This window comes from Porphyromonas circumdentaria, from assembly GCF_900167105.1.
Classification (GTDB): domain Bacteria; phylum Bacteroidota; class Bacteroidia; order Bacteroidales; family Porphyromonadaceae; genus Porphyromonas; species Porphyromonas circumdentaria.
Genome location: NZ_FUXE01000001.1, coordinates 56,070 through 113,740, shown reverse-complemented (window position 1 = coordinate 113,740; position 57,671 = coordinate 56,070). Strand labels below are relative to the sequence as shown.

44 protein-coding genes and 5 pseudogenes (1 of these 49 only partly in view) are annotated in these 57,671 nt (G+C 42.9%); 22 read left to right on the top strand and 27 right to left on the bottom strand.

Annotated elements, in window-relative coordinates:
• The 15 genes from mnmE to B5D06_RS00450 form a co-directional block, all read right to left on the bottom strand.
• Nucleotides 1–25 carry the start of a tRNA uridine-5-carboxymethylaminomethyl(34) synthesis GTPase MnmE gene (gene mnmE / locus B5D06_RS00520; RefSeq protein ID WP_078736080.1) on the bottom strand. Its footprint begins 1,397 nt before the window's first position, so only the first 25 of its 1,422 coding nucleotides appear in the window; it begins with the start codon at nucleotides 23–25; its stop codon lies off the left edge, out of view.
• A gap of 335 nt (nucleotides 26–360) precedes the next feature.
• Nucleotides 361–1,380 carry a branched-chain amino acid aminotransferase gene (locus tag B5D06_RS00515; protein WP_078736079.1) on the bottom strand — a complete coding sequence of 340 codons (1,020 nt, stop codon included), beginning with the start codon at nucleotides 1,378–1,380 and terminating at the stop codon, nucleotides 361–363.
• 45 nt (nucleotides 1,381–1,425) lie between these two features.
• Nucleotides 1,426–2,781, bottom strand: a complete 1,356-nt coding sequence (locus tag B5D06_RS00510; protein ID WP_078736077.1) for a dihydroorotase — start codon at nucleotides 2,779–2,781, stop codon at nucleotides 1,426–1,428.
• A complete protein-coding gene (locus B5D06_RS00505; protein ID WP_078736074.1) occupies nucleotides 2,778–3,530 on the bottom strand; it encodes a polyprenol monophosphomannose synthase in 753 nt (250 codons plus the stop codon). Before B5D06_RS00505 ends, B5D06_RS00510 begins: the two co-directional genes overlap by 4 nt.
• 133 nt (nucleotides 3,531–3,663) lie before the next feature.
• A complete protein-coding gene (locus B5D06_RS00500) occupies nucleotides 3,664–4,503 on the bottom strand; it encodes a phosphatidate cytidylyltransferase (protein ID WP_078736072.1) in 840 nt (279 codons plus the stop codon).
• 43 nt (nucleotides 4,504–4,546) lie between these two features.
• On the bottom strand, nucleotides 4,547–6,592 hold the full coding sequence (gene ftsH, locus B5D06_RS00495; RefSeq protein ID WP_078736071.1) for an ATP-dependent zinc metalloprotease FtsH: 2,046 nt from the start codon (nucleotides 6,590–6,592) through the stop codon (nucleotides 4,547–4,549).
• Between the two features lie 78 nt (nucleotides 6,593–6,670).
• A complete protein-coding gene (locus tag B5D06_RS00490; RefSeq protein WP_234989529.1) occupies nucleotides 6,671–8,464 on the bottom strand; it encodes a membrane dipeptidase in 1,794 nt (597 codons plus the stop codon).
• Nucleotides 8,465–8,483: 19 nt separating this feature from the next.
• Nucleotides 8,484–10,439, bottom strand: a complete 1,956-nt coding sequence (gyrB, locus tag B5D06_RS00485; protein WP_078736068.1) for a DNA topoisomerase (ATP-hydrolyzing) subunit B — start codon at nucleotides 10,437–10,439, stop codon at nucleotides 8,484–8,486.
• A 238-nt stretch (nucleotides 10,440–10,677) separates the two neighbouring features.
• Nucleotides 10,678–11,376 carry a YjjG family noncanonical pyrimidine nucleotidase gene (locus B5D06_RS00480; protein WP_078736067.1) on the bottom strand — a complete coding sequence of 233 codons (699 nt, stop codon included), beginning with the start codon at nucleotides 11,374–11,376 and terminating at the stop codon, nucleotides 10,678–10,680.
• An 84-nt stretch (nucleotides 11,377–11,460) separates the two neighbouring features.
• Nucleotides 11,461–12,318, bottom strand: a complete 858-nt coding sequence (locus B5D06_RS00475; protein WP_078736066.1) for a Cbp1 family collagen-binding glycoprotein adhesin — start codon at nucleotides 12,316–12,318, stop codon at nucleotides 11,461–11,463.
• A 35-nt stretch (nucleotides 12,319–12,353) separates the two neighbouring features.
• A complete protein-coding gene (rsmI, locus tag B5D06_RS00470; protein ID WP_078736065.1) occupies nucleotides 12,354–13,076 on the bottom strand; it encodes a 16S rRNA (cytidine(1402)-2'-O)-methyltransferase in 723 nt (240 codons plus the stop codon).
• A 289-nt stretch (nucleotides 13,077–13,365) separates the two neighbouring features.
• A complete protein-coding gene (locus tag B5D06_RS00465) occupies nucleotides 13,366–14,742 on the bottom strand; it encodes a lytic transglycosylase domain-containing protein (protein WP_078736064.1) in 1,377 nt (458 codons plus the stop codon).
• An 8-nt stretch (nucleotides 14,743–14,750) separates the two neighbouring features.
• Nucleotides 14,751–15,416, bottom strand: a complete 666-nt coding sequence (locus tag B5D06_RS00460; RefSeq protein WP_143742533.1) for a DUF5683 domain-containing protein — start codon at nucleotides 15,414–15,416, stop codon at nucleotides 14,751–14,753.
• A gap of 89 nt (nucleotides 15,417–15,505) precedes the next feature.
• Nucleotides 15,506–16,366, bottom strand: a complete 861-nt coding sequence (locus B5D06_RS00455; protein ID WP_078736062.1) for a ParB/RepB/Spo0J family partition protein — start codon at nucleotides 16,364–16,366, stop codon at nucleotides 15,506–15,508.
• A gap of 36 nt (nucleotides 16,367–16,402) precedes the next feature.
• Nucleotides 16,403–17,185, bottom strand: a complete 783-nt coding sequence (locus B5D06_RS00450; protein WP_078736061.1) for a ParA family protein — start codon at nucleotides 17,183–17,185, stop codon at nucleotides 16,403–16,405.
• A 262-nt stretch (nucleotides 17,186–17,447) separates the two neighbouring features.
• Here B5D06_RS00450 and dusB point away from each other — a divergent pair, with 262 nt between their 5' ends.
• Complete coding sequence (gene dusB, locus B5D06_RS00445) at nucleotides 17,448–18,431, top strand: tRNA dihydrouridine synthase DusB (RefSeq protein WP_078736060.1); 984 nt, start codon at nucleotides 17,448–17,450, stop codon at nucleotides 18,429–18,431.
• A gap of 406 nt (nucleotides 18,432–18,837) precedes the next feature.
• On the opposite strand, the gene B5D06_RS00440 is transcribed toward dusB, so the two are convergent.
• Both B5D06_RS00440 and B5D06_RS09140 read right to left on the bottom strand, forming a co-directional pair.
• Nucleotides 18,838–21,492, bottom strand: a complete 2,655-nt coding sequence (locus B5D06_RS00440; RefSeq protein WP_078736059.1) for a thiol protease/hemagglutinin PrtT — start codon at nucleotides 21,490–21,492, stop codon at nucleotides 18,838–18,840.
• Nucleotides 21,493–21,633: 141 nt separating this feature from the next.
• A pseudogene (locus tag B5D06_RS09140) lies at nucleotides 21,634–21,963 on the bottom strand (IS30 family transposase); the annotation flags it as partial.
• A 645-nt stretch (nucleotides 21,964–22,608) separates the two neighbouring features.
• Here B5D06_RS09140 and B5D06_RS00430 point away from each other — a divergent pair.
• From B5D06_RS00430 to B5D06_RS00405, 6 genes are all read left to right on the top strand, one after another.
• The gene (locus tag B5D06_RS00430; protein WP_148297500.1) at nucleotides 22,609–22,977 is read left to right on the top strand and encodes a hypothetical protein; all 369 of its coding nucleotides are present in this window, start codon (nucleotides 22,609–22,611) and stop codon (nucleotides 22,975–22,977) included.
• Nucleotides 22,964–23,356 carry a hypothetical protein gene (locus B5D06_RS00425; RefSeq protein WP_078736057.1) on the top strand — a complete coding sequence of 131 codons (393 nt, stop codon included), beginning with the start codon at nucleotides 22,964–22,966 and terminating at the stop codon, nucleotides 23,354–23,356. Before B5D06_RS00430 ends, B5D06_RS00425 begins: the two co-directional genes overlap by 14 nt.
• Nucleotides 23,353–25,404 carry a bifunctional DNA primase/helicase gene (locus tag B5D06_RS00420; protein ID WP_078736056.1) on the top strand — a complete coding sequence of 684 codons (2,052 nt, stop codon included), beginning with the start codon at nucleotides 23,353–23,355 and terminating at the stop codon, nucleotides 25,402–25,404. Before B5D06_RS00425 ends, B5D06_RS00420 begins: the two co-directional genes overlap by 4 nt.
• Nucleotides 25,392–25,703 (top strand): helix-turn-helix domain-containing protein, encoded by a 312-nt coding sequence (locus B5D06_RS00415; protein WP_078736055.1) that lies wholly within the window; start codon nucleotides 25,392–25,394, stop codon nucleotides 25,701–25,703. Before B5D06_RS00420 ends, B5D06_RS00415 begins: the two co-directional genes overlap by 13 nt.
• A 119-nt stretch (nucleotides 25,704–25,822) precedes the next feature.
• Nucleotides 25,823–26,596, top strand: coding sequence for a type IV toxin-antitoxin system AbiEi family antitoxin domain-containing protein (locus tag B5D06_RS00410; protein WP_078736054.1), 774 nt, complete (start codon nucleotides 25,823–25,825; stop codon nucleotides 26,594–26,596).
• The gene (locus B5D06_RS00405; RefSeq protein WP_078736053.1) at nucleotides 26,593–27,384 is read left to right on the top strand and encodes a nucleotidyl transferase AbiEii/AbiGii toxin family protein; all 792 of its coding nucleotides are present in this window, start codon (nucleotides 26,593–26,595) and stop codon (nucleotides 27,382–27,384) included. The genes B5D06_RS00410 and B5D06_RS00405 overlap by 4 nt, the downstream gene beginning before the upstream one ends.
• Nucleotides 27,385–27,456: 72 nt before the next feature.
• Here the strand turns inward: B5D06_RS00405 and B5D06_RS00400 are convergent, their stop codons facing one another.
• Nucleotides 27,457–29,121 carry a helicase C-terminal domain-containing protein gene (locus tag B5D06_RS00400; RefSeq protein ID WP_394364841.1) on the bottom strand — a complete coding sequence of 555 codons (1,665 nt, stop codon included), beginning with the start codon at nucleotides 29,119–29,121 and terminating at the stop codon, nucleotides 27,457–27,459.
• 398 nt (nucleotides 29,122–29,519) lie between these two features.
• Between B5D06_RS00400 and B5D06_RS09125 the strand changes: the two genes are divergently transcribed.
• The 12 genes and pseudogenes from B5D06_RS09125 (at nucleotide 29,520) to B5D06_RS00335 (ending at nucleotide 40,004) form a co-directional block, all read left to right on the top strand.
• On the top strand, nucleotides 29,520–30,620 hold the full coding sequence (locus B5D06_RS09125) for an RHS repeat domain-containing protein (RefSeq protein ID WP_078736052.1): 1,101 nt from the start codon (nucleotides 29,520–29,522) through the stop codon (nucleotides 30,618–30,620).
• 1 nt (nucleotide 30,621) lies between these two features.
• The gene (locus B5D06_RS00390) at nucleotides 30,622–30,957 is read left to right on the top strand and encodes a hypothetical protein (RefSeq protein WP_078736051.1); all 336 of its coding nucleotides are present in this window, start codon (nucleotides 30,622–30,624) and stop codon (nucleotides 30,955–30,957) included.
• A pseudogene (locus tag B5D06_RS09025) lies at nucleotides 30,958–31,071 on the top strand (RHS repeat-associated core domain-containing protein); the annotation flags it as partial. It lies immediately after the preceding gene.
• 126 nt (nucleotides 31,072–31,197) lie between these two features.
• Nucleotides 31,198–31,536 (top strand): HNH/ENDO VII family nuclease, encoded by a 339-nt coding sequence (locus B5D06_RS09020; RefSeq protein WP_234989528.1) that lies wholly within the window; start codon nucleotides 31,198–31,200, stop codon nucleotides 31,534–31,536.
• 7 nt (nucleotides 31,537–31,543) lie between these two features.
• Nucleotides 31,544–31,981 carry an SMI1/KNR4 family protein gene (locus B5D06_RS00380; protein WP_078736050.1) on the top strand — a complete coding sequence of 146 codons (438 nt, stop codon included), beginning with the start codon at nucleotides 31,544–31,546 and terminating at the stop codon, nucleotides 31,979–31,981.
• Between the two features lie 165 nt (nucleotides 31,982–32,146).
• Nucleotides 32,147–36,364, top strand: coding sequence for a DUF6531 domain-containing protein (locus B5D06_RS00375; RefSeq protein WP_159442655.1), 4,218 nt, complete (start codon nucleotides 32,147–32,149; stop codon nucleotides 36,362–36,364).
• Between the two features lie 31 nt (nucleotides 36,365–36,395).
• Nucleotides 36,396–36,776: a hypothetical protein gene (locus tag B5D06_RS00370; protein ID WP_078736048.1), complete on the top strand. Its 381-nt coding sequence runs from the start codon at nucleotides 36,396–36,398 to the stop codon at nucleotides 36,774–36,776.
• A pseudogene (locus tag B5D06_RS09015) lies at nucleotides 36,777–36,878 on the top strand (RHS repeat-associated core domain-containing protein); the annotation flags it as partial.
• A 207-nt stretch (nucleotides 36,879–37,085) separates the two neighbouring features.
• Nucleotides 37,086–37,265, top strand: a complete 180-nt coding sequence (locus B5D06_RS08815; protein WP_143742531.1) for a hypothetical protein — start codon at nucleotides 37,086–37,088, stop codon at nucleotides 37,263–37,265.
• Nucleotides 37,256–37,864 carry a hypothetical protein gene (locus tag B5D06_RS00360; RefSeq protein WP_078736047.1) on the top strand — a complete coding sequence of 203 codons (609 nt, stop codon included), beginning with the start codon at nucleotides 37,256–37,258 and terminating at the stop codon, nucleotides 37,862–37,864. Before B5D06_RS08815 ends, B5D06_RS00360 begins: the two co-directional genes overlap by 10 nt.
• 1,207 nt (nucleotides 37,865–39,071) lie before the next feature.
• Nucleotides 39,072–39,446 carry a hypothetical protein gene (locus B5D06_RS00340; protein ID WP_159442654.1) on the top strand — a complete coding sequence of 125 codons (375 nt, stop codon included), beginning with the start codon at nucleotides 39,072–39,074 and terminating at the stop codon, nucleotides 39,444–39,446.
• A 12-nt stretch (nucleotides 39,447–39,458) separates the two neighbouring features.
• Nucleotides 39,459–40,004 carry a DUF4948 family protein gene (locus B5D06_RS00335; RefSeq protein ID WP_234989527.1) on the top strand — a complete coding sequence of 182 codons (546 nt, stop codon included), beginning with the start codon at nucleotides 39,459–39,461 and terminating at the stop codon, nucleotides 40,002–40,004.
• Between the two features lie 104 nt (nucleotides 40,005–40,108).
• Here B5D06_RS00335 and B5D06_RS00330 read toward each other — a convergent pair whose 3' ends face one another.
• The 9 genes and pseudogenes from B5D06_RS00330 to B5D06_RS00290 all read right to left on the bottom strand — a co-directional run bounded on the left by B5D06_RS00330 (nucleotide 40,109) and on the right by B5D06_RS00290 (nucleotide 52,447).
• Nucleotides 40,109–40,543 (bottom strand): plasmid mobilization protein, encoded by a 435-nt coding sequence (locus B5D06_RS00330; RefSeq protein WP_078736040.1) that lies wholly within the window; start codon nucleotides 40,541–40,543, stop codon nucleotides 40,109–40,111.
• A gap of 340 nt (nucleotides 40,544–40,883) precedes the next feature.
• Nucleotides 40,884–41,192: a helix-turn-helix domain-containing protein gene (locus B5D06_RS00325; protein ID WP_078736038.1), complete on the bottom strand. Its 309-nt coding sequence runs from the start codon at nucleotides 41,190–41,192 to the stop codon at nucleotides 40,884–40,886.
• A 7-nt stretch (nucleotides 41,193–41,199) separates the two neighbouring features.
• Nucleotides 41,200–41,376 (bottom strand): annotated as a pseudogene (locus B5D06_RS00320) (helix-turn-helix domain-containing protein); the annotation flags it as partial.
• 472 nt (nucleotides 41,377–41,848) lie between these two features.
• Nucleotides 41,849–42,166: pseudogene (locus tag B5D06_RS00315) on the bottom strand (tyrosine-type recombinase/integrase).
• Nucleotides 42,154–42,630: an Arm DNA-binding domain-containing protein gene (locus B5D06_RS00310; RefSeq protein ID WP_078736034.1), complete on the bottom strand. Its 477-nt coding sequence runs from the start codon at nucleotides 42,628–42,630 to the stop codon at nucleotides 42,154–42,156. The pseudogene B5D06_RS00315 and the gene B5D06_RS00310 overlap by 13 nt, the downstream one beginning before the upstream one ends.
• Nucleotides 42,631–42,637: 7 nt before the next feature.
• Nucleotides 42,638–43,891, bottom strand: coding sequence for a site-specific integrase (locus B5D06_RS00305; protein WP_078736033.1), 1,254 nt, complete (start codon nucleotides 43,889–43,891; stop codon nucleotides 42,638–42,640).
• 223 nt (nucleotides 43,892–44,114) lie between these two features.
• A complete protein-coding gene (locus B5D06_RS00300) occupies nucleotides 44,115–48,575 on the bottom strand; it encodes a DUF2958 domain-containing protein (protein ID WP_078736032.1) in 4,461 nt (1,486 codons plus the stop codon).
• A 94-nt stretch (nucleotides 48,576–48,669) separates the two neighbouring features.
• A complete protein-coding gene (topB, locus tag B5D06_RS00295) occupies nucleotides 48,670–50,745 on the bottom strand; it encodes a type IA DNA topoisomerase (RefSeq protein WP_078736031.1) in 2,076 nt (691 codons plus the stop codon).
• 307 nt (nucleotides 50,746–51,052) lie between these two features.
• Nucleotides 51,053–52,447, bottom strand: coding sequence for a DUF3945 domain-containing protein (locus tag B5D06_RS00290; protein ID WP_078736030.1), 1,395 nt, complete (start codon nucleotides 52,445–52,447; stop codon nucleotides 51,053–51,055).
• 1,180 nt (nucleotides 52,448–53,627) lie between these two features.
• Here B5D06_RS00290 and B5D06_RS00280 point away from each other — a divergent pair.
• From B5D06_RS00280 to B5D06_RS00270, 3 genes are all read left to right on the top strand, one after another.
• Nucleotides 53,628–54,143 carry a hypothetical protein gene (locus B5D06_RS00280; protein ID WP_078736028.1) on the top strand — a complete coding sequence of 172 codons (516 nt, stop codon included), beginning with the start codon at nucleotides 53,628–53,630 and terminating at the stop codon, nucleotides 54,141–54,143.
• Between the two features lie 408 nt (nucleotides 54,144–54,551).
• Nucleotides 54,552–56,054: a carboxypeptidase regulatory-like domain-containing protein gene (locus tag B5D06_RS00275; protein ID WP_078736027.1), complete on the top strand. Its 1,503-nt coding sequence runs from the start codon at nucleotides 54,552–54,554 to the stop codon at nucleotides 56,052–56,054.
• A gap of 68 nt (nucleotides 56,055–56,122) precedes the next feature.
• The coding region (locus B5D06_RS00270; RefSeq protein WP_159442653.1) for a tetratricopeptide repeat protein at nucleotides 56,123–57,671 on the top strand (1,549 nt) is incomplete at its 3' end.

The window sequence follows — 57,671 nt, the reverse complement described above, 5'->3', positions numbered from 1 at the left end:
TGGTGGTAAAGTTATCTACTGACATGATTATGACAAGTCGAAAATGCTATTTGGGCTAAAGCGGTACACAAACCTTTATAATTGAGTGCAAAAGAGTAAGAGAAAGTGTCTTTTTAACCTATCCATCGAAAGAATAGATATAAGCCCTCAATGGGACTCATGTAAATTTTCAATAGGATATGTGTAAACTCTCAATAAGATTTGTGTAAACTTCCAATAAGATATGTACAAACTCTCAATAGTACACGTGTAAACTTTTAATAGTATGTATATGAAAACCTCCTCACCAATACACACGTGCTGTCACGAGATCGGTGAGGAGGTTTTGAGATCTGTATTCAACCTAAGGAATACGAGATGTTAGTCAATAATCTTCACCCAACCATGAACGTCTGGAGCATCTCCATACTGGATAGCACGGAGCGTGTTGTAAAGTTCTTCGCAACGCTTACCTGGTTTACCATCCTTAGAAATTTCGTAAGTCTTGTGCTCATCCAAATCGTCGATACGAAGTATTGGACTGATAACCGCAGCTGTACCGCAAGCACCAGCCTCTTCAAACTCAAGAAGTTCCTCTTCAGCAACAGGACGACGCTCAACTTTCATACCCAAATCTTTTGCCAACTGCATCAAACTCATGTTGGTAATTGATGGAAGAATAGAGCTTGACTCAGGCGTGATATAAGTATTATTCTTGATACCAAAGAAGTTAGCAGGACCACACTCATCTATGTATTTCTTTTCCTTAGCATCGAGGAAGAGACAAGCAGAGTAGCCTTTCTGGTGAGCCAATACTGTAGGCATCATACCTGCAGCATAGTTCCCCCCAACCTTAATAGTACCAGTTCCCAATGGAGCAGCACGGTCATAGCTACGCATAATAGCCATTGGAGTAGGTTTGAAGCCTTCTTTGAAGTAAGGACCTACAGGTGTTACGAATACGATGAAGAGATACTCGGGCGCAGGCTTAACCCCAACCTGAGCTCCCAATCCGATAAGAAGAGGACGGATATAGAGAGAAGCTCCGCTCTCATAAGGAGGGACAAAACGCTCGTTCATCTTAACCGCCTTGATACAAGCAGCCTCAAATAACTCTTGAGGTACTGGAGCCATTACCACTCCCTCGGCAGAACGAATCATACGCTTAGCGTTTTCATCCATACGGAAGATGCGCACTTTGCCATCTTTTCCCTTGAATGCTTTTAGCCCTTCGAACGCTTCTTGTCCGTAGTGGAGACAAGTCGCTGCCATGTGAATGTTAATCGTCTCTTCTGAAGAAACCTCTAATTCACCCCATTTTCCATCTCGATAATAGCAACGTACGTTGTAGTCGGTTTTAACATAACCGAAGCCTAATGAAGACCATTCAATTTGTTCCATAACTTATATTTAGTTTATTCCAAGAATTTGTGGCAAAAGTAGCCATTATCGGTCAAATAGCAAAGGATATACCTTGCCTCTCTCTAAGAAGTTCCCTCCTGAGTAAACGAGCTGTCCGTTAACAAAAGTAGAGTGTACCGTATGATGAAATGAAAATCCCAATAAAGGGGACCACTCACAGCGGCTTAGGATATTGGACTGATTAACTTGGGTCTTTTTTTGTGGGTCTACCAAGACTACATCGGCGTAGTATCCAGGGCGTAAATAACCTCTTTTGTTCACTTTGAAGAGGTCGGCTGGAGCATGTGCCATTTTCTCTACGACAAATTCTTTACTCCAAACCCCATCGTGGGCAAGCTCCAACATCATGAGAAGAGAGTGTTGTACAAGAGGGCCACCCGAAGCGGCCTTGAGAGCTCCACCCTCTTTCTCTGTCTTTAGGTGAGGAGCATGATCGGTAGCTACAATATCCAAACAGTTATCAATCAACGCTTGACGAAGAGCATCTCTATCTTCTCTGGTTTTAACAGCAGGATTCCACTTAATAGCTGTACCTAAAGTTTCGTAATCTTGATCGGTAAACCACAAGTGATGTACACACACCTCGGCAGTAATACGTTTTTCTTGCAGAGGAATATCATTTCTAAAAAGAGCTGTCTCTCGAGCTGTCGAAAGATGCAGCACATGCAATCGTGTATTATACTTTTCGGCACGATCAATAGCCTCTGAAGTACAGCGGTAACAAGCCTCTTCACTTCTAATTTTTGGATGTAGGGCAACTGGAGGGTCTTCCCCAAAGAGCGCGGTATAGTGCGCTTTGTTTTGTCGAATAACCTCTTCCGATTCGGAGTGTATCGCTATAAGATGTGGACTTTCGGAAAAGAAGACACGAAGCGTCTCCTGATTGTCCACAAGCATATTACCCGTAGAAGCTCCTAAAAAGAGTTTAATGCCAGGGATAAGTGTTGCGTCTATCTTAAAAATATCTTGGGCATTATCATTGGTTCCTCCTATAAAGAATGAGTAGTTAGCCCAAGAAACGGCATCGGCACGTTCATGCTTCTGCATCAGACGGTTGTAATCGGTGGTTGTAGGTATGGTGTTGGGCATATCCATAAAGGAAGTTACCCCCCCTGCTACGGCAGCACGGCTCTCACTCTCTATGTCGGCTTTGTGCGTTAGACCAGGGTCACGAAAATGCACCTGATCGTCTATGCATCCAGGGAGTAACCATAACCCCTCACAAGGTATGATATCTGCCCCCTTAGCTTCTTCGGGCAAGCGATCAGGCTCTATCCTTCCGCGGAAAACTTGCTGTATATATTCATCTCGTATCAAAAGAGAGCCCAAAAAGGTTTCACCCTCATTGACAATATCGGCATTGAGTAGTAAATATTTCATAGTGGTTTTTGTTGATATCTTTTGGGGTAACCTTTGAATATATGCCAGTATCGCAGTTTAAGTACCCCGAAAAAAGCTTCTCCGAAGATGGAACTATTCATTTTAGAACTTCCCAATTTTCTATTGGTAAAGGTAATAGGCACCTCTTTTAACTTATAGCCAAGACAAGCAGCAACGTACTTCATTTCGATTTGAAAGGCATATCCCTTGAAGTGAATAGCCCCTAAGTCGATGGCCTCGAGCACTTCTCGTTTGTAAGCCACAAAGCCTGCTGTTGTATCTGAGACCGAAAGCCAAGTGATGAGACGTACGTAAACCGAGGCAAAATAACTCATGAGAATACGTCCCATAGGCCAGTCTTTAACCTTTCCACCACGTACATAACGAGAGCCAATAACGACATCGTAACCGTTTTCATGAATCTCTTTGTACAAACGGGGTAGTGCTTCTATGGGGTGGCTAAAGTCACAATCCATCTCGAATATATAGTCGTATCCCTGTTCTATACACCAACGGAAGCCCGCAATATAGGCGGTCCCCAATCCTAACTTGCCACTTCGCTCAATTAGGAATAGTCGTTGGGGATACTTTGCCATGAGCTCTTTAACAATACCAGCCGTTCCATCGGGTGAGTTATCATCTATAATGACAATATCAAATGGCTCCTCCAAGGTAAAAACCTCTTGAATTATGGCTGCTACGTTCTCGCGCTCGTTATAGGTGGGAATTATAATTATCTTCTTTTTCATAGGATTTATCCCCGTTTTCTACTACCTTCTGTCTTACAAATGTACAATAAAAAAGCCCCCATTCCACAATGAAAGGGAGCTTTTTGTTATTTGTATTAAAAAATCGAAAAGAGAAAGAGAGCGACAAGCCCTTTTAGAATAAAAGAAAATAGAGCATTGCCGCCATAGGAAGGGCAAATAGGTAACTATCCAATCGATCTAACATTCCCCCATGTCCAGGTATTATCTTCCCAGAGTCTTTTACTCCCGCTTTACGCTTTAGAGCAGACTCAAAAAAGTCTCCCATCGTACCCATGGCTGCCACAACAAAGGCAAAAATAGAAGCTGTAAACATATCGAACTTACCCAAAGATGGAAGTAACGAGGGAATAAAGAGAGAGACAACTATCGTCAAAACGAGCCCACCCAAGAGACCCTCTACACTCTTTTTAGGAGAAACCTGCGGATAGAGTTTATGTTTTCCCATAGTACTGCCTACCAAGTAAGCCCCAGTATCATTAATCCAAATAAGCACAAAAACCAAGAGAGCGAAGGTTCCATCAAAGCTTCCATCCATCTGATAGCTGACAGCCGTAGTTATAAAAAGCGGTAATGCTACGTAGGCTTGGGCTGTTAGTACATTGCCTACTGTTTTTATTCCTTGTGCTAAATCTGCAAATATGGTTCTCGAAAAAGCATAAACAATATAGAGGAAATAGGGAATGAATACTTGTATTCCCTCTGTGCCCGAAAAGTACAGAGAGGTCGCATAAAGCCCCCAACTGGTAGCTACTATATCAAATACTGTTCTGAAAGGATGCAATCTGTTGATTTGAGTGAGTCTATTAAACTCGATAATCATAGATGCGCCCATAAAGATAAAAAGCAGAAGAAAAAGGATATCAGTAGAGAGTAGTAGAGCCGTTACTAATAAAGCCACATAAACAATACCACTCAAAGCCCTCACTTTCAAGGAAGTTATATCTAAAGCCATATTCTATAGAATACTCTATTTACAATTCTTATTTCTTTACTAACTACCCTTTGAAAGGAGGAGGTAATGGTTGACCATCTACAAGGTTATCTTCCTCTGGAGAAGTCTCGGTCTTTTTTTCCTCTTCTTGACTTTTTTGCTCCAATTCCAATTCATCAGAGCGGGATGCCCAGGGGCGTTTTCCAAAGATAGCTTCTACATCTTCGGTAAATATTACCTCTCTTTCCAATAACATCTCATAGAGACGGTGGTGCCCCTCTGCATCTTGAGTAAGAATTTCCTTAGCTCTATTGTACTGCTCGGCAATAAGTCGAGAGACCTCTTTGTCTATAATTTGAGCAGTTTCATCACTATAGGGTTTTTGGAAGGTATATTCTCCAGAGTTGTCCATAAAGTTCACATTGGGAAGTTTGTCGCTCATCCCATAGTAAACTACCATAGCATACGCCAGTTTGGTAACACGCTCCAAGTCATTCGCAGCCCCTGTAGAAATTCTGTTTAAAAAGAGATCTTCAGCTGCTCGCCCGCCCAACAGCCCACACATTTGGTCTAAAAGTACCTGTGTATGCGTTATTTGTCGCTCTTCGGGCATGTACCAAGCTGCTCCTAAGGCCTTACCTCGAGGGACGATGGTTACTTTTACGAGAGGATTGCCATACTGCAAACGCCAGCTAACAGTAGCATGCCCCGCTTCGTGTATAGCAATGCTCTTGCGCTCTTCCTCGGTTACAATCTTATTTTTCTTTTCTAACCCTCCGATAATACGGTCTACGGCATTCATGAAATCGTCTTTTTCGATTTCCTCTTTATTATTTCGTGCGGCTATAAGTGCAGCCTCATTACACACATTGGCGATGTCTGCTCCCGAGAAACCAGGTGTTTGTCTTGCCAAGGATTCAATATCACAAGAGGGTGCCAACTTAAGATTTTTCATATGTACGGCAAATATCTCTTTGCGATCGTTAAGATCAGGGAGCTCCACTGCTATCTGACGATCAAAACGTCCCGCACGCAAAAGAGCACTATCCAACACATCTACACGGTTGGTCGCTGCTAATACAATTACCCCACTGTTGGAACTAAAACCATCCATCTCGGTAAGAAGTTGATTAAGTGTATTTTCCCTTTCATCGTTACCGCCGATGTTATTATTCTTGCCTCTTGCTCTACCGACAGCATCAATCTCATCGATAAAAACGATACAAGGGGCCTTCTCTTTGGCCTGAGCGAAGAGATCGCGTACTCGAGAAGCACCAACCCCGACAAACATCTCTACGAAATCAGATCCCGACATGGAGAAAAAGGGCACATGAGCTTCTCCTGCTACCGCTTTTGCAAGAAGAGTTTTCCCTGTTCCTGGAGGCCCTACAAGCAATGCTCCCTTAGGAATTTTCCCTCCCAAAGCGGTGTATTTGCTGGGATCTTTGAGGAAATGAACGATCTCCTCAATCTCCTGCTTGGCTTCCTGTAGCCCTGCCACATCTTTGAAGGTTACATTTATGTTAGTTTTGTCGTACAGTTTTGCTTTGGACTTACCGACACTAAAGATACCTCCTCCAGCTCCACCTTTTCCCTCGGGGGAATTCATGCGACGGAAAATAAAAACCCAAAATCCTATGAGCAATAATATCGGTAACCAGTTGACAAGTATGGACATAAAGTTGAATTTCTTTGTCTCATACTTTATCTCTGCCAAGATTTGATTGTTATCGTAGAAGTCAGAAAACTTGTCAACAGATGGTATTTGCGTTTTAATACGATACACAGCATGCTCCGAAGAGAAGCCTAAGAGATCATTGCTCTGGAACTTCTTAATCTCTTGTTTCGTGAAAACCAAAGATAACTTATCGCTTCTCAGCTCCGCTGTAGCCGTATTGGAGGATCGGTCTACCACAATTTTATCGAAAGCCTCCTTTTTAGCCACGTTTTGGAATTCATTCCAACTGATTTCCTTATCCACCCCTGTCGTGCGGAATAACAACGTACTCGCTAAAAATATACCCACCAGGAGATAAATCCAGAGAGGGTTACGAAGAAATCCTTTCTTAAAATTCCCGTTACTGTTGGGTTTGTTTTTATTATTGTTCATACTAAAAAGTCTTTTTCATCGATAAAACAGAAACAAAGATACATTGTTCATTGCTCTAATCAGTAGAGTAAGTAGGAATTAGCGGCCAGACATTGCCATCACACGCAAGAAGTTCCCACCCAGAATAGCTATTAGTTGCTCTTCGGAGTAGCCCCGTCGGAGCAATTCTACCGTCAGATTAATAAGGTCGTTACTGCCGTGACATCCTTCTAAGTCGCCCCCCCCATCAAAGTCCGAACCAATACCTACCGCTTCATAACCCGCTAAAGAAACTATGTGGTCTATATGATTAGCAGCTTCTTGTACACAGGCTAACCCTGGTTTTTCTGAGATAAAATCGCTGTAAAGACATATCTGCACAACCCCTCCGAGCTGAGCGATGCGGCGGATTTGCTCATCTGTTAAATTGCGAGGATGTGGACAAAGAGCTCGACAAGAAGAGTGACTTGCTATGATCGGACGCTGACTAAGCTCCAATACATCGGCAATTGTATCGTCCGAAGCATGTGAGACATCAATCAATATCCCCAATTCATTCATTTTTAGGACTACCTCTTTACCAAAGTTGCTCAAACCTTTGTGCTCACGCACACTTCGACAAGCCGAGTCACAAATATCATTATCTCCATTGTGGCATAGCGTGATGTAAACCACCCCCATACGGCGATATTCCTCTAATAAGGTGAGAGATTTTCCCAAAGCATATCCATTTTCAATGGCAGGAACAATGCTAAGTAATCCCTCTCTTTTAGCTCTCTTTATCTCTTCTACAGAAGAAGCATAAAGTAGTCTGTCCTTGTTTTGAGAAACTACGTACTCTATTACCTTTAGCTTGTTAAGAGCAAAATCCTGTGCTTTGAGTAAGTCCTCAGAAGAACGTTTTCCTTGAGGCAAATAAGCAACCATAATAGTTGCATCCACCTTGCCCTCCTCCATCTTTACGGCATCTACTTTCCATTCCCCTCGTTGTGTAAGATCACTTTCAGGAGTAAGAAACATAGGTGTGTCTGTATGAGAATCAAGAACAATAGATTTGCGGTGAATTGCTTTTGCTTGTGCAAAAAGAGATGCCTCTCGTACAAAAAAGGTAAATAGGGACTTCATTTCAGGGTTCCCTCCACATGCCATATGCTCTGGATGCCACTGTACGCCGACAATAGGTTTATTCGGATAGCCGACAGCAGCCTCAATAATACCATCTGGAGCTACCGCCTCAAGTCGCAATTCTTTGGAGAGTTTGCCAATAGCTTGATGGTGTAAACTGTTTACCCATATAGCATCACCACCTGTATGCCCCATAATTTCAGCAAGCATAGAGTGCCCCGTTGTAAATGTTACAGTGTGCGCCCCCTCTCTTTTATCCATTTCTGGCGAATGATTGATAGGGGAAGAAAGACGTTTGTAGAAAGAGGGAGGAAGAGGAAAACTCTTATATAAATCTTGCATCAAAGTACCTCCCAAGGCTATATTTATCATCTGAAAGCCCCGGCAGATACCCAACATGGGTATATTACGACGGTAGGCAAAAAGAATTAGCTCCAGCTCGTATCGATCTCTGGGATAATCTATTTTTCCCAACTCAGGCACAGGTTCTTCTCCCAAGAAGGATGGGTGCACATCTCCCCCTCCCGTGAGAAGAAGGCCATCAAGCGTTTCAAGTAGAGCTGTGTGCTTGCAACTCTCACGCAAAGTAGGCAGTAATATGGGAATTCCCCCCGCCTCCTCGATAACTTGTACATAAGCAGGATTAACAGAATACCCTGCCTCTGTTGTGTGACAGGTTAAGCCAATACGGGGCACAGCTTGTAGCGAAAGAGGAGATACATTACGCCCCTCAGCTTCTTCGTATAATCTACGAAGAGCAAGGGGCAACTGTTCTATATTAGGTGCATCAAGCATCTATACGGGCATAAGTAGCATTTGCTTCAATAAACTCTCGACGAGGAGCGACTTCATCTCCCATCAAAGTAGAGAAAGTTACATCGGCATTGGCTGCACTCTCTATTGTTATCTGTTTGAGAATACGGTTGTTAGGATTCATCGTAGTCTCCCAGAGTTGTTCGTCATTCATTTCTCCCAACCCTTTATAACGCTGTACATGTACACGATTCTCATTACCATCGGCATATTTATCGATAAAGGCACGGCGCTGCTGTTCTGTCCAACAATACTCCATATCCTTACCCTTACGACATAGGTAGAGGGGTGGCGTAGCTAAATAAACGTATCCATTTTCTATAAGAGGGCGCATATTGCGATAGAAGAACGTGAGAATCAATGTGGCAATATGGCTTCCATCCACATCGGCATCGGTCATGATAATTATTTTGTGGTAACGAAGCTTTGAGAGGTTAAGTGCCTTACTATCCTCCTCTGTACCGATTGTTACTCCGAGTGCGGTATATATATTGCGTATTTCCTGATTGTCAAGCACTTTGTGCTGCATCGCCTTTTCCACATTAAGAATTTTACCCCTCAAGGGAAGTATAGCCTGGGTTTCACGATCTCGACCTTGTTTGGCTGTACCACCTGCCGAATCCCCTTCGACAATAAAGAGTTCGCACTTTGCAGGGTCTTTACTCGAGCAGTCTGCCAATTTTCCTGGCAATCCTCCTCCAGCAAGCGGACTTTTTCGAAGCACCAATTTACGAGCATTACTGGCTGCATGGCGAGCTTGAGCGGCAAGAATAACCTTATCGACAATAGCCTTGGCTTGTTGCGGATGTTCTTCCAAATAAATTGCAAGAGCTTCGCTCACAGCACTATCTACAACTCCTATAACTTCACTATTACCCAGCTTTGTTTTGGTCTGCCCTTCGAACTGAGGTTCTGCCACCTTTATACTTATCACGGCAGTAAGACCTTCGCGAAAGTCATCCCCCTCTACATTCACTTTTACCTTCTCCAATAGTTTGGAGTCGGTAGCGTATTGCTTAAGAGTTTTTGTAAGAGCTCGACGAAAACCTGTCAGGTGTGTTCCACCTTCGATAGTGTTGATATTATTTACGTAAGAATATACATTCTCTTGATAGTCTTGATTATAGGTCATCGCCACCTCGATAGGTATATCCTGACGTTCTGTTTTAATGTGAATTATATCTCCCAGTAGATTGGGTTTGCTCTGATCAATATAACTAACGAACTCCTTCAATCCCTCGTCTGAGTAAAACTCTTCATATAAAGGATTACCCTCTTCGTCTTTCTTTCGCATATCCGTAAGGGTAAGGCGCAGTTTGGCATTAAGGAATGAGAGCTCGCGCAAGCGATGCGCCAGAATTTTAAACTGATATTCAGTTACTGTAAATACTGTTGGGTCAGGGGTGAAAGTTACAATTGTACCACGACGATCTGAAGAGCCTATCTCTTTTACAGGATAGAGAGGTTTCCCCTTCTCAAATTCCTGAACATACATTTTGCCATCGCGATGAACTTCTGCCCTTAAGTGAGTTGAAAGAGCATTAACACAAGAAACTCCGACTCCATGCAATCCTCCAGATACTTTGTAAGAGCCTTTATCAAACTTGCCTCCCGCATGCAGTACTGTCATAACCACCTCCAAAGCACTGCGTTTTTCCTTGGGATGTATATCCACTGGTATTCCTCGGCCGTTGTCCTCTACAGAAATAGAGTTATCCTCCAAAATGGTCACCTTTATATCGGTACAGTGCCCCGCAAGTGCCTCGTCAATAGAGTTGTCTACTACCTCATAAACCAAATGATGCAAACCCTTCTCGCTAATATCTCCAATGTACATAGCGGGACGCTTGCGCACGGCTTCCAATCCTTCTAAGACTTGTATATTACTGGCTGAATATTCACTTCCTACAGGATTATTCGTATCTGTCATATCTAATAAATACTTTTAATTACTATCCTCAAGAACTACAGATTTTTCAAGCAGTTCTTTCTCTTGATCGAAGTACCACGGCACTTCCTCACAAAGGTAGCTCTTTTCTCTTAAAATTTGTCCATAACCATTACTTCAATCAGAAGGATTTGACAGATATACTGTGAAAAAAGTTTACTAGGAAAAGAACAAAATCTCCTCGAAAGAGAAAGCCTTATATTTCGGGAGCTTTGATGGATTAGAATATTAACAGAAGCTCCTTCAACTTTTTGATAATATAAAGAGGTTTCGCTTTCTTTTCCTCTGGGAGAGGGTTCTCTTTGGGATTAAACCAAACCGAAGGGATAAAAGCATTATGCGCCCCCTCTATATCTGCCGCCCAACTATCTCCAATCATTATAGACTCAGACACCCGTGAGTTAGTCACAGAGAAAGCATATTGAAAAATACCCCTGTGAGGTTTATTGCAACCCGCATCTTCACTCAAAATAATTCGATCTATATAGGGAGCTAAACCACTACGATTGATTTTGGCTGACTGTACTTCGCGGAATCCATTAGAAAGAATATAAACCCGATAGTAACGGTGTAGATAAGATAATACTTCTATGCTATCTGGTATTAAAGCGGTCTTTGTAGAAGTGTGAGCTAAAAAGTCGTTATTGAATGAAAGGATATCCTCTTGACTCCACTCCTTTATGCCTGCAAAGAGTTTTTGAAAGCGTTGTGTTTTGAGTTCATACTTACTAATACGCCCCTGTCGATACTCTTCCCATAGATTCTCATTAATGGTCCAGTAGCACTGCCAAAAAGTTTCAAAGTCCTGCATATACTCTGCCCAATTATTTTTGGAGTAGACCTCATACATACTCTCCCGACTGTTTTCATAAGTGGCCCATAGAGTATCGTCTAAGTCTATAAAGATATTCTTAATCATAACCCACGAAAAAGACGAGAAGGGGTAAAAACGCCCTCTCGTCTTTAGAAATATCAGTTTTAAGATTCAATAAAAATCGAATGTTTAATAGATGCGTACCACCAACACCTTAGAAAGGCTCCAGAATTCTTCTTTATTGGTGATTTCAAGAGTGAGTTGTTTGTCTGCTCCAGGTACCAATTCGTAACTGCTAGAGGGGTGGTTCGTCAATAGCTCTGCTTTCTTAGCATAAAGAGGAAGACGGCTGAGACGACGAAGGTCTATTTGAGTGAAATAATCCTTAGTATAAGACTCAGTTGCAACTTTACCGTCAACCAAGATCTTCATCTCTTTCAAGTCGTTCTTGGTTCCAACACAGTAGCGCACTGTATTCAATGCCACTTCTTGCGAGCTGATCTTCTCTTCTTGTTCTTTCTTAGAGACTTCTAAGCTACTCACATTTTCACTAAGCTCGCCCACCATTGCATCAAGATTTTCGATGACTATGTTTTTGCGTTGCAACTCTTCTGTCAGACGTTGTATTTCTTTTGTTTTAGACTCAAGCTGCTTTTGAAGGGCAGAGATGGTTTTTTGGAGCACACTACCCTTTTGTCCCAAATCTTTTATTTTTTTGTTGAGTTGCTCTATCTCTTCTCTATTAGACTTCAACTTTTCGCCAATCATACGCATATTGTCCTCGATGCGTCGTTGGTGACTTTCTCCTATCTCTCCACTGATAGGTCCAGTATTGATAATGCCTTCCATGGCATTGATGTCTTGGAAGTTGGTAAGGATACCACTGATGATTTGGTCCATCTCCTCAACCTGAGCTTGCAAAGAACTGTTCACTAAAGCTATAGAATCTGCCTTTTGTTTGGTCTCTTTTCCTCCCTTACAAGAAGTGAGACAGCCTGCGGATGCGATTGTACAAGTAAGTACAGCCATTAATAAAATCTTTTTCATCCTTTCATTGATTTAATATTTTCTATTTTTCTTTTTTACTCTTGAGAGTGTTTTTTATCCTTATTATGCGCTTCCTTTTGGGATTCTTTGCCCGAAAAAAGTAGAACAAATTCTCCACGCGGAGTTGTGTTTGTAAAGTGCTCCACGAGTTCTTTTAGGGAGCCTCTCACATATTCTTGGTGCAATTTTGATATCTCTCTACAAGCTACCGCCTGACGCTCTTCTCCCATGAGTTGCATAAAGGCCTGTAGTGTTTTCAAAACCCTATACGGAGACTCATAGATAATAATAGTACGTTCTTCCTGTGCCAATAGTTCCATCTTTGTTTTCCTTCCCTTCTTCTGAGGTAAAAAACCCTCAAAAACGAAAGAGGTCGTCGATAGTCCCGATGCCACAAGAGCTGGGATAAAAGCCGTTGCCCCTGGTAAACAGTCCACTTCTACCCCACTCTTAATGCAGGAGCCAACTAAATAAAAACCTGGATCGCTAATGCCAGGTGTACCAGCATCGGAAATCAAAGCTACATTAAGCCCCTCTAACATACGCTCCACAAGCTTATCTGCAGTCTTGAACTCATTGAACTTATGGTGACTTTCCAGAGGCTTGTGTATGTCATAGTGTTTGAGTAGCACAAGAGAGGTTCGTGTATCTTCTGCCAGAATAAGGTCGACAGAACGAAGTGTTTCGAGCGCCCTCAACGTTATGTCTCCCAAATTTCCTACGGGAGTAGGCACTATTGTCAATTTGCCAGCACTCATAAAGCCTTTTCGTAGGGTAATCTTTCTTGTAAAAATATGTGTTCCAACAACTACTTGGTGCAAACTTACAAAAAAACATCGATGCATCTTTACCCTTGTCAATATTAAGGGAAAGTATAGATGCATCGATAAATGCAAAGTTTGACAACAATAAGACTTATCTAATCTTGTTAAACCATACTTAGATAGTTTTGGGATGATACTGATGAATACTCTTTTTTCTCTGATAGTGGCAGCACCTTTACTCTCAAGTTAGTCTTATAGGTGTGCTTTTATCAGAAAAGGGGAGTTATCTTCTACGACGCTTCCCTCTTTTCTTCTTGCTTTTCTTCTGTTGAGAAGTTTTTTTCTTCGCAGGAAGGAGTAGCTTTTGCCCCACTTTCAGTTTTTGATGTTGTTGCCTTATACCATTGGCTTTCATCAAACCTTTTACCGTAATTCCATTCTTCTGAGCTATCAAAGATAGAGTTTCACCCTGTTGAACAGTGTGGTAACGAAGAGGAGAAATGCCACTTTCCAACGACTCTTTTCCTTCCATCTCTGTGGTATGTACCCCCAAAGATTCCATACTCTCTCTAACTCCAGATGCTAAGAGCAACGCCTTCTTTTGAGCCTCTTGACTGAGACTATCTAACCGACGGTCTAATCTCCCGATGGCGGGTAATGGAAGATATATTGTGCAAGGAGCGATATGCCCTGGAATAGAGTTTTTCTTGAACTGTGGGTTAAGTAACATGAAGAGATCATGGCTTACCTCTGCCGCCTTGGCTATCGTATGGGTGCTGTAAGAGTGATGCAGATGTATAGTATCGGTCGCTAAAGGAAGACTTTTATCCGAAGGGCAGAGATGATGGTCTACATGGTAATGCATTGCATAGAATGCTCCGATGAATAAGGGTACATAGCTACGTGTTTCTCTGGGGAGAAAAGGGAAAACAGCCCAGAAGTCGGTACGTCCTCCAGCACGATAAACAGCTCTGTTAAGAGTACCCATACCACAGTTATATGCTGCCATCGCCATAAACCAATCATTATAGACACGATAAAGGTCTTTTAAATGACGAGCAGCTGCATCTGTACTGCGGATAAGATCCAATCGTTCATCAATCAAAGAGTTTATAGTTAGCCCATAAGCCTTTGCTGTAGGTAGCATAAATTGCCATAGGCCCGAAGCCCCTACGGGAGATACGGCGGTTGGATCCATCGCTGACTCCACGATAATTAAGTACTTCAACTCAAGTGGTAATCCATATTTATCTAAGATAGTTTCTATCTTGGGGAAATAATAATCTCCCAAACTCAACATAACGGGGATGAGACTTCTTCGGCGCGTTAAAAATACGTCAATACCCTCTCTTACAAGGGAATTGTAGGGTATGTTCATCGTTGTGGGCAAGCGCATAATACGGTCTCTAAAAACCATTTCCGAGGGAGTTGGGTCTTTAGAAGTTCCTTTACTACAAGGCATTCCCTCCTCTTCATTCGTTGCATAGCCTTTGTGCCATTTTCGCAATAGAGTGGCAGCATCGGCATCCAGACTATGAGGGGTAACGATTTCAGAAGTACGTATTTGGGGCTCTCTCTTAGTCTGGGCAGAAATACTGTCGGTATGCAACAGCACACAGAGGGAGAGTAAAATTGAAAATATCCGAAGTGAAAAACGCATTTTACTAATCAAAAATTTAAGCTACAAGAAACAGCGGGAAGAAAACCCGCCTTTTCTGGATAGAACGAGGTAGTAGCAGGAGCTAAAACCAAAGAGAGATTAGGGCTGACTTCAAAATCGAAGAGCTCTGCATCTACATAAGCATCAATAAAGGAAAGAAGGTAAACTGCGGCCGAGACTATTATACTCAGGTCTCGATTGCGACGGTACAATTCACTCCCCTTCTTTAGTCGGTTTTGGATGTTGGCATCGCCTACATAGTTTTTGGGATCGGCTCCTTGAGGGATAAAACCTTTCCAAGAATCTTTTTCCAAAGGATTGGGATTCATAAAGTCTACGTAAGCTGTGTGGTATTCGTTATAGAGACGGCCATTCCAGGTAATGGCATAGAGGCATGCTGTGGTAGCACCCAAGACGAGAGGTATTTTCCAATACTTCCGATTATATAACTGTCCTCCTCCAGGAATTATTGCACACAAAAGAGCCGTCGTGGAGTTCGGTCTCCAAAGAGGAGAAGTTCCTAATACATTCTTTAGAGTAGGATATTGGGAAAGGGTTGTCCCATCTGTTTCTAAAAGCGGTAATTCAGAGAGTGTAGTCTCTGTACTTATTACATCCGATGCAAGGTTTGACGTACTCTCTTCTTGAGCACAAATACCCCAACTACGGCCCACAAAAAGCAGTAGTACTGTGCAAAAAATAAGCACCTGTCTCGATAAAAAAGAATTCTTTCTATCCTTTTTCATTAATAGGAAGGTAAAAACTACTGACGTTCCTCAAGTAACTGTAGAATGCGTGCTAAATCTTCTTCACCCTCAAAGTGAATTGTGAGCTTTCCTTTTCCCGATTGGTTACTAACCAACTGTACTTTTGTGGAAAAAGCCTTGCTTAACTGATCACAAAGAAGAGAGAAATCGGGTTGTCCCTGACGAGTATTTCTTCTTTTGTCAGACTTCTCTTCAAGACGGGCGAGTCGTTTAACCTCATGTTCTACCTCACGAACACTCATTTTTCTCGCTACAATCTGGGCATACAGAGCCAATTGTTTCTCTGGAGTAGATAGAGAGAGCAAGGCTCTTGCATGCCCCATATCGATTTTCTTTTCGGTAAGACCAAGCTGTATCTCTGCTGGCAATCGTAACAGGCGCAAATAGTTACTGATGGTAGCTCTATTCTTCCCTACCCTATCGGCCAACTCTTCTTGTTTCATTTGGGTAGCTTCCAACAAGCGATGGTAAGCAAGAGCTATCTCTATGGCATTAAGATCTTCTCGTTGGATATTCTCGATAAGAGCCATTTCCATCATGGACTCATCATCAGCCGTTTTAACGTAGGCAGGTATAGTAGTTAGTCCTGCCATTTTACAGGCACGCCAACGACGCTCTCCCGATATAATCATATAGTCGTCATGGTCCAATTTACGCACAGTAATGGGTTGTACCAGACCTATATTGCGAATAGAGGTGGCTAATTCTGACAAACTATCATCGTCAAAAAGCCGCCTTGGTTGTTCTGGATTAGGACGGATGCAATCAATAAGAATTTCGTTGATAGAAGAAGAGCCTGCTGCGTCATCAAGCATGGCACTCAAGCCTCTTCCCAAAGGGCTATTTCCTTTTTTCATAGGTAACTGTTATTTCGTGTTCCGCCAATCTATATACTAATTCGTAAAGGAGACCTTTTGATTATGCCGAATCAACTCTTTGGCTAATTCTAAATGGTTTATGGCTCCCTTGCTCTCTATATCGTATAAGATAACAGGAACTCCGTGACTGGGAGCCTCACTAAGCTTCACATTACGCGTAATGACCGTCTCAAATACGAGTTCTCCAAAGTGTTGCTTCATCTCATTATATATCTGATTGGCCAAACGCAAACGACTATCGTACATGGTCATTAGAAAGCCTTCGATGGCAAGTTGTGGATTTAGTTTACTCTTTATTATACGTATAGTCGACAAAAGTTTACTGATTCCCTCAAGAGCAAAATACTCACACTGCACAGGTATAATCACAGAATCGGCAGCGACTAAAGAGTTTACGGTAATCAACCCGAGAGAGGGGGAGCAATCTATCAATATGTAGTCATATTTATCGGCAAGAGGGCGTATCACTTTGCGCATAACAGACTCTCGCTGTTCAAACTGCAACATCTCTACCTCTGCCCCAACAAGATCTACATGAGAAGGTAACAAGTCAAGCGTCTCTATAGAGGTAGGTACGATTACATCCGACGGATTTTCTCCCGTCACGAGGCATTCGTAGATTGTCTTGTGAGCTTCATTGGAGAGAGTGCCTAATCCCGATGTAGCATTGGCTTGAGGATCTGCATCTATAACAAGTACTTTTTGCTCCAGTGTGGCAAGAGAAGCAGCCAGATTTATCGTAGTGGTAGTCTTCCCCACCCCTCCTTTTTGATTTGCCAAAGCTATGATTTTCCCCATAATCCTATTATCAATTCGAGTTCAAAGCTAATCATTTTAGTAGATATATTCACTTATATGTTGATAACTCGTGTTGGATGTAAACAAAAAATGCGGAGCCAATGTTTCACGAAATCACTCACATCTTCTGTATATGCTTTCAAGGGCTTAGGTACGCTACCAACCTCTTGCAATAGAGTTTGGGGGCTATAATGTACTCTTGCTTGCATTATTTTATTTTTGCAGAGGAAAAATTTAGAACAGAATATCAAAAGAGAAAGATATGAAGATAGCCCAGATTGATTTGGGAGAAAAACCTCTTCTCCTTGCTCCTATGGAAGATGTGAGTGATAGTGCCTTTCGTCTGCTTTGCAGAGGGTTCGGCGCATCTATGGTATATAGCGAGTTCATTAGTGCCGATGCTTTAATTCGTTCAGTTAAAGGAGCGTGCAATAAACTTTTCATACATCCAGAAGAACGTCCCAGTGTAATCCAAATATATGGTAGAGATGTAGCCACGATGGCAGAGGCGGCACAAATAGCTTCGGCTACTGGCCCTGAACTTTTAGACCTCAACTTCGGATGCCCAGTCAAAAGAGTGGCAGGAAAAGGTGCTGGTAGTGGGATGCTAAAGGATATTCCGCTAATGCTCGAGATTACAAGTGCCGTGGTAAAAGCTTCTTCTGTGCCCGTTACAGTTAAAACTCGATTGGGTTGGGATCACCAAAGTATTGTTATAGAAGAACTCTCCGAAGCCCTTCAAGACTGCGGTATTGCAGCTCTTACCATACATGGACGCACACGTAGCGATATGTATACAGGACAAGCCAAGTGGGATTACATCGCTAAAGTAAAAAATAACCCTCGAATGCATATTCCCATTATCGGCAATGGAGATATAACCACGCCAGAAGAAGCTTGGGAGGCTTTTGAACGCTATGGAGTAGATGCGGTTATGGTAGGGAGAGCCTCTATTGGAAAACCTTGGGTCTTTGAGGAGATGCGTTACTTCTTAGATCATAAGAAAGCATTCCCCCCCAAGAGTGCGTTGGAACGCCTGGAGACACTCATTACTATGATTCAAAACAACATTGAAAAACTGGACGAAAGAAGAGGTATACTCCATTCTCGCAGACACTTAGCCACAACTCCCATATTCAAGGGGATCGCCAACTTCCGTCCATTACGCATCCGTATGCTACAAGCTACAACAATGGAAGATCTGCTTAACATCCTTCGCCAAGACGTAGCCCCTCTACTCGAGTAGAAAGCAAAGAATTCCTTGCAAGCACTTCTCCAAGAAAAATCTCATAATCTCTATACGCCTTTCTTTCGCCAAAGCAAATCTAACGCCTCAAGGGATAAAAAAGATCATTGGTCTTTCCAACAAAATCAACTGGCCAACAACCCAGGAGCTTGGTGCATTTTGCAATAGCAATATTTGGGACTTGTGCTAACTGAAGTTTACACAGGTCATAAGTGAAGTTTGCACAGGTCATAACTGAAGTTTAGATGTATTACAATGGAAAATCGCATAGGTCACGATATTTTCTCCAACATATCTCCCGAATACACCCGACACGTCTAAGTGTAGAAAGTCGTTCGTCTAAAATAGAAAAAGCCTGCGTCTCTTACGAAACACAGGCTTTCTCTAATTGGGTTGAAAATCTATTTTAGTGTTGTACAATCAAACGATGGCTTTGAAGTTTTCCATCTGTAGAGCGTACGCCTACTAAATAGGTTCCATTTTCTAAGTCTGCAACATTAATTGTAAGAACAGCAGTACCATTACCTGCATACGAACGGACTTTTACTCCCGAAAGGGTAAACAAATCAACAGAAGCTATTTCAGTTTCGCTGCTAACAGTACATTGTGCTATAGTTGGGTTGGGGAAAACACCGTTGATAAGCATAGGCACAACTTGGTTATTATCCGTATTTCTAACGAAACGAACAGGCACTTCGATATTACCGTAGGTTTTTGAACCTTCAGCTAAACTACCCAATCCCACACGTTTCATACAAGCAATCACCATAACACCTTCATAACCGAGGAAAGGCTGAACATCCCTATTGCCTGTGAAGATAGGAGTGTACTCCACACTCTCTCCTGAATTAATTTCGCCCTTGTAAGAATTACTGGAGATTTCGGCTACAAAATATATTCCCGTTGGTGGGTGTTTTGCGTAAACTACTCCACAGAGTTCTCCATGAGTAGAGGTAATATGCTTACGCCCATAATTTGTAAGTGTAAACTTAGGCCCTTTAGCCTGGAGGCCTACTTGGGTATAAATGTTAAGAACATCTCTATTCTCTACAGCTACTGCTGTTACTCCTGTAGGCATTAAAGTCGTTGCTTCTTTAACTTTGTAAGAACCCTCTATACGGCGTGCATAAGAGTTCCCCATGCGCTTTTGGTAATAACCAAAGTCTGTACTGGGGTCTTCTGGATCCAAATCGGGAGCTTTTAAGAAGAAAGCAACCTCTGCATCTTTTCGCACACCAATAAGCCCCGTGAACTCGACCTTAATCTCTCCTCCCTTAGGAATCATAACAAGAGTTTCCTCGCCTACTTGTGACAACGGAGTGTGTACTAAGAACTCAGAAGAAGGAATGAGCTCACTGTCGTAAGCATAAAGACGAAGAGGTCCATAAAACTCATATCCACCTCTGTTTTCAATGGTCAAAGTAATAGTATTACGAGAGAAAGCCTTTATCTCGTTGTCTTTAGCTTCCAATTTTGTTACCGTGAGGGGTGTATAGCCGACATTATAACCAGATACAGTAGCGACTCCACCAGCTATTTTGATGTTTGCTTGGCTAGGCTCATTAAGTACCTCTTCAGTTTTTCTATAGGTACCGTTCTCTTCGTTAGAATGCTCTATAAAGAGAGTGTACTCTCCGTCGGCAAGACCACTTAAATCCATCGTAGAAGTCATCATATAAGCCTCTTGGAGTATCATCTTATTGATAGTGTAGAGTTCTCCCGTTTTAACGACGTCGTTCCCTTTGTAAAGAGTAGGACGGAAGCATACCTTTTGCCCGTCTACACCTTGATGCATAAGAGCTGCCTTTATCTCTAATTTGTCGTTGTCTTTAACTTTTGCACGAAGAGATATGTTAGGCCCATAATCATCTGCATACTCATTGCCATTGTCCTTGTTAGGAACCACATTGAGCAATATAGACTGACTCAAAGAGTAATCTCCCAAAGAGCCAGACCCGATTCCTCCTGCTCCAGGTTTTAAGACAGAAAGTACATAGTAGCCATTGGCATTTCCGCTCCACCCCCAGTTGAAATGAAACTTACCATCAGCACTATAACCATCGCAAACGAAGGCATGTCCACCGCCACCGCCAGCACCACAGTAGAAAATAGGTCTATTGGCATCCAACTCTTGACGGATAAGTTCCTCCCACCTTGCAGCTTCATACTGTACTCTAAATGCCAACTTCAGGTTTTTCTTATACTTGAAATTCTCTTTTAGTGCTCGCACCACGTGAGCTTCCCAAGAAGCACTTCCAGAAGAAGAGTATTGCATATTTACGGCAATGCCTACATCAGACAAAAATTGTCCTAACTCTGCCTCCTCTTCTTGTGAAATATTTGGAGAACTATTAGCAGGCATCTTACTCCAATTATATTTATGTCCGTAGGTGGCACTTCTCTCTACAGTTTTCCCTTGTTGTTGATAAGTTTCATCAAGATAAGTATGGCTACCCTCTGCAGAGTCAGGCCATTTATGATAGCGCATCACTTGTCCGATAGCTGTAGCCACACACCCCGTATAAGTTGTTACACCTGTAACAGGGTCTTTAGGGCATTTACTATTATATGGATGGTCTTGATCCCAATTAATACTCTCCTTTTCCAAAAGAGGATCTTTACTACTACGGAGAGTAGCAGATGAAGTTCCCGACTTAGTAGTATTTATATTCCATGGACTTTTGAACAAAGATGTAATCTGGCTATCATATTGTTTCATCCACCAAAGCACATGCTCTGGAGCTTTATTCATATCAAAATGCCCTTCTTCGGAATAAGCTAAAAGCTCTTCCATCCTATCATCGCCTGCTACAATAGCAAAGCCTTCATTAGTTCCCCTATTAAACACATAGTAGTAGGGTTGAATAGAAGAGTTGCCACTGCGCAAAATCTCTTGAGGTAAGTGTGTATAGGTCAACTCAATAGCCCCACTACTCCGTAGCGAACTGCTTGAGAAGAAACGCTCTGCAATAGCACGAGCAGCCTTCGGACTCACAGGCCCTGCTGTGAGCAATGTTGTCCCCCAAAGGAAGAGAGCAACATAAAGAAAAAGTTTTCTCATCGTTATCTGTTTGATATTAAAGTGGTAATTCTAATAATAAAAGGTTTCAGTAAGAGTTCTACCATCTCTCAACAAAGGTAATACAAGTAGCGTAATTTTTAGGTTTGTTAGGTGTAAAAAATTCATATGCATTTTCCTATATCAAGAGCAACGTTGTTGCAAATATATATCAAGGATTTCTACAGGAGATTGAAAATTTGGCTTTTTTCTGGGTCTGTTGTTTAGCAGTCTCTGTATTGTTTTGATTTGTAGTTTCGATATTTCGGAGAAAGAGGTTCCTTTTGGTATATATTGTCTTATGAGTTTGTTTAGATGTTCTATGTGTGGCTTGTCCGTTGAACAATAAGGCTTTGCAAAGAAAACGGGAATTTTGAGTGTTCTTTCGATGGAAGAAAAAGCCATAAACTCTGTACCGTTGTCCGTTGTGATGGAATGTAGCACCCCCATTCTCTTGAAACACTTCAGTTTTCGTCAGTAGATAAAGATATATACAAAGAAAAAAATCGTTGTAAAACCTTGATTTTACAACGATTATCTATATTCTGAAGGCTATTTTGAATGGGGGTTGTGAAACCCTTTTGAAACCTTCTGGCGGAGAGAGAGGATAATGAACTATATTCTTCAACTCCTTGTATCGTAATCTTTTAGTCCTTTTTTCTTCTTTTGGTGTAGCCAAATTGTAGCCACCAGAGAGTTCTTAGAGAGTACTCATAGATACTGCTATTGGAAATACTCACTTGTATTTCCTTGGTTCAAAAGTACTCAAAACAGGAACACTTTCCAAACTATTTGATAGGAAATATTTTATCAGCCTCTTGGCTACAATTTTCAGTGCACGGTGCAAGCCCTTATATATAAAGGGACTTGCACCGTGCACTGACTTTCATTAACCTATACATGGCAAATCCTCCTCAATGGTATCATAATACCAAATAATGGTAATATAATATTCTGTTTCTGAGCTTTTCTCTATGGAACTTTGCAGTAAAAAATATAAATACTTATACGATGCCCAAAAAGAAATGCCCCAAAATGGAAGAACAAGGATGCCTGTTTATTGTCTGTCCAACTTTAGAAATGAGACTTCGAGCTTCTTCCAATCTCAAGAGAGTTGCAATGAATGCAAACATGGAATACTCCAATTTTATTAAAGCTTGTAAGTTAGAGAGCAATCTCAATCTTCGCACCTATCTAAAGTGTGCAAAGGCATTTGACAAGGAGGTTGTTTTACTTCATCTCCCTTCAGGCTTTGTGGAATCTATTACGACTCCTCAGAAACATCAATGGTTCTCTACTATCGAACAAAGAGACCTCATGGAGATTGTACGCAAGCTATTCCAAATAGACACAGAAGTTATACTTTTCCACATTGAGCACTTTGTGCATCAAATGAAAGAGCAAGGAGATGATGAGAGCATGAAGCAACTATTCGCATCATTGTTCGAAGTTGTACAGAAACTTTTGAAGAATTATGGGCACAAATAATCCTCTATCGTTGCTTGATGAAGTCAGAGCTCTTCGTGAAGATATCAGACAGGTGACAGGCTTCATTCTGGAACTCAAACGTGATTACTCGCTCCTGGAGGATAAAATAGAATTGAATAGTTCTGATGTTCTTCGCCTTTTGGGCATCTCGAAAGCATCATTGGCGCGTTGGCGAGAAGCTAAAGTTATTCCCTATCGCTACCTGTCGAGCAATCATGTGGTTTATCCTTTTAAGGGCTTATATCTTGCTATCAAGACGGGACGAGCAACTTTCAAGGGCTTTCGCAGGTTAGAAGCTTTGCAGAGAATGAATGCCTACAAAGATGGTATCATTAAAGGCTATATGGGAGAGGATACGGTAATATTTGAAGAACTATGAATCTGAAAGAAGAAATCTTAGCTCGCACCAATCGAGGGTTAGAAGTTTTCTGCTTTTATATGCCGATTGACTTCGTGCCCAAACGTAACTTTAGAAACCCTCTGTACGACGATAGGCGTGCCTCCTGCAATATATATTTGGATGCTAAAACGCAGTGTTACCGTATGAAAGACTTTGGTAATGATATGTATTCGGGAGACTGTTTTTGGTTTGCTGCTACTATTTTGGGGTTGGATGTGAAAACAGATTTTCGTAAGGTCTTGGAGTGTATTATTGAAGATCTACATTTGAATATCTCAGATGATAGTAGTGAAAGGAAGAGATATTTGCCACGTCCCACTCCCCCTGTTATCAAGCCTAAGCGACCTATAACAAGCACAGAGCACCTCAAGCGATTCAAGTTATACGAACAAGCCTTTACGAACGAAGAACTAAAATTTTGGATGCATTATGGCATCAACAATAAGACCCTTGAACGCTTCCATGTTCGCTCCTTGGCTCGTTATGAGTCCATTTCATCTCAAGGGAAGCCCTACTTCCTACAATCCTCTCCGGAGGAGCCGATGTTTGCCTATATATTGGGAGATGTTGTAAAACTCTATCGCCCCAAGAGTAAAGTACGCTTTCTTTATGGAGGAGAGAAAACAAAGGATTATATCTTTGGATTTGAGCAGCTCCCCAGTAAGGGAGATGTACTCTTCATCACGGGAGGAGAGAAAGATGTACTCACACTTGCTGCTCATCATTTTCATGCTATTTGCTTTAACAGTGAGACGGCTCTTATTCCTGAGCCCACTATCGAAAGTTTACAACTCAGATTTCGACACATTATCCTCCTTTATGACACGGATGAAACAGGACAAAGAGAAGCCGAACGCCAGGCAGAATTACTCTCTCATCGCAACGTGTTGAGCTTGACTCTACCTTTGGCAGGAAGCAAAAATGAGAAAGATATATCAGACTTTTTCGCTTCGGGTAAAACTGAGGCAGAGCTTAGAGCCCTGATAACTCATAGGCTATCGGAAATATATACACAAACAATGATGATGCTACGTTCTTGTGAGATAGATTATGACAACCCGCCGGATGCTTCCAAAGCCATAGTGTCCGTAAAAGGTGTCCCCCTTGGAACACAAGATAATCTTCTCTGTGTTACGGGAGGTGAGGGCACAGGGAAAAGCAATTATATCTCGGCTGTTCTTTCTGGAGCCCTTGGCATAGAGCGTTTGAATCCCGAACAAACCTTGGGCTTGGAGATTACAGCTAACCCCAAAGGCTTGGCTGTATTGCATTACGACACAGAACAATCGGAAGCTCAGCTGTATAAGAATTTAGGCAAGACCTTACGAAGGGCTTCTTTATCAACTGTACCTGAATTTTATCACTCGTTATACCTTGCCTCCTTCTCTCGAAAAGATCGTCTCAAACTGATTCGCGAGAGTATGGATTTGTTTCACCACAAACATGGAGGTATTCATCTGGTTGTAATTGATGGTATTGCAGATCTCATACGCTCGGCCAATGACGAAAGTGAGAGTATTGCCATAGTAGATGACCTCTATCGTTTAGCCGGGGTTTATAATACTTGCATTATTTGTGTGCTTCACTTCGTTCCCAATGGTATCAAACTCCGCGGTCATATCGGCTCAGAATTACAACGTAAGGCAGCTGGCATTTTATCTATTGAGAAAGATGATAACCCCGAATATTCAGTGGTAAAGGCTCTGAAGGTAAGAGATGGCAGTCCTTTAGATGTGCCGATGATACTTTTTGGCTGGGACAAGGATTTAGATATGCACGTTTATCGAGGGGAGAAATCAAAGGAGGAGAAGGAGAAGCGTAAGGCCGATGAACTTATTGCTGTTGTGCGAGAAGCGTTTAAGCATAGCCACAGGCTTTCATATCAAGAACTCTGTGAGGTGCTGATGCGAGAGATGGAAATCAAGGAACGTACTGCCAAGAAGTATATTGCTTATATGAGGGAACAGGAAATCCTGACTCAGGATACAAGTGGGTATTATCAAAAAGGAGAGTTATGTCGAAATTAGAAAATCAAACCGAAGAACTCTGGCAAAAACGCCTATTTGAATGTCTTTCGTCTCTGGAAGAAAAAGTCGACCATCTGCTCGTTCTACAAGAGCAAAGGGTCGACACAATGATTCACCCTCCCTTAAAGCCCGAGTATCTTGACATTATCGATGTATCTAAACTTCTTAAAGTGGAGCAGAAGACTGTCTACAACTGGGTTTGCTCCGGTAAAATACCCTATCTCAAGGCCAATGGACGACTCCTTTTTAGGAGAGATGAGATTGATGAGATGCTAGAAAACGATAGAATATTGGAGTAGATGTTGCAACAAATAGAATATCAGAAGTTTGCATGCTCGAACTTAATTGTCTAAATTTGCAAATGGGGACGAAAAGTGTCCCTATTTGCAAATTTGAACAATAGGTAGATTGCCTGAAGATGGTTTACGGAACTTTTATTGAAAGTGTGCTTGCAGAGGGACGACTAACATTCTCTCGCGAGGAACTAATTAGTCGTGGAGTATCTCCTGAGTTAGTAAAGAGAACTATCTCTAGATATACTCAGCTGGGTAAACTATATTCTATCAGACAAGGTTTTTATGCAATTGTTACTCCAGAGTTTAGTACTCAGAATAGAGTACCAGAGGTGTTATTCATTGATGACTTAATGAAATACCTACATACTCCCTACTATGTTTCTCTATTATCTGCCGCAGCTTTACATGGTGCCGGTCATCAACAACCAATGAGTTTCTTTGTAACACAATCAGGCACAAAAATTAGGAATATTGAGACAGGAAAGCATTTGATAGATTTTACTTTATCCCAACATTGGGAAAGTGAGTCCGTTATGACATTAAAAACAAGAACGGGATATATCCAAGTTTCCACACCAGAAGCAACAATCTTCGATTTGGTTATATCTCAAAAGAAAATCGGTTTAGGGAGAAGTATTGAGGTTATTCAAGAACTGACTGATATTATACAAAAGTCTAAAATGAGATCACTAGTTCGTTTCTACCCTGTTGCGATACGACAAAGAGTAGGGTACATCTTGGACTTCATTGGTGTAGATTCAACAATAATAGAATCTTCTCTAAAATCTGAAATCCTACATAAGGTACCTTTTTCTCTGTCTAAACCAAGAGTTGGTACAGCTGACGAAAAGTGGAAGGTTATAATGAATGAGACAATAACAACGGATATCCTATGATTCCTCAAAGATATATTATAGAGTGGCGACATATAGCTCCGTGGACAAATGATGCCCAGGTAGAGCAGGATTTGGTAATTAGTCGAGCTTTAGTTGAGATGTTTCAATCTGAGCTGTTGCGCAATGCTTTGGCTTTCCGAGGAGGAACAGCCTTGCATAAGCTATTTACTGCTCCCCAAGTGAGATACTCTGAGGACATTGATTTAGTTCAAATCTCATCAGAGCCCATAAAGCCAATCCTTATGGAAATCCGTAAGCGGTTAGCATTCTTAGGGACAAAACGTGTCGTTAAGCAACACATTCATAACAACACGATATTGTATCGATTTGAATCAGAGATGCCTCCTATTGTCAATCTCAGACTTAAAATAGAAATCAATACACGAGAGCACTTCAGTGTTCTGGGACTACAAGACTTCCCTTTTCGTGTTGAGAATTCATGGTTTTCAGGAGAGACCACCATCAATACATACAAATTAGAAGAGTTATTAGGAACAAAGTTGCGTGCATTGTATCAACGTCGCAAAGGTCGAGATCTCTTTGATTTGTATTGGTCTCTCAAGCAAGGAAATGTTGATTTAGAACAAGTATTGGCTTGTTACCAAAAGTATATGGAGTTTGTCGTAGACAAAGTCCCTTCTAAAAAACAGTTCTTAGCGAATATGGAAGATAAGATGCAGGACGAGGAGTTCCTCTCAGATATGAGAGCTATTATTCGTCCAGGGATAAATTACTCTCCGCAGGAGGCTTGGACACTGGTAAAAGAGAAACTAGTTGATTTGTTATAATGAATCTTGGTACAATCATTAGTAAAACAAATTGTGGCAAGCCTTTACTATTAGGCTTGCCACAATTTATTTTTATATTTTCCACTTGGGCTTAGAGATTACCACACGACTCATGATGCCCGGGTTTTCTGGCTCGCTCTTCTTAGGAGCGTGCATAGAGGACTGCGGCGTTGTCATGTGTTGGAGCAAAGTGTGAGTAGACTCTTGCGTTGCCCCTTGAGAGGTCGTGTTTTGTACTCCTCCTTGTCCTTGCCTCTTCTTCTCTCCATCTTTGATTTCTTCCTTCTCAGGCTCAGGCGGAGCAAGCTCTAAGGCAATTTTTCGGTCGAGTTCGGCAGCTTGTCCTTTGAGCAAACGCAGTTCGTTCTCCTTCTTCCACGATCCATTGGCAATTGTCGTGTACACCCCAATATCTGCCGTCGCCTTGGCAAGTTCCTTCTCATGTGTCTCAATGACCTTAGGGATACGTTCGAGGGCATTGACAAAGTTAGCACAGGCAAGTTTAGGATCACTGGCGAGCTTACCATTGTTATAGGTGTAATAGATACCTTCCTGCCCTTTGACAAAAAATCGATTGGACGACATCTGAAAGAGGTCTTTCATGGAGCTTTCTGTCTTTACCATGATAGAGAAACCGTAAATCTCTCCGATTTTTTGGTGTTCACCGTTGGTGCGGGCTTTCTCTTCAATCTCCCGCAAGCGTGCTACCATCGTCTTGATGTCGGCACCCTCTTCTATGCCTTTGAGGACAAGTTTATTGATGGGATTGCCTTCTTCATCACGCTGTACTCGGCTCTCAAATGTCGCCATATCGGCTTTTGCCTCTTCAACACGCCCCGTGTGATACTCCACTGAGTGCTGCATCTCAGCCAATTTACCGCTGGCGGCATCACGCTCTTTGAGAAAGGACTTACGCTCTGACTCAAGAGCTGTTATCTTCTTATCAAGCTTGGCTTTCTCCAAAAGGTCTGTATTACCCGAGAGTACGGCCACATATTCCGAGAAGTTCATACCGCTATCCTCGTCCATAGAACCCTCGTCAATCGTACGAGAGCCGAGCGTATTTGTCTTGAGCTGATTGATGAAGAGCTGCTTGTTGTGCAGGAGATTGAACTTATAGCTATCTAATGAACGCTCAACGGCATAGATAATGACATCAACCTTATTGTCGGCAAACTCTTTGGCCACAAGGTTCCCCTTACGGATAGCCCGTCCGTTGCGCTGCTCAAGGTCTGAAGGACGCCAAGGCGTATCGAGATGATGAATCGCTACCGCTCGCTGTTGGGCATTAACTCCCGTTCCAAGCATTTCGGTGGACCCGAACAGGATGCGTATACTTCCCTTATTCATACCCTCGATTACTGCTTTTTTAGCCTTCTCATTTTTGCATTCTTGAATGAAACGGATCTCTGATGAGGGTATGCCATAGCCTTCAGTGAGCTTACGCTTGATTTCCGAATAGACATTCCACTCTCCTGGCTTGTAAGTCCCGAGGTCAGAGAAGACAAATTGTGTCCCTTTTTGTGCGTTATACTTTTGGTAGTAGTCGTTAAGCATTTTGGCGCAGTGGGAAGCCTTATTGTCAATGTGATCTTCGTAGGCAGAATCAATCATGCGTAAGTCAAGGCTCATCTTCCTCGCATAGTCCGTTGCGATAAGCATCTTCGCCTTTTCCTCTTTTTCGCTTAGTGGTTCACGACCAAGAAGAGTGGCATTACTGGTCTTAGCAAACTCCATCAGTCGTTTGATAAAATCCTCCTGCTCAGGTGTTGGTGGGATGTTGTGTAGGATTTCATTCTTTTCTGGTCGATCAATGCCAATGTCTTTGGCTGTACGGAAATCGCAGATCTCCGCATAAAATCGGGTTGATGAGAGTTAATGATTTGATATTGAGTAGATAATCAAGTGTCTACTCAGCTAAGGGGAACGAATAAGAAACGAGCGAGGTGCTTCTTGCATCTTGATTTTGCAACTTTACAAATATCCCTTACTTCTTACCCGCAAAGGTACTGATTATCCGATGAAAAACGACTGAAATCAAAGAAAATCGTTGCTTCTGATAAATAATTCCCTAAATCTTTCGCTTATAAGCTCCTTGATATCGTACCTTTGTTCTGCAATTTTTGAAATAAAGTATGTTGTTTCGTCTTCTTGCCCTATGGATTTGCCTAATGGCGACTTCGCTTCACATGGTTGGGGCGATGAAGAGTTCTATAACACAGTACTGGAACGCGCAAAACTATTTCGGAGTCTCTTTCATACGAAAAGTATGCTTCGAATATGATGCCTTGGGGCGTCGTATGCTCAAAGAGACGCAAGATACCTGCTATCGCTATGCTTGGGATGGTAATGTGCTGCTACACGAGTGGAGCTACAACATACAGGATAAGCCACGAGTGCTGACCGATGAGCTTGGGCGGACAAGTTACGATAGAGAGGAGCTGCACACGAACCTCATAACTTGGGTTTACGATGGCAGTAGTTATACCCCTGTGGCGAAGCTCACAGAGGAGGATAGCTATACCATTGTGCAGGACTACCTCGGCACGCCCATACAAGCACTCGACAGCAAGGGGGAGGTCGTATGGGATTGCCTGCTCGACATCTATGGAGAGGTGCTGACTTTGCGTGGAGAGCGGGGCTTTGTGCCCTTCCGCTTCCAAGGGCAATACGAGGACGAGGAGACAGGGCTATACTATAACAGATTCCGATATTACTCCCCGCAAAAGGGTATGTATATCTCCTCCGACCCTATCGGGCTTGCTGGAAACAATCCTACACTCTATGGATATGTTTTCGACCCCAACACACAGATTGACCCGTTTGGATTAGATTGTGGTAAAGCAACGAAAAAGGGGCATCAATATGAAAGGCGTATAAGAGCCCTATATGGAGATACTCCATTTAATAGGAGAAAATATACAGCTATTATAAATGGAGAAATTGTTTCAGGAGTAGCTGATAATATAACTAAAATTGGCGGTAAAAATACTGCTATAGAAGCTAAATATGTAAAAGATTGGTCTAAATCAATACGAAACCCCAATAGTAAGATAGGAAATAAACCGTTTGCTATTGCAGAACAACAAAACATGCTCTCACAAGCTCAAAAATATTCTGCTGCATTCCCTGGCGGTGTAACGTATCACACAAATAGTCCAGAACTTGCAAGCCATTATACGAAAGTCTTTCAAGACGCAGGTCTTAATAATTTTAAATTTGAAATTACACCATAATATGATTGATTTACCAGGCTATCAAAAAGTAGAGGGAATAGAGGTATCTTATATCCAAATTTCTCAATCTGATGATTTTAAGAAAGTGACAACATTTATTAAGCCTTTCTTACCTAAAACTGGAGGAGTATCAGAAGATGGATGCTATGTTATTACCCCTCAAGGTGAAAAATTATATGCTGTTGTTTACCATTCTGACATTGAAGGTTGGCGGAAACAAATAGAACAAGGAGCAGAACAGTTAGGTTTGTTAACTGGTAAAATATCTAAAAACAATATAGAACTTTCGGACGGTAGAATATATGCTCTATCAGATTGTAAAATTGAGTTCTACTAAATCCAAGGGCAATACGAGGACGAGGAAACAGGGCTATACTACAATAGATTCCGCTACTACTCGCCTCATACGGGAAACTACATCGCGCAAGACCCAATTAGACTCGAAGGCAATAACCCTACCCTTTACGCGTATACCCACGACAGCAACTGGTGGATTGACCCATGGGGGTTAAGCTCGAATCTTATTGTTTTTACAAGTAGTAGCGGACAAACCCACCAAGTCAGTGGATATACTAGATTGTGTCATTTGAGTGATGACCAATTAAAGGCTCTCTATCATGCTAATAATAATGCTCTCAATGGCAAAGGGTTCGGATTGTCAGGTGTGGATAAACAAGGAAATACAATTGTGTTACATCATTACAGGCAAAACCCTAATGGAGAGTTAATTGCAATGCCTGCCAAACATCACGATAAGCTACACACAAATCCAGGACAGCACCCATTTGGGAAAAAGAAGGGAATAGGGTTAACATCTGATGAAAGAATTGAATTCAATAGATGGAAGCAAGAGTATTGGAAAAGTCAAGCAGAAGCTGAACTAAAAGCAAGAGGTATAAGAATAGAATGTAATTAAGTAGATAATGAAACAAGAACTGATGAATAGGTTAGTTGCTTTCTTTGGAAAGAACCCAACTTTGCTCGGAGAACCAGCGACTGATGAGCAAATTGCAGATGCAGAAAAAAAACTCGGTGTTGTGATGGATAAGGACTATAAGGAGTTTATTCAAAATTTTGGGGGAGCTTATGCTGGAATAGCTATTCATGCCTTTTCAAATGGAACTTCAATAGGTAATGAGACAATAGTCGATTTAACCATTAAAGCACGCAATCTTTTTTTTAACACAACTCTTTCTGTAGAACTTAATGAAAGTTTTGTGATTGCCGATGATGGGGCTGGTAATCCGATTGCTATAATTTCTAATGGACAAGTAGTGTTATTTGATTATGATACTGAAAAGCGACAGGTAGTCTCTAACTCTTTTGATGAATTTATTGAGGAGAACTTTGCGGAATGGTGAAGTATGATCAAAGATATAGAATGGCATCAGTATTCCCAATGAAAGAAATATTGGGGGATTGTGGTAATTTTATCGTTGGAGGGAAGCCATTCGTAGGATAGAGTCAGCTCAACATATCCCTAATTAACATCCACACTAGTCACAATGCTCTTAGTCAGCAGTCATATGATTCTGGTAGTTGGTCTGGACCTGCATCTTGCAGCGTCCGGCAACCCATTCCATCCCTACATTGGGCTGGTCATAGATCCTGCTGACTATATTCCGTTCTTAGGTAGCGATGTTCATATCAATGGTCTGAAACGTGGTGTATCAGACACAAGTGGCGTCTTGCTTACTTTCCAGCACATCCCACTCTTTGGTCCTTTTGTGATGATGCCCGTCATCGGTCATGAGAGTATGAATTTCTACTCCTCGGAGCATACCTTTGCCGACGAGACACGCCTTTGTCCTAAGGGTCATATGCTGATGACCTGTAACGATGTGGGTATTCCGCTCTCGGCTGCCTTTTCGCCGAAGAAGAAACTTAAGTTTACTCCCTCACTTTTTGCCCCCACCTCATACTCTCTTCCCATCCCAACAGGGGCTCCTGTTGTTTTAGGAGGTCCATACATCCCCGACTGGGGTGGAGTGTTAAAAGGTCTGGCTACGAGTATGTGCTTTAGTACTCTCCTGAGTTTTGCTCCTGCACTATTCAAAGCTTTGAAAAAAGGGGCTAAGAAAGCATTGACCTCCTTTAATCACAAAGTTCTTAAGAGTAATCTTGGGAGCAAAATTCCCAAAACAAAGTCTTTAGGAGACTGGCTCTGTAAGCACGGCTTTGAACCAGTAAACTTGGTCAATGGAGTAGTCGTTTATGAAGGAATAGACTTCTCCTTTCCATCGCTCCTACCGCTATCTTGGGAGCGTGTCTACTACTCTGATTCTGATTATATAGGACCTTTAGGACGAGGAGTACACTGCAACTACGACCGCAGTGTAATCATTCTCCCCGAAGACGAGATTATCGTACTGCGTCTAGGTGATGGTCGTATTGCAACTTTTCCTATGCTCGCTGTAGGTGAAAGTTTCTTTGATCGAACAGAACGCATCACACTCTCCAGAAATGAACTTGGGTATAGTAGCTATGAGCATCGAGAGAGACTTCGCTATGACTTTACCTACCAAGATATATACAAGGGTTATGATTGCTATCGTTTGGCCAGCCTTAGCAATGACGATGGTCAGTGCATCCGCTTAGACTACACTGAGTCTCGCTTGCGGACTATGGTAGATGCCGTAGGACGAAAATTTGTTTTCCAGAACTCCGCCCACGACCTCATCGAGAGCATCTACCTTTTCTACCCGAATGGAGATAGTGAATGCTTGGTTCGCTATAGCTACGATGCCGACAGCAATATGATCGGCATCACAGATGCTCTAGGGCAAACGACACATATCCGTTATGAAGAGCATCGTATGGTCGAAAAGACCGACCGCAATGGCGATACTTTCTACTGGGAGTACGATGCACAAGGACGCTGCAGGCATACTTGGGGTAAGGACGGGAGCCAAGAGGGCTGGATTAACTACTTCCCCGCCGAGGGCTACAACATTGTCAGAGATGCCAATGGAGCGGAGACTCGATACAACTACGACAGCAACCAGCTAGTTCGCTCAATTATCGACCCCTTGGGCAATACCACTCGTTATGACTATACCGAGTCGATGGAACTCTATCGAGAGATAGACCCCGAGGGGCGTATTTGGGGCTGGCATTACGATGATCGAGGAAATCAAATAGGGGTTAGTTATCCCGATGGGAGTTATGCTTATCAAATCTTCGATGAGCAGGACCGACTTGTTATAAGTATTGACCCAAGTGGGGCTAAGCGTCTATTCATCTACGATAAGTCCGAGCAATATGCTCATCGGGTCAATCGTATTTTGGATGCCGACGGCTCGCTTACTATCCTTCACTATGGTGGACAAGGGGAGCTTATCGGTATCAATAAGGGCGACCGCTCTATTGCCCTAACTTATGATGAGATGGGTAATCTCATCTCCTATAAAGTGGGGGAACAAGAGCAACAGAGCTGGTCTTACGACTACCGAGGGCGTATGCTCAGCGAAGCCCGCCCACTCCATCCTGCCGATAGCTTTGAGTACGACCTCTTAGATAGAGTAAGGCGTATCTATCGCTCCGATGGTAATGTGATAGACCTCAAATATGATGCTTATGACAACATTACCGAGGTTAAGGATAAGGAGCGACACGTCAAGATGCGTTACACTTCTATGGGCAGCCTCAAGGAACGCGAAGAGCGTGGTGAAAGGGTTCATTTCGTTTATGACCCTATGGAGCAACTTACAGCTCTTACGAATGAAAAAGGACATCTCTATCGCTTTCAACGCAACAAAGCAGGTCAAATCATCAAAGAAATTGGCTTTGATGATATAGAACGGCAGTTCGTCTATAATCAGGCAGGTGAAGTCACACAAGTAGTGCGTCCCAACAAGCAACAGACAACCTATGAGCGAGACGCTTTTGGTCGGATTAGCCGTGCCGACTACTCTGATGGCTCTTGGGAAGCATTCTCCTACGATAAGAGAGGACAATTGAGTGGGGCATACAATGCCCATAGTAAAATCACCTTTGAGCGAGATACACTGGGGCGTATCCGTACAGAGCAGCAGTTCCCAGCAGAGGGCACTCCTGAGGATGGTATCAAGGTTGAATCAAACTACAATCTCTTTGGAGAACGTACTCAGGTACGCAGTTCTTTGGGGGCTGAACAAAGGTTTGACTACAACAGCACCGGTCTCGTAGAACAACTACAAGCAGATAAGGAGGATGGCTCTCTATGGGAGAGCCGCATCTGCTATGACCAGGCAGGTAGAGAAATTGAACGCTTTGCAACAGGAGACCTCTTCATCAAAACGCAGTATGATGCCTATGGCTCTATGTCAGGACGCTTTGTCTACAAAGGCAAGGAGCAGAGAGGACATCGTCTCTTTAGCTGGGGGATTAACAACAAGCTTATCTCACTAAAGTCTCACCTACTCGCTGATCCTATACTCTTTGACTACGACAAAGTAGGCAATCTGAACTACTCTTCTTGCGGAGTATATGAGCGTTTGTTCAAAGCCCCGGACATCATTGGTAATATCTACCGAGATAAGGAGCGGAAGGACAGAGTTTATGATAGAGGCGGAAGACTACTCAAGGATAAAGAATATTACTATCGTTATGATGGTGAGGGAAATCTTATTCTCAAGAGTCCTCGTAACATTTTAGAGCCACCAGTTCGTCCAGAGCCTAAGGATTGGTTAGACAAGCTATTTACGCGCACTAAGCCAAGCCCTGAGGAGCTACAAAAGCATTACAGCTGGCAAGAGGGCGACACAGCTTACGAGTGGTATGGCAATGGTATGCTCAAGAGTGTGCGTACTGCTGAGGGGCATTGTATTCGCTTCGAATATGATGCCTTGGGGCGTCGTACGCTCAAAGAGACGCAAGATACCTGCTATCGCTATGCTTGGGATGGTAATGTGCTGCTACACGAGTGGAGCTATAGCAGACAGGACAAGCCGCGAGTGCTGACCGATGAGCTTGGGCGGACAAGTTACGATAGAGAGGAGCTGCACACGAACCTCGTGACTTGGGTTTACGATGGCAGTAGCTATACCCCTGTGGCCAAGCTCACAGAAAAGGATAGCTACACCATTGTGCAGGACTACCTCGGCACGCCCATACAAGCTCTCGACAGCAAGGGAGAGGTCGTATGGGATTGCCTGCTTGACATCTATGGGCGGACACGCTCAGAGGTCGGAGAGGCGGGCTTCATCCCCTTCCTCTACCAAGGGCAGTACCTCGATACGGAGACTGGGCTCGCCTACAACCGCTACAGATATTACGACCCAAGTACAGGAAACTATATCAGTCAAGACCCGATAGGACTGGCTGGCGGAAACCCGACCTTGTATGGGGATGTTTTTGACAGCAATACGGAAATTGACCCATTTGGATTGGATTGTGGTAAAGCAACTTCAAAAGCTCGTAAATATGAACAACAAATCCAAGATATGTATGGAGGAAAATTACCTCAATCACAAAGGGAATATAGAGCGATGATTGGAGGAAAACAAGTTAATGGAATAGCTGACCACGTTGTAGATATAAACGGTAAGAATGTAGCAATAGAAGCCAAATATGTAAAAGATTGGTCTAAATCAATACGAAACCCCAATAGTAAAATAGGAATAAACCGTTCGCTATTGCAGAACAACAAAAAATGCTTTCACAAGCTCAAAAATACTCGAATGCTTTTGACGAGGTTATTTATCATACAAATAGCCAAGATTTGGCAACACATTACACAAAAATCTTCCAAGATGCAGGATTAAGTAATGTAAAGATTAATATAACACCATAATAATGAGTACAATTAATAGACATATTCCAGGAACAATAAAAGTAGAGGGAAGAGAACACCTATATATTTCTGATGACGGAGAGGATTTTTTTACAAAAAGTAGCCGAGCTGTTAAGAAGCAATCATTATTTGATAAAGTAACTTCTTTGTTTGAAATAGCTCAAAGTGGAGGAGTAATATCGGAAAATTGCAAACTAAGGCTACCGACCAATGAATTATTTCACGGATTATCTTATAAAGGAGATATTGAGGGGTGGCGGAAACAAATAGAACAAGGGGCAGAGCAGTTAGGTTTATTGACAGGTAAAATCTCTGAAAATAATATAGAACTTTCGGACGGTAGAATATATGCTCTATCAGATTGTAAAATTGAGTTCTACTAAATCCAAGGGCAATACGAGGACGAGGAGACAGGGCTACACTATAACAGATTCCGCTACTACTCAAATTACATCTCGCAAGACCCAATTAGACTCGCAGGGAATAATCCTACCCTTTACGCATATACTCACGATAGTAACTGGTGGATTGATCCCTGGGGGCTGGACTATAAGGTTGTCAAAGTTGGAAGTCGTAAAAAGGCTATTCAAAAGGCAAAAGATCACGCGAAAGCTCCAAGGCAATCAAAAGGAGGAGAACGTATTGATATAAATGAATTAAATGAAAGTAGTCGAGGTAAAAAATGGGGAGAGATGAGATCTAGAAAAGCAGAAAGCTTAGGTGCAAGAAATCCTAAAGGGAAAAATTATTGGATGGAACATCCTGATGGTCATCCCGATGCAGGGCTACCTGGAGTCCCTAAACACCATGAAGGAGGGCATGTCCACTCTGTAAATAACGCTGGAGAAGAGATTGTTTTTATATGGAAGTAATGGAGGGTGTTATCAAGTTTGCTTTCCCAAAAGACTATAATTTATTTAGTTCAAAGGAGAAAATACAAGCTGAGCCATACTGCTTATGTTATCAATATGATATAGTTGATGGGTATGGTCCATATGGTTTTGTCACAAAGAAAGCAGAAAAAGTATTGGATAGCATATCTGAGAAGTATGTTTTTTGGGATGCTTCTTTGAGAAAGACATCGCAAAAAATGGTGTTTTCAAAGTCTTGCATAGGTATTCCAGTAGAAATTTTTGATGAGTTATTTTCAGATTACACCGCATTTTCTTTATGGGAAAAGAAGAGAGCGATACTCCTTAGATTAAAAAAAAACAAACAAATTATCTCTCCTCCTATACCATTACTTTTAGACCTATTTGATGATAAAAAGGGCACAATAAATGTCATTGCTATTAATCAACTTCTACTACGAGGGTATGCACCTATTTTGTGTTGTTTTTTTGCACCACAAGCGGGAAATACCATTGTTTCTTTTTCTCCACAGATTATGACGTCTATAGAGGATATGGTGAAGATTTATGGCATCACTTATAGGGAGTTTGATAAAATTGGGGATTTGTTACCGTGGTGATTGATATATGGAAATCTTATAATCTTTTGAGGAGACCTTCGACCTTATATACTCTGCAATAATTTCTATTTATGTTTAATGTTACTGGTCAGCAGTCATATGATTCCTGTTGTTGGTCTGGACTTTCATATTTCAGGTTCCAGCAACCCATTCCATCCCTACATAGATCCTGCTGACTATATTCCTTACCTTGGTAGCAGTGCACTTTTGTTTGACAACATACAGACTATATTACCTCTCAAGAATTATCAAGTGAATACTTTTTTTGGGGAGGGGGAAGGAGTTAAATGATTCTGATGTATTGGAAAATCTTGCATGATGCTCTATGTAGTATCAAGAAAGACAACCCTAAAGACTATCAATGGATATCTGTAGTCTTCATGTCTATGGGGAATGCTCTAAACATTTTGGGGCTTCTTATATCGTTTCATATCCTTTGGGATACTCCTATCTTACTTTTTCAAAATCTACAGTTTATAGCAATAAAACCGATGGATTCTTTGCTTAAGTTTTTTCTTCAATTTCTGATGGTACCAGTTATATTCAATCTATATTGCCTAAGCAAGATTAAAAGGAAAGAGAGAGAACTGACTAAGGAGACTTCACATAAAGGGAAGTTATTTGCCTACTATATGCTCCTCTCCATTATAGGACTGATAACTTCTATCCTCATAGCATACGTTTTAGTAAATCCACTCAAGGAATGCTTATGAATCGTGATATAGTATATTGGACTGAACACTATGTTCGTAAGAATAGTGGGGAGGATTGCCCTAGAGGGATATTATCCGATTCTTTATTTATCGTCTCTCTCTGTTCTCTTTTTAATCTACTAACGATAGTCTATATCGTTGAGTTTTACACAGGATGTCGTATCCTACAATACCTTCCAATAAAATCTAAGAACGAGCCTGCCTCATGGCTATATGCCATACTGCTGATATTGCCTATCTTAGTATTCATATATTGTCGATATTATAGAGGAGAGCGACTGGACAGAATACTCAACGACTACGAGCAACAGTCTCCCCAAAGGCTTCAGTTGGGAAAATTTATCTTTTGGAGCTATGAGATAATCACATGGGGAGGTTTTACCCCCTTTCTTATCTCCTTTTCAAACATTGACCCAAAGGGAACAAATGATTCATATGAGTTTATTAGAGGACATCATATGGATTGGATTGCATAAGGATAAATACTCTAAAATATGGTGCGGAGTGCGACTTGGATTAGTAGCTTAATGTCTACGCTCTTCTTTATTGGATGTCAAAATCATACCGAACAAATATCTGGAAAGATGGATTCTCCTTCTGCATCTTTTCGCATCGAGGTACTTTCTTCTTTGTATGGTACGCCCAAAGAGAAACAACAATATCTTATCACAGAAGAGTATGATGAGTTTAGAACACTTGTTTTAGAATCCTTTCCAGACTCAATTCGTTCTCTACGCTCGGTCGAAGTTTGGGAATATACCTGGCAAACTAACCGCATAGATAGTATGCTGACTGTCTGGTACCTTCCTGAAGAAGATTCATTAAAATACATCTGCCACTTTAAGCACTCTACATACAACCTATACTAAATATATTAGAGAATGTTCAAACCATTAACCATAGTCTCGATTGTGTTTGTCTTTTTGATGATTGGCTGTAAGAAAGAGATTGCCATGCCCTCGGATAACTCTATGTTAAATAACTTCAATCTTCATGAAGCTACATTTGAGGAACTGAAGGATATTTCCGTCAAATATCATAATTTTCACTATCCTCCTTATGACGAAAAGGATAGTGTTATTTCGATGATTTCGTCCGAACATCAGAAACAATTAGATACCCTACTTCAAAAAATCAAAGTCAGTCGTATCATTACTACGGATACGACTGAGGTACGTTTGCTACTACACACATGGGGGCTATCGATTAGTGGTGGATATAAAGAATATCTCTATTCCTCAAAACTAGTAGATGACCTAAAGCGATACAATGAAGAATGTATCTTGAATCCTGACTTGGAGAAATTTCTCATCAAAAGAATTACGATGGAAGATTTGAATCAAGTTGCACAGCGATATTCGACCAACTTAGAATTATATCGACCTATTAAGGGATCATGGTATATACATCTCTGTCGAGAGAATTGACTTTTAATGGGCATATTATTCTTTTGGGAATAGTATAATTTGTCTACTATCTGATCATCGCAAAGATTCTTAAGTTCAATGTACCCTTTGAATAGGTTGGCTTTTTATAGTAGGTTAGGTTCTTTCTCTCGGTTATCAAATGCCATTGTCAGCTGTATCGCTTGTACTTGTAATCTAATGATAGCTGCGGAGTATCTTTCGAGCTGCTGTATCATTCTTTGTGCTGTGGCGACTGTGTGGTAGCTATTGAGCGTCTTAACGGCTTCGTTGTAATTCATACCGATAACTCTCAATTTAGTGATGATGCTGTCCAACTCTCTCAGATAGGGTTCGGCAGTCTTATCCTCTGTAATGACCTTAAAGGAATGATTCAAGAGCTGTCCTCTGACGTAGTCGCTCTTGGTTTTCGCTCCCGACTTTCGGTATAGCTCAATGAGCTTTTGTTGATCTTCTGGGTTCGGTACTCTGATGTGCCATCTGTCCCATCGTGGGCAGGTGGCACATCTGCCGTCTGGCTTGTCTGTATTCTTTCTTTTCATTGGTTTCGTTGTTCTTTAATCAAGACTTTGGAGTGATTGATACCCCTATCGGGGCAAGGGTCTTTGTGCGACAAATGACAATTTGTGGTACAAAGACACACCTTGCTATGAACAAAAAGGGGTAGGTTCAATAGCTGATGGCTCAGCATTCAGTAGGTCTACTAATTCTTGAGTTTCGAGCTTGCTCGATAACTCCAAGACTAAGTTCAAAGGTTATTTCAGAGGTCGTTAGATGACTTCAATGCTAAGGTTAGAGGTTGTTTTGGTGGTTGGTCTAAATAGACTAACTGACCAATTGACCAACTGACCTAAGTCTATTCAGACTTGCGTCTATCTAATCTTACTTTCTGACTGTTAGAATGGGGTTATAATGCTTTTCGAGCATCGCTTGGATGTCGCTCTGTTTGTATAGTATCTTACCTCCTATCTTGTAATAGGCTAAAGCGCCGTTGCTTCGGTACTCTTGGAGCGTGCGTGTGCTGAGCTTGAGTAGCTCGCAGACCTCTTCTCCTGTGAGGAATACCTCTCCACCCAGCATCGGGCGAGCCGAGGCACAATAACGCTCCAACTTGGCTAATACGCCCTCCATCAGCTGAGTAAACAGCTGCATCTGACGGATTTCGCTTGTAATGATTTCATTCTCTGCCATAGTGCGTTCATTCAGTTTTTGAGTTCAATGCTTCCGTGATGTCACTCTCTTTGTAGTAACACTTATGCCCGACCATAGAGAAGGGGATTTTGCCCATATCTCTAAGTGTCTGCAAGGTTCGCTTGCTGATGCTCAGCCTACGGCAGACGGCTTCGTTGTCGAGCCATTCTTCTGTTTCGGGAGGCAAGGGAAACGAGGGAAAAGGCAGGCAAAGGAGCTGATAGAAACAGCCACACTTGCGGTAATGAGATGAGGATTAGGCTCGTTCCTATGGTCGAAAATGGCTCGTTTTAAGCCTTGCTTGCGTCCAGGGAGGCCTGAGTATATCGTATTCGTTCGGGCTTTTCTTAATAGAGGGTGGGTTTGCCAAGCAAGGAGGGAGAGGGTGTCTTATGTATAGCGTTCTGAAAGGCCTTATATAGGTATCAAAATTTACCCAAAGAAACCTCTAAATTTTCTTGCGGAAGAAAATTTCTCTGCTTGCGGAAGCAAAAATATTTTCTTCCGCAAGGCGGTAAATTTCTGTACGTATGAAAATATTTTTTGGTACGTACTCCGATAAATTTTCATACGTACAAAAAATCTCTCCTCCGCAGGACTTGACCTTGCTGGGCAAACGGACCGCCCTTGTACCTTTGCCCGAAATGAAGACGACCTTAGGCGGTGGACGGCTCGGCTTGACGCATGATGGCTTTGCAGTAGCCCTCAAACTCCGCCTGCTGACGCTCGGCAAGTGCCGTCATATCCTCCTGTATCTTCTAATCGGTGATTTTGCCGTAAATCTGTGTCGTGTCGATACTACTATGCCCCAGCATCTGACTCACCGTCTCAATCGGCAAGCCGTTTTCCAAACAGATGGTTGTGGCAAAAGTATGCCGTGCGGTGTGCGAACTCGCCTCTGCATGGGGCGAACATCCAGCCTTGATGAGTAGCTCACGGATTTTGCGATTGAAGTGGCTGTTTACGGCATACATCCGCTTTGCCCCCTCGAATCCCAAAAGCGAGCAAAGCTCTTGTAACTATCCCGAAAGGCTCTTATGGTGGCTTTACTAAGGGTCTTACCTTCATAAGCCTTCTTCGCCTCGCAAAGGGTTTGATATAGCTCTAAGATTGACTGCTGGGGCTTTTCCTTTCGGAGAAACTGCTCCTTGAGGTACTCGGCTGTGATGTATTGCTCCTCTCTGAGAATGCGTTCGTAGAGTGCATTCAGTCCCTGCTCGATAGCATTCAGTGCGTTGTTGATGCCTTGTGCCGTGGGAGAGCTTGCTTTTACTCTAGCCCTCTGAGCGTTCCAGTCTTCGGGGGCTGTTTGTTGCTTGGAGGAGAACGAAGCTGTCTTGCCATTACAAGAAATGCGGCAACGGATAAGGCATAGCCCTTCCTCATTCGCCTTGCTACGGTCGATAAAGAATAACACAGAGAATGTACTTTTCATCATCTTGCTTTTAGTTGGTTAAACGATAGTGAGCAATCTCGGGCAGGATACGCTCTATATCCCGAAACACGCGCTCGGGCGAGGTCTCGGCATAGACTTGTGTAGTCTTGATTTGACTATGCCCGAGCATCTTCGACACGCTTTCGATAGATACCCCCTCGGAGAGGGTCATCTGCGAGGCGAAAGTGTGACGAGCCATATGGAAGGTGAGGCATTTATTGATTTTGCAGAGCTTCGCCATCTTCTTCAGATGGATATTGACTGTATCACAGCCAGGAATGGGCAGGAGATAGCCCTTGGGGGGCTCGTGGCGAAAGGCTCGGGTGTGAATACCTCGGTATTGCTCGATGATGGTAGATGCCTCAGGCAAGAGGGGTATGTGGCACACATTGCCTGTCTTGATGCGAGGCTTGCGTATCCAAGTCATTCCGCCCTCCTCCACAAGATGCTCAGAGGTGAGGTGATAAATATCCGTGTACGATAAGCCTGTATAGCAAGCAAAGACAAACATATCCCTTGACACCAGCTCGTAATCTCCTAATTGCGTTTCATCTAAGGCGATAATACGCAAAAGCTCCTCCTTGGTAATGTAGCGTGGCGAACCGACATCCCAGCGGATAGAATAGCCCAAGAAGGGGTAAGTGTCGATGATATGCCGTTTGTATAGGTCTTTCAGTAGCGAAGCCAGCATAGAGAGGTAGCCAGCCGTGGTATTGAGTTTGAAAGCCTTCTCTCGAGTGAGATACGCTTCAAAGTCTTCAACCAAGGCTCTACAAACTTTCTGAACAGGCAGGTCGCCTACTCGATAGCGGTGTTTGATAAAAGTCTCGAAATGCTTGCGAAATAGGAAGATACACTTATACCTGCGTTCACTGCGGTCTATGCCTACACGCTCTCGAAAGCGTGCTAAATAGCCCTCCAAATGATATAGCAGCCCTTGGCTATCGCTGTTTAAGCGAAAGAGTGTGGCTTTAACCTCCTCGGCTGTTACTATTTCCCCCTGCTTACTCTGCAAATACTCAAAGGCTCGATGTACAGCGAGTTGTAAGCGGTCGAGTTCTGCGTTTACAGATACAGCTTCGGCACTTTTGCCCACGAGTCTGCTCTTACGGCTATCCCATAGCTGAGGAGAGCAAGCAATTTTACAACTGAACTGCACCATTGTTCGCCCCACACTGAGGCGAGCCATAATGGGGCTTTTTCCTTCCTTACTCTGTGTGCCTCGCTTGAGGTAAAAGAGTAGCTTCAATATCTTTTCTTTCATTGTCGTTTTTGTTTACAAAGTTAGACCTCTAAGGGATAGTTGTCGCTACGCAAAACATTGAAAACAAGAGAAAAAACACCGTTTAAGTTACCACTTTTTGCTTACCTCTTCCGAAGCCCCTAAAAGGGAACGATTTGGTAACTGAACTCGCTCTTTCAACTGCTCTTTTTTGCCTTTTTTCGTGGTGCAAGCCAATGCAACCAAACGAAAGAAAGGCTGTTAATCAAGCAGATAACCTTTTCTCGCTTCCCCTTACTCCTAACTCCCATATTTCCGCATAGAAGCTCGCAAGTTCCGGCACCTTAATGAAAGTGCGGAAGCGTTCCTTCTGAATGATTTCATTTGTTACTGAAAACTCATAGTCGGTGCTTTTCTTGGCAAAGACTGCTGCCCAAGCATCAAAGCTGTTGATACCTTGCTTCTCAAGGGCTTGCGGACGCAGGTATTTGAAGAGCAAATAGAGCTCGGTCAAACTATTGGAGATCGTCGTGCCGGAGAGGAAAGTCGCTCCCAAGTCCTTGCCCGACCGCTCCTGAATGGTACGAATCGCAAAGAGCATATTGAGTGCCCGTTGTGAGCCATCGGGATTCCCCAAGCCTGATACACGGTCATGACGGGTATTGAACATCAGGTTCTTAAATCGATGCGACTCATCCACAAAGAGGTGATCAATGCCCATCATCTTAAAGTCTACGGCATCGTCCTTGCGTTCGGCTATGCTGTCTTGGATATCTCGGAGCTTAACCTCTAAGGTCTGCTTTCGTTTTTCCAAGCCCTTGAGCATACCCCGAGAGATGTCCCTATCCTGTTGGCGTAACACCTCGAGGTTCTCTTCCACCGAGTCCATCTCCTTTTGCAGGATAGCCTGCTGTATTTCGAGGGCCTGAGGGATCATTCCAAACTGCTCGTGGGTAAGGATAATACAGTCCCAATCATTGTTCTTGATGTCGTTGAAAATACGTTGGCGGTTCTGCTTGGTGAAGTCCTCTTTACCGGGATAGAGGATTTTGGCATTAGGGTAAGCTTTGCGAAAGGTGTCGGCAATGTCAAAGACATTCGCCTTTAGACCGATAATCATCGGCTTATTCACCAAGCCCAATCGCTTCATCTCGTAGGCTGCTGTACACATAATGAGAGTCTTGCCTGCTCCTACTTCATGGTCGCAGATACCCCCTCCATTGGTTTTGAGCATCCAGACGGCATCCTTTTGGCTCTTGTACAGGTCGGGAATCCCTAACCTCTTGAGGTCGAGGTTAGGGAAAGATTGATGCGAGCCGTCAAAGTTTGGACGGACGAAGCAGTTAAAGAGCTCATTGTAGCGATCAGCAAGTTGCTCCTTAAAGCTCTCAGGACTTCTCCCCAGCCAATCGACAAAACCTTGGCGGATCTCTTCAATCTTGGCATTGGCTTGCTGTATTTTCTCTCCATCTCTGACTTTGATGGTTTTTGTTTCCCCTGTGGTCTTATCTACCACCTCCTTGTTCTTATTGATGTCGGGGATGGTATTATGTAAGGCATGCTTGAGGAGATGTAAACCGTCATAGCGACGGAACTCCCCTTGCACCGCATACTTGTGCCAGATATAGGCATTCTTCCTATCACAGCTAATCGTGTACTCATCCATGTTGGAGTGGTAACTGATACGAATGTCCGTTTCAAAGAACTCGGAGGCAAACTTCTCATATACACTACTCGGAATCCAACGCTCTCCGAAGTTAAAATCAAGGTCGCTAAAAGGAATTGGCGTTGGGCGCGCTGCCATGAGTGCTGCCAAGCTCTGCTTACCTTCCTCATGGTCGGGGTGGTCAAGCAACCAAGAGGCAAGCCCATCGGCTTTCTCAATCACATTGCCTGATACGAACTTGTCGGCAACCTCGTAACCATCTATCTCGGGATTGAAATAGATGCGTCCTTCCAAGGCAGAGAGGATATCCGACTCTTCCATCTCAGGAAGCAGAGAACTTATATAGTCAAGTTCTACCGTTCCGTACTTATTGAGCGAAGCACTGAGTGCTTCCAAGGGGTCGGCAGCAATGGTGAGTTCGGATGTGGAGAATGCCGTTGGATGGTCAAAGATATCGGCTTTGACAAATTGACCATTTTCTGACCTTTCGAGGAAGAGCATCTCTACCCCTGTGGCATCCATCTTGATGATATCGATATTGCTCTTCTGATTGAAATGTCCCCAGCGAGCGACATAGCTGTCATATAGTCGATTGAGTTTGCTACGCTCCTCTCTTTCTTCGGAGTGATTGATTGCTTCATAGTCGTATAGGCGATGATAGCTCTCACGTACCTCAATATAGGCTTTCAGTCTTGACAGCTGCGCATAAGGCAAATCCATCGGATTGAAAGTCGGATGCCTTTTCAAATCGGAGATAAATCCCACTTGACCATTCTGCAATACGATAGAACCATCCCTCAAATGTGAATCGGGAGCAGAGAGAAAAGGGCGAGGAGAAGTGTCAAAGATTTTCTTACTCTCGACAGTAGATGGAGCCGAATAAGACTCGTTTTCATTTGCGAAATCAAAGAGGCTGCGTTCGTAGCCACTTGCCGCTCCCCCTTTTTTGCCGGCTCTATGACGACGCGGTGTGGCTAAATGACCGGGCTTTGTTGTAGGAGTTGTGTCCGATTTCTGCTTGGGCGCAGGGATAGGTTCTTTAATACTTTCGTTGAACAGTGCCACCTCTTGTGTCCATAGCGTATACTCCTCAGGAGCAAAAAGAAAAGTTTCAGACCAATCAGGATTCTCCATTATGGGATGGTGGTCATCGTCGAAGTAGACTGTTTGACCATTCATCTCTCGGGGAGGTTCTACATCTGTTCGTATTTCGGGCACCTCTTTCTGGTATTGATGGTGTAGCGTTAACGTAGGAACCCCTTCGGGAGCGGGTTCTTCTTGAGAGGGGAGACTAACCGTAGGCTCTTGCCTTTCTTCTGCATGCCCTACCTCAGTTTCTCCCTCTTTTGTCTTTTCTTTCTTCTCTTCAACCACAGATTCCATTCGGGGAGTGGCTTCCTTGGTATATCGTCCTCTGACAAGTTCCTCGAGTTCTGCGATTTCGTGAAGTTTCTTAGGTTTGAAGTATAGATCTCGCTCTATGCCTAAGCCATGTATGTTGACTTCCGCCATCTCATCGAGGGAGATAATACCGAGTTCCCATTCATACCCCATGGTTACAGCACCGAAGCCGATACGCTCTTTGGGGTCATATTCGAGCAAATAGGCTGTGTAAGCGCCCATTGGAAAGAAGTAGCGGGCATAGGCGACTTTATCTCCGATCAGTTCTCCTTCAGTGCTGTAGAGTTTAGGTAGCTGTTTCTCAATGCTCTTAGGCAGGAGCGTGTAGGCATCGTTAATCTTGTCATCCAACTCTGCACCTTTGCCTTTTTCCTCTTTGGACTCAGACAACCCTGCTGTTACACCCAATTGACGTAGCTTCTTTTCGGCTTCAGCTTGTCGCTCTTCCTCTGTCATAGCAATGCCTGTCTCATACAATTTTCTGTCAAAACGCTTCTTTATATCCTCTGAGAGCTGAAAGCGTAGACTTTGAGCCATCTCTTCAATACCGCCATCGAACTCATAGACCCACGTGGGCTTGCCATAAGGGTCTGTACCCATCGTGCGACTTGTGGCGATGGTGTGTTTCATCACTTCCTGCCACTCACCCTCAAAAAGAGAGCTATGATTAAAGGCAATAGAGAAGCCATCACCTTTGGGTACTGGGAAAGTGCTGATAAAGGCTTGCTCCATCCCTTCGCCAATATCTTTACCCGACTGCTTTTGCAGGACAATGAGGTCGCTTCCGACTTCTGTGCCGGCATTCTCACTGAACATACCCGAGGGTAGGCGAATAGCCGAGATAAGCCGACTGTTTTGCATCAGATAGCGACGGATAGGCTCGTTACGTGGGGCATCGAGGACGCCTTGTGAAGTGATGAAGGCAAGTAGTCCACCCTCTTTGAGCGTATCCAGCCCTTTAACGAAGAAATAATTATGAATGGCTCTGGTAGATTCGCTCTTGAGTACATCTTTACCCTTGGTGTAACTACGGTCGTAGACCATAAAGTCTCCAAAAGGGATGTTACTTGTCACAAGGTCGTACCTATCCTTGTCCTCCACTTCTCCAATGGCTTCAAAGGGTTGGTTCTGCACGAAGATATTCCCTTCGCCATGGGGGTGAAGGGCTTGTGAGATACGAGCCGTCAGGAGGTCTTTTTCCATGGCATCGACAAGGCTTACTTTGGACGCAAAGGTCTCGGCAAAAGCCCCCATGCCTGCGGAAGGATCCAAACATCGCTTGATGGTAACCCCTGCTGTTGCAATGGAGTCGGCAATAGCTGAGACAATATGTGTATCCGTATAGAAGGAAGTGAGCACACTTGCCTTGATGCTATCCCAATAGCGTTTGGCGGTATGGGCATCTATCGCTTCTCGATAAATGAGTTGCTTGAGTTGTTGCGTGGGAGCAAATAGGTTTTGCTCTGAAGCAGACCAGTGTCGGATGTCCTCGGCTTGGTCACATCTGTTGAGAATACACTTGAGTCCTCCAAAGCCCTGATATCCTCTTAATATAGTTTTTTCAGCCTCGGTTGCCTCTCGACGTTCTTTCTCTAAGCGGAGTACGACACGAATAGCTTCGGTATTAGCCTCTAAAACAACTTTCTTATTGTATGCCATGGTTGTAAATCAGATAAGGTTACACAGTCGATAGTGAAGAGCGCATCTTGCACTATCGACTGTTCGTTTTTTGCGGTGAAAGAAAAAAAATGTTTTATCCCTTCTTTTTCTTACCCTCAAACTCAAAGGTTGTACTGTTGTCGTCTTGGAGAACGAGTCGGGCATTGAACTTCTTACCGGCCTTGCTCACTAAGCCTTTGAGAATGGGTGTTCGTTTGATATTGATCAGGTCTCTGAGATTATCCTCAGAAAGAAATGTGCCACAAACTTCTCGGAAGATGACAAAGCCACAGCCCTCGTGTCGACACTTGGCAATCTTTGCATAGATACCGACACTTTCGTTACCACACTTGGGACAGCGATAAGTCGGGTAGCTCTTTTGTGGAGGCGATAGCTTCAAAAGCTCTTGACAGATTTGCTCGGTATACGCTGCAATACGCTGTCCGAACTCTCTGGCGGATGCCGAACCCGCTTCAATCGTAGAAAGAGCAACCTCCCATGTTCCTGTCATCTCAGCATTGGCGATACGCTCGTCTTTGACAATCTCATAGACCGAAAGTCCTTTTTCTGTGGGTACGATGCTTTTCTTCTCTCGTCGGATGTACTCTCTCAAAATCAGAGTTTCGATGATGTTTGCTCGTGTGGCAGGTGTTCCGATACCACATTCTGCCATCGCTTGACGGCTTTCTGCTTCTTCGACCTCTTTGCCGGCATGTTCCATAGCCGAGAGTAAAGTCGCCTCAGTATAGAGGGGCTTAGGTTTCGTTTTGTGTGTTGTGATTTCAGCAGTGCTGACCTGAAGAGTTTCTCCTTCTGTAAGGTTGGGAAGAGATGCCAACTGCTCTTCTTCATTTTCTGCCTCCTCTCCTTTGTTCTTCTCTTTATTCTCTTGGGCAACGGCTTTCCAGCCGGAAGATAAAATATGACATGCCTTCCAAATATAGGAATGGGTGCCATCCGTGAAGATGACCTGCATACGCTCCTCTTCTGAGTTCGGAGAGAAGGCTTCGATAAAGCGTGTACAAATCATCTGATAGATGGTGTTTTCATCTGCACTGAGCCCCAATGCCTTTTCTCCGGTTGGGATAATGGCATGATGGTCGGTGACCTTACCATTATCCACGCTATGACGGTTGAGAGGAGCTGTCAAGCCCTCTCCAAGCATACTGAAAATAGCAGAAACTTCCTCGAAGACATCTTCACTGATGTAACGACTGCCTGTACGTGGGTAGGTTGCGACTTTCTTCTCATAGAGAGATTGAGCTATTGAGAGAGTCTTATCTGCCGAGAAACCATACTTTCGATTTGCCTCCTTCTGAAGTGTGGTAAGATCATACAAGAGAGGTGGCGGCGCAGTTCCCTCCTTTCTTGTGAGCGATGATACGGTCAGTCGACCTTGACTGCGGAGGGTACTGAGAGCACTCTGTGCTGAGACCTCATTATCGAAGCTGTTTGTGCTAATGGCTTTGAGGAGGATACCCTCTTTATCCACTAAGGCATTCACTCTCCAATAAGGGACAGAAGAGAAGTTCTTGTTTTCGAGGTAACGACGGCATACCATCGCAAGCGTTGGTGTCTGTACACGTCCCAAAGAGTAACCTCCCTTACGAGCGATCGACAAGGCCCGACTGGCATTGATACCTACAAGCCAATCAGCCTCACTTCGAGCTTTAGCGGAATAGTAAAGGTTGTCATAGTCTCTCCCTGCTCTCACCTGAGCTAAGCCCTCACGGATAGCTTTATCTGTAAGTGAACTAATCCAGAGTCTATCGAATGGTTTGTGGCAGTCGAGGTATTGATAAATCATGCGAAATATCAACTCACCCTCTCTTCCTGCATCGGTTGCTACGATGATGCGCTCTGCCAAACCAAAGCAATGACGAATGACTTTCAGTTGTTTTAGAGCAGCAGGATCATCAGGAAACTCCTTGTCCTTGCGGACTTGGCGAACGATGAGTCGGAAGGGATTGGGACGAATGGGCAGGTCTTCGGCTTTATAGGTAGAGTAGCCATAAACTTCTGGCATGGCCGGCGTAATGAGATGCCCCATCGCCCAAGTCACGAGGTAGCCACCTCCTTCGAGGTATCCCTCCTGTTTCGTATTTGCCCCTACAATACGGGCAATATCACGAGCCACCGAGGGCTTCTCGGCAAGAATACATATTTTCATTTGTTTGTTGTTCAATTATTTATTTGTAATTTTGGTTCCACTATATGACTCGCACTTTGTTGGGAATATCTTCAGACTTTAGTATAATCAGTTATGTGCTGCCTCTATCACTCGGTTTTACTGCAGATTGTTGTACAATTTTAAGTTCTACAGGAAAGGAGATACGGCCTATGGATTATATTGTATTGGCTCTTGGGGTTGTGGCAGATAAAGACCTTTATATATAAAGATGATATATTCCTAAGACATAGTGATTAACCCCACTGCCGCCACATACAGAGACTCGCAAAAGCGAGTCTCTTGCTTTTTACATCTTGCGTCCACGACGCTGTTGTGTCTTTCTCTCTTGCTTCTCTTTTTGCTCTGCCGAGGGCTGTGTTTGGCCGGATTTGAGTGGTTCTTTTAGGTGCTTAGTAGCTTCGTTGGTCTTGCCTTGGTTATTGACCGCTACCTGTGTCTTGTGTTCTTCAGCCACGGCTTCAACTTTGCCATTCCCCTGTTTCTTGTCTGGATTGTATTTGAAGAAGCGTGGGCGGTTCTGCTCCTTATCCATACGTACATAGGCGTTAAAGCTTTTACCTTCCTTATCTACCATATTTTTGAGATAGAGTGTACTGCCACTGTTCAATGCTTCACGCTGTTTCTCGGTTAGCTCCAAGCCACAGAGTTTATGAGGTACTCCTCCTTGCTTCTGCTGTTGACCCTGGCGCTCTTGGAGACTTTTGCTTTCACCAAAGATAAATTCGATACCTTTTTTCTCGGCATTTACCTGCAAGGTTGCATCAAAGGATTTGCCATTCTTCGAGGTCATGCCTTCTACTTTCACCGCCTTACCTTCTACAAGGTCTTTGTACTGGATATCAGAGAGTGTAACCCCTTTGATTTCTTTGGGGATAGAGACACGGTCGGCACGCAGTGCGATAACCTCCTTAGTCTGTGGATCAATAGACACATAGGCGGCAAAAGACTCGCCATTCTTCGGAGTTACTTCAATGGTTTTTCCAAGGTTACCTGTTTTGAGAAGCTGTTCCTTCTCTTCCGGAGTAAACTGGTGCCCCATATAGGGGAAATCCAACTGTGGTTCTTTACGCATAGCATGCACAGCAAGACCAATGTTACCATTATCATCGGTGCGGAAAGCGAGGCGTGCTTCTGTATAAATAGAGCTGTTGCCATAGGGTACAGCAATGCCCATAAGGTCGCTCTTCTGCCAGTTGAGCATCTTCTCTAAAGCCCCACTCGCTTCGAGTTTCTCTCGGCTCAACCTGAGATCTTCGAGCATACGCCAATCAATCTTTTCCGGATCAATGGTCGTAGCATTTTTCTGCATGGGTAGAAAGTCCTCGAAGTGTACCTGACTCTCTTGGAGCTGCGCCTTTACTTCGGGGCTTTGTCTGTTTTGAAGAGCTGTGCGGAGGTGTTCTACACCTTGTTCCACATTGTTAGCTACAACCTTATACAGTCCGAAACGAGAAGGGTCATTGAACTGCTTGAGGAAGTTGGTCATAAAGTTCTTGAAGAGCCCATCCTTGCTGTTAAACTTCAAAAAGGAAGCCTGATTGGCTTCCCGTGCCTCCGAGGTCTTGAGTTGACCACTTTCGTCAATACCTGAAACGACAGAAAGCGTACCGACCTCTTGGTCATTTTTCACGGCAGTGCGGTCTTCCAAGACCAACACATAATCATTGTTGTTCGATTCCATAATAATTTGTTATTGTAATGAGTAATTTATCATCGAACAACAAATATATAATTGATTATTCCACACAGATAATCGTCGGGATAACACAAGAAAGAAAAGGGAATATATGGCAAGTATAAAAAACAACCTAATCGTTTTTTTAGTTTTTTTACTTGTTTTATAAATAACTATCTTTGTCACCAATATATGATTTCAATATTGAGGAATCATCGTAAGATAATGGTGGCAAGTAAAAACAAATAAATAATATTGCTTAGGAATTTATTCCCAAATTTTATTTTATATCGTACGTCATACGATAAGGTATAGAAAATAGTTAGGAGGGTATGTATAATCTAGAGAGGTGAAAATAGAGGCTCTCTTCGAAACTAACATTCTGTCTATGCCCATAGAAACAGAAAGGAGAAGTAATTTCACACGCACTACACTATGAACCAATAAGCTATTTTATCACATAAAATCAATAAATACTACGACATGGCACAGACTATATTTGGCATTGGAGTTACATACACCCTAGTCGTTGTTGTCCTTTTAATCTATATTGTCCATCTTGAAAACAGGGATCGTATCACAAAGTCTCACAAAAGATTGATCATTGCAGACATATATGCGTTCCCCTATTTAGTTGTGCTCCTTACCATTCCATTTGGACTAGATTCGAGTAAAGGTATCATAGGATTCCTCCTCTTTTGGACAGCGATTATAGTTCTCTCTGTTATAGGCTTCGATATTGTATTCTTTACTCAGAAGATAAGGGGAATTGTATAAGGTTTAGATATTTTACTTCAGCACACATTCTTTTGCAAATACCCATCTGCTTTAATGGATATACTTCCTGCATCAGGCTTCTCTTTGATTAGTTCACTAGTGTATGTTTCTCTCCTCAATACGAGACTGGTAGGGATAAGTAATTTCTATGCTTATCTTATGACTACTCTAGATCAACAACTAAATTTTAAATAAATGATATCAAGGGAATACTATCACTACTGTGACAACATCATAGTACCCAAGAAGGGATAGATATTTAACCAAATATCTCTAAACAAAAACTATCAGTGAAAGCTATATGAAAGGCTTAGTGAGTTTATTATCTGAAGGTGTAATTCGTAAAAAATATATACTACGCAAGAAAAATAATTACTTAATTTAAGAACAGTGTAATAAAACTAAAAACATGAAAGGAAAAACTTTTTGGGGAGCTATAATGCTAATCTTTGGATTCTTATCCTTAGAGAATTCTGATCCCATTCAGACAAAATTATTTTTAATTGGGGTGTGTGCCTTGGGTATTATTTTGATGTATAAGGGTATAAATCAGTCAACTAGGGAGAAGAGAGAAAGAAAAGCAAGAGAAAAAGAAGAACTAGAGAGACAGCGAAAAGAAGAAGCCTTACGAGAAGCTTATAAACGAGAAAATAGGGAGAGGAGTACAAAAAGCGTCGACGGAGTTGAGTTACTTAGTTTTTCAAGTAGCAACAATCTTCTTACTGCAGGCAATAACCTTATTTCTTTTCAGATACGAAACAAAAATAGTTATGATGTACGTGTCTCCTTGTCTTTTCGGTATGGAGATAATTGGGAATCTCACTACAAAGACATTACTGTCAGGGCAGGACGAATAGAGCTTGTCGAAACAGGAGGAAAAGCCTGGAACAAAGCGAAAGACGTTCGCATTGATTCTGTTTACTAATCGCCCTAACAAATTCTTTGCAAGGATACAATAGACAATAACCCCCTTCCCCTTAGGATCAAAAACAATGTAAAAACCATGCAGTATCACGTGTGATGATTAAGATTTAGTCTGACAGGTTTTAACCCTAAAAAACATCTATCAGACTGAATCTTGACTATTTATTACAGATCTCTCTAATTATTATAGGACATAGATTTTAGATAAGTTATAACAACGAATAGCACTATAATCATAAATGGTCTCATTCTAAAGAATATTGGGCAAGACTCATAATCAAAACTACTGACTCAAACACCTGTTTTTCAAGAGAAAACTCTTCTCCCAAGAAGTCAAGGATAGTAAAAAAACAATTGCTATATTTGTAAGAAAGGACGTTCACTTTTAACACATAATACATCCTACGTAATGAATAGGTTAGCTACATCAAGTGCCTTGCTTCTTAGCACGCTGGCACATGTTTCTCTGACCTGCCTCTCGACTGGGCTATCGGCAGAAACGCTTTTGGCTGTTGCTACTGGAATTAGTGGCAGTGTTGTCACAGATATGATTAAAGGCTTATCTCGAGAGAAAATAAAGCATTTGCTTTTTGGCACCCACCCTAGCAATCTTAACCATAGCATAAAAAAGCTATTTATTTCTTCTATTGGAGAAGCATTAGACAATATCCTTATCCTCTATCGAGAAACAGGTGTCAGCAAGCTCGAACAAAATAGTGCGAAGAAATCAATTAATGTACTCAAGAAGCATCTTCAAAATCGGAGTAAATCTGATGATGTCGCTTCTTTTTTAGATGATGAACACATTCGCTCCTTCATATCCTCAGACTATAGCTCAGATGATATAACTAACTACCTCAGAGATGGGTTAGAAGGGAATGGACTAGATCTTAAGTTGAAGGATTTTATTTCTCAACACTTTCCTGCTCAAATACAGCTATGCTTTGGCGAAGGCCTGAAATCTTCGGAGCATCATGACGCATGGGTCGCTTATCAGAGACTTATGTCAGATGAGCTGCGAGAGATGATTAAGGAGATAGAGTTGGGGCAACAGGAAATTAGGCAAGATTTAAAAGCCCTTAAACTTGCTAATGGATTAGATCCTGTTGTACAGGAAGAGCTTCATCGACTCAATGAACTCTTATCAGATGAGAATAAGTTTAGCCTAGCACTTAACGAAGCTCTTGGTCAGTCGCTTACACATCTCGAGGAGCTAGCCAATAGGCTCATCTTTATCACGACAGAGACTAACCATACAGTCCGAGAGATTAAGTCTCTACAGCAGGAACAGCTGCGGCGCGCCCAAAAACTACATTACTTAGTGATATCGGCTCTAATGATTGGCCTAGTCTCGATCGGTCTTGTTGGGATTATGGTGCTGCGAGCCCCTTTCAACTTATCAGTTATGGTACATGGTTGGCTCGGGAAGGAACATATCCCTCTAAAAAATATGGGTAGTCTTACTCTAACCGTTAAAGGTAAGACCTATCAAGGAGAGATTGACAGCCAAGGAAAAGTCCTCTTTGCCGATCTACCTTACGATTGCTCTGGGGAAATAGCTCGAGTTCGGATCGATAATACCGAAGGGATGCCTTATGTCTGCTGCGATAGCACTATCCTAATCAAAAAGGGAGAAGTCTCCTTCCTTCCTATCAGCATCATCGGGATAGATCAAGTTATGGGGGTAGTCAAGGATGAGGAGAGTCAACTCCCAATCCCAAATGCATTAGTTCGCATAGCCGGAGTGGAGAGTCGGACCGATAGTCTTGGACACTTCGACCTAGCAATCCCGATTAACCAACAAGCCGAAGAACAAGAGATTGAGATCCTCAAAGAAGGCTATCTGAGCTATCGAGCCACACATACAACTGTAGGCAAAGATCTCTTTCGTCTTTTCTTAGATCGCCAATAATGTATCTTAAGCCTAATATTTCCTATATGATACGCTTCCTTCTACTTTTACTGAGCTTATGGTCTGTGATGGCTTATGGGCAACAGATACCGCTCAAGGGTATCGTGACGGTTCAGAATAGTCGAGTGAATACCGGCAAGACGGAGTATGTATCCGAGGCGAGCATTAGTCACCCCAACGCCAAACCTACTGCGACAGACAGCCGTGGAGCTTTTACCTTGCAGATACTTCGCCTCAAGAGCGGTGCACAGACTGCCATCGAGGTTAAGCCCACAGGGCGGTACAAGGACTATATTGTCGTAGACGAGCAACTGATCAAAGACATCACTCTTGGGCGTACTACGCCTATCAGTATCTGTATACAGGATAGAAGGATTCTTGAGGAGCGTGAGAAGCGCCTGATTGCCGTAACGGTCAAGAAGCAAAACGAGATCAGAGAGCGTAAAATCGCAGAGCTTAATAAACGCATTGCAGCCCTGGAAGAGGCTAATGACTATGCCAATGAGCAGTATCAGAAAAGTATCGATAGCCTTACGCTTTTAGCCAATGACAAGGGCCAAGCCATAAAGCGCATCCGAGAGTATGCCAAGGATATGGTCTTGATCAACCTAGATGAGGCTGACAGCATCTACCGAAGGGCTTATCAGTTCTTCGAAGAGGGGGAACTGGATAGCGTTGCAAGCTACCTTAGGCGACACATCAACTTCGAGGAGGAGAGCAAACAAATTCAGCAGCAGCTGAGGGAGGCCCGAGATAAGAAGAGTCTAGCCCGAGAACTAGACGGTCAGGCTGACCAGCAGCTCGCCAATGCCGAGGGTGCCCAAGCTCAGCTCCTCAAGAAGCTCCTGCTTGCAGCCAAAGCGAGTGCCGAGCTATACAACTACAACGAAGCGATACAATACTACGAACAGGCTCTCGCCCTCGCTCCCGAGGACATCTCGACAATGTGGAAATATGCGGTCTATCTACAAGAAATCAAAGAGCCCCAGAAATCTTTGCACTATCTCTTGACGATCAAAAAACGACTTGAGAAAGATCCAAAGACGAGCCCGGGGGCTTGGGGTGAAATTCTAAGGACATTGGGGGGAGTAAGTGATGATCTTCGAGACTATAAAGCCGGGCAGGATTATCTTGCCCAAGCCTTGGTTATTTACGAAAAACTCGTCTCAGAGAACCCGAAGGTCTATCTGCCCGACTTGGTGATGAGCCTTAATAACCTAGGGGCTAACTACAATGCCCAAAAGTATTATGTGAACGCGTCAGTGTGTGTTAGTCGAGCCATCGCTATCTATGAGCAGTTGGCAACGGAGTCCCCTAAGGTCTACCTCCCCAACTTGGCGGCGGGCCTTAATAACCAGGGGATTAACTACAGCGACCAAAAGGATTACGCGAAGGCATCAGCGCGCTATAGTCGCGCCATCGCCATCCGTGAGCAGTTAGCCTCTGAGAACCCGAAGGTCTATCTGCCCGACTTGGCGAGTAGCCTCAATAACCTAGGGGCTAACTACAGTTATCAAAAGGATTATACGAAGGCGGCGGAGTGCTATAGCCGAGCCATCGCCATCCGTGAGCAGTTAGCCTCTGAAAACCCGAAGGTCTATCTGCCCGACTTGGCGA

What these genes read in the sequence shown, in the direction of transcription:
- B5D06_RS00515 (WP_078736079.1), bottom strand. Translation starts at nt 1,380, where the DNA reads ATGGAACAAATTGAATGGTCTTCATTAGGCTTCGGTTATGTTAAAACC.
- B5D06_RS00510 (WP_078736077.1), bottom strand. Translation starts at nt 2,781, where the DNA reads ATGAAATATTTACTACTCAATGCCGATATTGTCAATGAGGGTGAAACC.
- B5D06_RS00505 (WP_078736074.1), bottom strand. Translation starts at nt 3,530, where the DNA reads ATGAAAAAGAAGATAATTATAATTCCCACCTATAACGAGCGCGAGAAC.
- B5D06_RS00500 (WP_078736072.1), bottom strand. Translation starts at nt 4,503, where the DNA reads ATGGCTTTAGATATAACTTCCTTGAAAGTGAGGGCTTTGAGTGGTATT.
- ftsH (WP_078736071.1), bottom strand. Translation starts at nt 6,592, where the DNA reads ATGAACAATAATAAAAACAAACCCAACAGTAACGGGAATTTTAAGAAA.
- gyrB (WP_078736068.1), bottom strand. Translation starts at nt 10,439, where the DNA reads ATGACAGATACGAATAATCCTGTAGGAAGTGAATATTCAGCCAGTAAT.
- B5D06_RS00480 (WP_078736067.1), bottom strand. Translation starts at nt 11,376, where the DNA reads ATGATTAAGAATATCTTTATAGACTTAGACGATACTCTATGGGCCACT.
- B5D06_RS00475 (WP_078736066.1), bottom strand. Translation starts at nt 12,318, where the DNA reads ATGAAAAAGATTTTATTAATGGCTGTACTTACTTGTACAATCGCATCC.
- rsmI (WP_078736065.1), bottom strand. Translation starts at nt 13,076, where the DNA reads ATGAGTGCTGGCAAATTGACAATAGTGCCTACTCCCGTAGGAAATTTG.
- B5D06_RS00465 (WP_078736064.1), bottom strand. Translation starts at nt 14,742, where the DNA reads ATGCGTTTTTCACTTCGGATATTTTCAATTTTACTCTCCCTCTGTGTG.
- B5D06_RS00455 (WP_078736062.1), bottom strand. Translation starts at nt 16,366, where the DNA reads ATGAAAAAAGGAAATAGCCCTTTGGGAAGAGGCTTGAGTGCCATGCTT.
- B5D06_RS00450 (WP_078736061.1), bottom strand. Translation starts at nt 17,185, where the DNA reads ATGGGGAAAATCATAGCTTTGGCAAATCAAAAAGGAGGGGTGGGGAAG.
- dusB (WP_078736060.1), top strand. Translation starts at nt 17,448, where the DNA reads ATGAAGATAGCCCAGATTGATTTGGGAGAAAAACCTCTTCTCCTTGCT.
- B5D06_RS00440 (WP_078736059.1), bottom strand. Translation starts at nt 21,492, where the DNA reads ATGAGAAAACTTTTTCTTTATGTTGCTCTCTTCCTTTGGGGGACAACA.
- B5D06_RS00430 (WP_148297500.1), top strand. Translation starts at nt 22,609, where the DNA reads ATGAATGCAAACATGGAATACTCCAATTTTATTAAAGCTTGTAAGTTA.
- B5D06_RS00425 (WP_078736057.1), top strand. Translation starts at nt 22,964, where the DNA reads ATGGGCACAAATAATCCTCTATCGTTGCTTGATGAAGTCAGAGCTCTT.
- B5D06_RS00420 (WP_078736056.1), top strand. Translation starts at nt 23,353, where the DNA reads ATGAATCTGAAAGAAGAAATCTTAGCTCGCACCAATCGAGGGTTAGAA.
- B5D06_RS00415 (WP_078736055.1), top strand. Translation starts at nt 25,392, where the DNA reads ATGTCGAAATTAGAAAATCAAACCGAAGAACTCTGGCAAAAACGCCTA.
- B5D06_RS00410 (WP_078736054.1), top strand. Translation starts at nt 25,823, where the DNA reads ATGGTTTACGGAACTTTTATTGAAAGTGTGCTTGCAGAGGGACGACTA.
- B5D06_RS00405 (WP_078736053.1), top strand. Translation starts at nt 26,593, where the DNA reads ATGATTCCTCAAAGATATATTATAGAGTGGCGACATATAGCTCCGTGG.
- B5D06_RS00400 (WP_394364841.1), bottom strand. Translation starts at nt 29,121, where the DNA reads ATGGAGTTTGCTAAGACCAGTAATGCCACTCTTCTTGGTCGTGAACCA.
- B5D06_RS09125 (WP_078736052.1), top strand. Translation starts at nt 29,520, where the DNA reads ATGTTGTTTCGTCTTCTTGCCCTATGGATTTGCCTAATGGCGACTTCG.
- B5D06_RS00390 (WP_078736051.1), top strand. Translation starts at nt 30,622, where the DNA reads ATGATTGATTTACCAGGCTATCAAAAAGTAGAGGGAATAGAGGTATCT.
- B5D06_RS00380 (WP_078736050.1), top strand. Translation starts at nt 31,544, where the DNA reads ATGAAACAAGAACTGATGAATAGGTTAGTTGCTTTCTTTGGAAAGAAC.
- B5D06_RS00375 (WP_159442655.1), top strand. Translation starts at nt 32,147, where the DNA reads ATGATTCTGGTAGTTGGTCTGGACCTGCATCTTGCAGCGTCCGGCAAC.
- B5D06_RS00370 (WP_078736048.1), top strand. Translation starts at nt 36,396, where the DNA reads ATGAGTACAATTAATAGACATATTCCAGGAACAATAAAAGTAGAGGGA.
- B5D06_RS08815 (WP_143742531.1), top strand. Translation starts at nt 37,086, where the DNA reads ATGAGATCTAGAAAAGCAGAAAGCTTAGGTGCAAGAAATCCTAAAGGG.
- B5D06_RS00360 (WP_078736047.1), top strand. Translation starts at nt 37,256, where the DNA reads ATGGAAGTAATGGAGGGTGTTATCAAGTTTGCTTTCCCAAAAGACTAT.
- B5D06_RS00340 (WP_159442654.1), top strand. Translation starts at nt 39,072, where the DNA reads ATGGTGCGGAGTGCGACTTGGATTAGTAGCTTAATGTCTACGCTCTTC.
- B5D06_RS00335 (WP_234989527.1), top strand. Translation starts at nt 39,459, where the DNA reads ATGTTCAAACCATTAACCATAGTCTCGATTGTGTTTGTCTTTTTGATG.
- B5D06_RS00330 (WP_078736040.1), bottom strand. Translation starts at nt 40,543, where the DNA reads ATGAAAAGAAAGAATACAGACAAGCCAGACGGCAGATGTGCCACCTGC.
- B5D06_RS00325 (WP_078736038.1), bottom strand. Translation starts at nt 41,192, where the DNA reads ATGGCAGAGAATGAAATCATTACAAGCGAAATCCGTCAGATGCAGCTG.
- B5D06_RS00310 (WP_078736034.1), bottom strand. Translation starts at nt 42,630, where the DNA reads ATGATGAAAAGTACATTCTCTGTGTTATTCTTTATCGACCGTAGCAAG.
- B5D06_RS00305 (WP_078736033.1), bottom strand. Translation starts at nt 43,891, where the DNA reads ATGAAAGAAAAGATATTGAAGCTACTCTTTTACCTCAAGCGAGGCACA.
- B5D06_RS00300 (WP_078736032.1), bottom strand. Translation starts at nt 48,575, where the DNA reads ATGGCATACAATAAGAAAGTTGTTTTAGAGGCTAATACCGAAGCTATT.
- topB (WP_078736031.1), bottom strand. Translation starts at nt 50,745, where the DNA reads ATGAAAATATGTATTCTTGCCGAGAAGCCCTCGGTGGCTCGTGATATT.
- B5D06_RS00290 (WP_078736030.1), bottom strand. Translation starts at nt 52,447, where the DNA reads ATGGAATCGAACAACAATGATTATGTGTTGGTCTTGGAAGACCGCACT.
- B5D06_RS00280 (WP_078736028.1), top strand. Translation starts at nt 53,628, where the DNA reads ATGAAAGGAAAAACTTTTTGGGGAGCTATAATGCTAATCTTTGGATTC.
- B5D06_RS00275 (WP_078736027.1), top strand. Translation starts at nt 54,552, where the DNA reads ATGAATAGGTTAGCTACATCAAGTGCCTTGCTTCTTAGCACGCTGGCA.